This window comes from Flavobacterium sp. B167r (genome assembly GCF_056824315.1).
Map to the genome: position 1 here is coordinate 288,358 of NZ_CP124859.1, position 57,671 is coordinate 346,028.

Here is a 57,671-nt window from a genome sequence, read left to right on the forward strand (position 1 = left end):
TAAACTACTAAAAAAAGACCAATCTCTCTCTGTAGCAATGTTTGTTTCATAGTTTTTTTGAAAGTGTTCAAATCCATTTAAAGCTAATTCATCTCTTAATGCTGGCTCCTTTATCACTTTGATAATTTTTTCTGCTAAATCATTTTCATTGCTTGTTTCAAAAAGAAAACCAGTTTTATTATCTTGAATAATCTCTTTAATACCTGTATTATTTGAACCGATCACCATTGTTTTCATACTCATTGCTTCAATTACAGTAAAACCAAATCCTTCTGAAAGACTTGGAATTACAGCCAAGTAAGATTTTTTAAAAGTAGACAATACCTCCGCTTTAGGTTGATTTCCTTTAAAAACAACATATTGATCAATCTTTAGATCATTCACTAATTCCTTCAATTTTTTTTCTTCTTCACCCCCTCCAAGAATTATAAGTTTAAAATCTTGAAATTGCGAACAAACTTGAGAAAATGCTTTTATAAGAACATCAACACCTTTTTGACTATACAAACGTCCTACATAAACAATTGTTTTGCAATTATCTTCCTGAACTTGATTTATTTCTGAATACAAATTTTTAACCGAATTTGGTAAAACCTTCATTTTACTAGCGGAAACGTGATAATTTTTCATAGCATCTTCCTTAGTTGCTATTGAATTTGCAATAACATTTGTAGCTAGTTTATAAATAAATGATTTTCTATACAATAGACTCTTTTTTTGTTTAAAATGAGTTGATATTGTACTTATCCATGCAACTCTCACTTTTACTCTGCATAAAAAGCCAACTAGTAAAAAAATATTTACCGAACCAAAAACTGAGATTGTCATTATCGGTCGATACTTTTTAATATTTTCATATAAAAATAATCCGTCCGCTAATTTTGTTGGGCGCTTTGAAGGCCAATATTTTATAATGATATCATCCGCAATAGAAACTGTTTCATTCAGTTCGACATCAGAAAATACAACTATCTGATAATCTTTTTTAAACTTTTCAGCTAATGAAATATAATAATCTGAAATTGAAGTGTTTCCTAAAGAAAAAGAAATAAATATTGTTTTTTTCATACTTAAAAACGAGGCTTATGAAGTAGCAAACTAAAGAAACCAGCCAATCGGCCCAATGTTTCTGTCAAAGCTTCTTTTTTATTAGAGCTAGTAATAATATTTGTACCTCGAATAAGGGTTAATAAAATAGTTATAGAATTCCATTTTAGACGATCATTAAATTTAGGGTTTGGATTTTTGACTCTCCATACATACCATCCATTTCTCACGACCATTTTTCCATATTTATACTTATTTGGTCTGCCCGATTCATCATGAAAATGAAATAATTTCGCAGCTGTATTTAAGTATAATTTTCCTTGTTTTGAAACCCGTAATGTAAAATCCGCATCTTCATACAAACCATAACCTTCAAAATAAGTTGAAAATGAGAATTGCGAAAAAACTGCTTTCCTAAAAGATGATATCCCTCCCATTAACTGCTCAGTCTCATAAATTTTTCCACTTGGTGGCAAGAAACCAACACTTCTTCCATGAGAAAAATTAGGAGAAAAACCTGGTGGGCAATCGCTATCTAGATCTAGTTTTTTTCTAAGCACGAAACGACTCCCATCTTTTCGCTTCCATCCGTCGTAATAAAATTCGTTAATATTAGTTTTATAATTTTCTGGAATTTTTTCCCATTTAATTTCGTTTGAAGTGTAACCTCCAGCGCCCAAAGCTTCTGGAAATAAGATATAAGTTTGTAATAATTGCTCAAAGTAATCAGGTTCTAACACCGTATCGTCATCTAAAAAACATACAATTTCTGTATCATTTTCTACCTTAGAAATTCCAAAATTACGTTGTTTGGTTAATCCTCTATCTTGGTCCGAAACCAAAAAATATTTTAAATTCTTAAAAACATTTTTATCCAAAGCGATTTTAGTTTCTTCATTTAATGATCCATCAATGATCAAAATTTCATCTGGATATTTACTTTGAATGTTTACCGAGTTCAATAATTTAACTAACGACTCAGGACGCATATATGTACAAATAATCAGTGAAAATTTCATTTTTTAGTATTTAATTTGTTTGCCCAAAATTGACTTTTTTTCCATTGCTTTTTGTAACTAGAATAATATCGAATTGGATTTTTAATCTTTTGAACTCTGTAATACTTAAAAAACAAAATAGTACAATAACCATCGATTTGTTCTTGAGTTAAATGTAAAACTTTATACAGCATTACAGTAGGAGAAGGTTTCGGTTGCACTTTTTCGTCTGCCCAAGCTTGAATATGTTTCGTTCTAAAACCGCCTATTGGAGCCTTAAGATGAAGAATTTCTGGCTGTGGAGAATAAAGAATATCATGCCCTAAATTTCGTAACTGCATTCCAAAATCACCGTCTTCTCCATAACCAAATTCAAAACTCATATTATAAGAAAGTGTTTTTATATTCGTTGCCTTTACAATACTGCAGCCCGAACCAAAACTTCCCCATTGAATTTTTTGGTTTATTTTTTTTTGTGAAGGATAATCTGGCTGATAGCAACCTAAAGTTATTTGTTCAAAACCTTCTTTTTCAATCACATGAAATGTTTTTTCTAAGAAATCTGGTTCTATTCGAATATCATCATCTGCCATAAACACCCATTCACTCTTTACTTCTTTCAAAGCCAGATTTCTTGCATTGCAAGCTCCTGTTTGATGCGTAAAAATATGTTTAATTTGGAATGGCCAATTTTCATTCAAAATATAATCAAGTTCTGTGATGCTATCCTGAACAGGATTTTGCTCCACAATAACAATATTTTCGGGCAAAAATGTTTGCAGAGAAAGATCTTTTAGAGTATCGTATAAATATTTTTTTCGTCCAATTGTCGGAATGATTACATCTATCGTTCCTTCTTCGATTACTTTATTTTTAGATTTAATTTCAATTTGATGAAATGTATCTTCGTTCAGATGTCTATTCTTTTGAAAAAAACACATTAAAAAAGGAAAAATAGCCAATGTTCTTTTGTAAAGAAACAAATCTAAAAAAAGTAAAAACACCCAACGTGTTTTATAATGTTGTTTTACAAATTTGAACAGAAGGTATTTATCATCCTTTTGCTTGGGAAAAATTTCAGTACAATCTTTCAGCAATTTCGGATCGGAATAGCATAAAAGCCCAAGAGACATTCCTAATTTTGCTATTGAATTTAAAAAATAATCAAAATTTTCATCTGTCTTAATCTGATTTTTTAAAAGCAATAAAACGGAAGCATTAATACCTCCTACATTGCTACTCATCATCCAAGTCGGGTAACTTACTTTTTTGTTTATTTTTAAAAAAGGCGATGAATCTACATATCCTATACTATCAGAGATAAAACTATTGGGTGCTAAATTATAGGAAGCCATTACCTTATCTTGATGCAAGATTTCATTAATTTTCTCAATATCAAGATATGACTCTAATGAGATATGGCCCCAAATAATCAAGTCATTCGGAAATTTTTCTGCAATTTCAATTAAGCCCTCAGCAATGCTTTTCTTTTCTGAAAAAACATCTTTTGTTTTCGCTTCAACCTTAACTATTCTATTATTTTGATGATAAACAATTATCACGTTGTCTTTTTATTGGGGTTTATAATATTTTCGTAAAAATTAATATTTGCAGACGCAAGGTTATTTATATTAAATTTTTCTTCAACGCGTTCTCTGGCTTTTTTTCCTAACAGCAAAACCAAAGAATCGTCTTTAAATAATTTTATAATTCTTTCAGCATACAAATCATGATTTGAAGGATGCACAAGATAACCACTTTCTTCATCTATAATAAGTTCTTTCGACCAGCCAATATTGCTATTTACAATTGCTTTCTGCATAGCCATGGCCTCTATCGTAACCATTCCTAAAGTTTCTGCAAAAGTTGGAAACACACATACATTTGCATTTTTTATATGCTCCTGAATCTCATTGTATGGAATTTTACCCAGATAATGGACATTATTTAAATCATCTTTAGCGAATGAACTTTTCATTAACTCCCAAGTTGATTTAGAATTGGTTTTTATATCGAAAGAATCACTTCCTATCAGAAGAAGTTTTGTTTCCGGAAAAACATTACGCACTTTGTTGAAAATTTCTGGCAGTTCTAAAACACCTTTTTTTCTGATTAAAGTGCCAATGTAAAGAATTGTATTTTTTTCAAACTCTTCCGGTTCCTTATTTTCAAATTCTTTAAGATCTATACCATTATGAATTGTTTGAATCTCTTTTCTTTTTATCTTAAAAAGCCTTTTTGAAACTTCTCCAGCAAATGTAGTTGGAGCTATAAATGCCTTCGCCTTATTTATTGCTAATTTTTCAAACCAGAAATTTTTAAGCTTTTGCTTTCTATTTTCTAAATGGCAGAAATAAGTATCACTTCCGTGAAAACGAATCACTAAAGGAATTTTAAAATGCATAAATGCTGTAATTCCAGTCCAATCTGCAGCTTCAATTATTGCAATATTCTCTTGCTTTATTATTTGAGAACAATATTGCTCAATATGCTTTCGATAGAAATACCATCCAAAAAATTTATATTTTTTTCTTTGAATACGATGAATTTTAATTCCGTAATCATTTATAATTTCCTGTACAGGCTGATCATAAATAAAAATAGTAATATCATTTCCAGACTTATGCAGTGAGGTCGCCAGATTTTTAATACTTGTTCCAATCCCAGCCGATTTTGCAATACTAGGATGAGAATATTCTGGAGTTAGAAAAGCTATATGCATTATTTATTAAAAAAAGTCTTTTATAATTTTTGCTGTAAATTTTTTTGCTCCCATATCATTCATATGACCACAATTCGAGAAATACTTATCTTCAATCACCTTATTTTCATAATTATAAATTTCAGGATATAATCGATTTACCTTCATAAAATAATCCTTTCCAACCGCATTTTCACATACTGGAGTCATTACGGCAATAAGATTAATATTATTCAATTTGCATATTTTTTTTATTTCCTCATAATATCTATTTCTTTTGGGTTGAAAATCTAAAATTTCAGGTTTCATATTTCCATTATTATAATGATTCAAGGCATTATACCCGCCATTATCAAGCTCTTTGTTTTTTTTATTTAATGCATAAAAAAACATTTCTCTAAAGCCAATTTTCGTATCAAATTTTAGATATCTGTAGAAAGGGATATAATAAATGCTATTAAAATCATTCTGACTCTCAAAATGTTTTTTAACAGATTCTGAATCGTGCAAATATGGCAAAAATCTCAAAGACATTCCTTCCGATTTACCTTCAGATCTTAATGTGACATCGACATCAATTATTACATTTTTGATTTTATTTTTTTTCTCTAAAAGCAATTTCAAAATCAAATCAGATTCAAATAATTTTGATCCTTGCATTCCGAAATTAAATGCTTTTAGACCTTTATCTGTAAACATTTTTGTCACAAAATGATTATTTGCTCTTGACGAACCCAATATCACCACATCATATTCTGTTGGTGGAGAATTATATATAAAACCTATTTTATCTCTTTTATTAGATTGAAGAAAAAAATAAGAATAAATCTTATCCATTACTAGCATCAAAATAAAAGTCAAGATCAAGATCTTTAGAAGATAAAATAAAAATTTTCGGATATCCATATAATTCTTTTACAATAGAAATGAACCGCTACTATTTCTGAAAAAAATCTTTAATAATTCTTCCAGTAAACAATCGCGCTCCCTCATTTGTCATGTGCCCACATGAAGAAAAGTATTTGTTTTCAACAACTGAATTCTCGTAATTATAAATTTCTGGATATGCTTTTTTAACTTTATCAAAATAATTCATCCCTACAACATTTTCACACATTGGAGTCATAACAGCAATAAAATTAATATTATTCTTTTTGCATATTTCTTTAATCTCTTCGTAGTATTTATTGTGTGGCAAAGGATTTAAATTGACAATATTATTTTTCATATTGCCATTTTTATGCTTTTCTAAAGGATGGTATCCTAAATTATCTAAAGAATTCGTTTTCTTATTTATAAGTGTAAAAAATGTTTCCCTCCAACCAATTTTACTATCATATTTTATATATCTATAAAATGGTATATAATATAATTCATTGAAATTATTTTCATTTTTATAACGTTCTTTGATGATTTCAGAATTATGAATGTATGGCAAAAATAAGGCAGCAATCCCTTCCGCTTGATGATCGCCGGCAAGATTTAGATCTGCTTCTAGAATTACATTCTTGATTTCGTATTTTCTTTCGATCATTAATTTCAGCATTAGTGAGGCTTCAAACAAATGTCCTCCACTCATTCCGTAGTTGAATGTTTTTAATCCTTTGTCTTCAAACATTTGCGATACAAAATGATTGTTGGCTCTTGAAGAACCAAGAATCACTACATCATATTTTTTTGCTGTAGAATTAAAAACAGTTTCGATTTTTCCACGGTTTCTTGACTGCATAAAAACATAAGTATAGAATCCGTCTAAAATAACCGCCACCAAAACTGTTAAAAGGAAAATTCTTAAGATGTATAATAAAAACTTCTTCATTAAAATTGGAAATAAATAAATTCTTTATAATCTGAATAAGTTCCAAAAGCGATAATAGCCATAATCGCTAAAGCCATTTTTAGCATGCTTCTTTTTCCTGAAATTGGCTCAACTTTAGTCTTATTATTCCACTCGACTAAAACAAATAAACCAATCATCAATACTAATTCATAATTATATCGCTCGTTATCTAAATATTGAGGGCTAAATTCTGCATTAGTAAATATTCTCTTTAGATATAAAACGGCATCCGTTATGGTACGTGCTCTAAAAAATACCCACGCAACGCAAGTCAGTAAAAAAGTCGATAGAATACTAATAAGCACTTTTACTGAATCTAAATTCCATTTTAAAGTAATAGAATCCATGTTGTTTCGATTGCTATTAGACAATAATAGAGGAAGGAAATAAACAGCATTTATGAATCCCCAAACAATGTATGTCCAATTGGCGCCATGCCAAAAACCGCTAACGATAAAAATGATAAATGTATTTCTAATTTTCATCCAAAGTCCGCCTTTGCTTCCTCCTAACGGAATGTACAAATAATCTCTGAACCATGAAGAAAGAGAAATATGCCAACGGCGCCAAAACTCTGCGATATCTCTTGAAAAATAAGGGTAATTGAAGTTTCTCAATAAATCTAAACCAAATAATTTAGAAACTCCAAGCGCAATATCCGAGTATCCAGAAAAATCTCCATAAATCTGAAATGCAAAATAAATTGCTCCCAAAATCAATGAAAAAGAATTCATTGAAGGATAATGGTCAAAAATAGCATTGGCATACACGGCACAAGTATCGGCAATAACCACTTTTTTTACTAAACCCCAAACAATTTGATATACTCCTTCTTTTGCTTTATCTAAATTAAATTCACGTTTTACTTTTAACTCCGGCAATAAGTGCGTTGCTCTTTCTATTGGTCCTGCAACTAAAAGTGGAAAATAGCTTACAAAGAGTGAATAATCGATAAAGTTGTATTCGGCTTTTATTCTTTTATAATAAATATCAATTACATATGATAATCCGTGGAAAGTGTAAAATGAAATTCCGACAGGAAGGATTACATTCAACAAAAACGGACTTACTTTAAATCCGAACGAAGTAAACATTTCTGCAAATGAAGTGGCGAAGAAATTATAATATTTAAAAATTCCTAAAAACCCTAAATTCACTAAAATACTAAGCCAAAACCAGAATTTACGCTTTTTTTCTGAGTCACTTTTTTCAATCTGAATTCCAGTGAAATAATCTAAAAATGTAGAAAAAACTAGTAGAAATAGAAATCTCCAATCCCAACATGAATAAAAATAATAACTCGCAACAATTAACAAAGCATTTTGCGTGCTTTTAGTTTTATTGAAGACAAACCAATAAAGGAAAAAAACTATTGGCAAGAATATGGCAAAGGCCAAAGAATTAAAAAACATAACTTAATTTAAAAATTTATACATTTTTTCTGATATTTTATTTGAAAACTCATTAGCGCCTTTTTCTGTTAAATGAAATGTGTCATAATAATTTTTATCAAATTTTGAAATATCATCATAAGCCATATCAATAAATAATAGATTTTTATCTTTTTTTTGCAACAAATTTAATTCATTAACTATAAATTTTCTTTTCAAATTATAATTTTCTGTTAATCTCAATTTGTGTTCAGGCATCCAAACCAATATAATTTTTGAATTTGGCTTTAATCTCGATCTATAAAAATCTATCGTTTGATTTAAACGACTTATTTCTTCCTCATAATTAGATTTTACTTTTTCACTTTGAAATCTTTTTAAATTATGGCTATCCAATTTAAAAGCTATATTTTTAGGAGAAAATCCATTAAAAGTTTTAACATTCTTCTTTACTGAACTAGAAAAATTAGCAACTATCCCTTCTTTTACTAATCCAAAATTTTGATTGTATTTTAGTAATGGAAAAAATTTAAAATAATTAAATTTAGTATCAAATTTTGAAGTTAAACATTCTAAATCTTTATTATACAAAAAGGGATAAAACTGATACTCCTCTGGAATTGCATTGTTTTTTATAAAATAGGCTAAATCAATATTTTGAATTACTACTTTAGGAATTTTATTTTTTTTTATATAAATATCAAATTTGTCCTGCTGTAAATTATACCCCCCAGCATTGAAACTTAAATTGAAACAACTAGATTTTAGTTTTTCTCCAATAATATCTGAATTATAACCAACGAAACCTCTTGAAGATCCATTAATTATAATATCACTATTTATTTTTCCATCTAAAATATTTTTCCAATCATTAATTTGAGTGTTTTTTAGATTACGTAAACCACTGTCTAAAAAATATTGAATACCAAAAGCAATTATAAAAATTACTAGAATAATTTCAACAATATATTTCAAAAAAGCCTTCATTAAAAAACTCGGATTAAAACTGAAAATAAATAAACTTACTTTGAATATCGAACTGCCCAAATAATAAAATTAGCAAAACTGTTGTTATTATTTTGATTCTCGAAAATTGATTAAATAAAGGGCACTCTTCTTTTCTATTCATCCATTCCAATAAAACCAAATAAGACAAAACAATCACAATAATAAAGCTTACTTGGTTCTTTAAATCGTTTGCATTAAAAGTAAAAGAGATTATTCTTTTAATATAATCTAATGCCATATGAATATTTTCAGATCTAAAAAAAATCCAAGCAAAACAAGTCAAACCAAAAGTAAATAACATACTTGCAATCACTTTAAATGATGAAATATTCCATGAAAGAGCGGTATCTTCTAAATTATTTCGATTTATTTTTAACAGTAATAAAGGTAAAAAGTAAAGTGCATTAATGAATCCCCAAGCGATATAAGTCCAATTGGCTCCATGCCAAAAGCCGCTGACTAGAAAAATAACCAAAATATTTCTTACTTGTTTCAATTTTGAGCCTTTACTTCCTCCAAGCGGAATATATAAATAATCTCGAAACCAAGAGGAAAGTGAAATGTGCCAACGACGCCAAAATTCTGCAATATCTCTCGAAAAATAAGGATAATTAAAGTTTCGCAATAAATCAATACCAAATAATTTTGAAACGCCTAAGGCAATATCTGAATACCCCGAAAAATCTCCATAAATCTGAAAAGCAAAATAAATTGATCCTAAAATCAATGAAAATGAATCCATCCTCTCATAATTATCAAATATTTTATTTGCAAAAACAGCACAATTGTCTGCAATGACCACTTTTTTAAATATCCCCCAAATAATTTGAGAAAGTCCTTCTTTGGCTTTTTCAAAATTAAATTCTCTTTTTATTTTTACTTGTGGCAATAAATGCGTTGCTCTTTCTATTGGTCCTGCAACTAAAAGTGGAAAATAGCTTACAAAGAGTGAATAATCAATAAAGTTGTATTCGGCTTTTATTCTTTTATAATAAATATCAATTACATATGATAATCCGTGGAAAGTATAAAATGAAATTCCCACAGGGAGGATTACATTCAACAAAAACGGACTTACTTTAAATCCGAACGAAGTAAACATTTCTGCAAATGAAGTGGCAAAGAAATTATAATATTTAAAAATTCCTAAAAACCCTAAATTCACTAAAATACTAAGCCAAAACCAGAATTTACGCTTTTTTTCTGAGTCACTTTTTTCAATTTGAATTCCAGTGAAATAATCTAAAAATGTAGAAAAAACTAGTAGAAATAGAAATCTCCAATCCCAACATGAATAAAAATAATAACTCGCAACAATTAACAAAGCATTTTGCGTGCTTTTAGTTTTATTGAAGACAAACCAATAAAGGAAAAAAACTATTGGCAAAAATATGGCAAAGGCCAAAGAGTTGAAAAACATAAATTTAAAATCAGTTGAAAATAAAACAAAACAAAAGTCTCTCGATCATTTAGCGATTCCATTTGTTAATGAATTCCTGAATTGGAAGATAAAAATCTTGGACATTTTCTTCCACTTTTTCAGATTCCCAGTCCCACCATGCAATTTGCTGCAGTTTACTGATGGTTTCAGGATCATATTTCATTTTTATTATTGTTCCTGGAATTCCGCCCACTATAGCATAATCAGGAACATCTTTCGATACAACAGAGCCAGCCAAAATTGTAACTCCGTTTCCTATTTTAACGTTTGGCAGAATAGTAACATTCATGCCGATCCAAACGTCATTTCCAATTATAGTTTTACTTTCTGGAGTAACAATGTTTTTTTTTAGTTTATTTTTTGATTTTTCATCCAAAAAAAAACTATTACTCAAATGATTAAAGTGCGGAAAAGTAGTAATCTCACTAACTTGATGATGTCCGGAATCTAATATAAAATTGACATCATTTGCTATCGAACAATATTTTCCTATTTCTAATGCTGAATTATTGTGCCACTGCCAAACAAATGCACCATTGTGATAGGTTTTATATCCTATAGAAACATTTTTAGCAAGATGCAAATAATGCTTATTTTGTCCTTTTAAGAATGTATAATATTCATTCCCGAGAATTTTCCACGCTATTTTTCGTAAAAAACTTTTCATTTTACTATCTGCGTTATTGCCTCCCAAGTACGCTGGGAAGCTAATTGAGGAGGGTGTTGATTGATTATTTTAAACCACTCTTTTGCTTGCGCTTTGATTTCATTACTGTCTTCCAATACTTTTTCAATTGAATCAGCAATTGAAGTTGCATTATCCAGAAAAAACACTGGATTTTTTTCAGGCATTGACCTAAAATGCACGTATTTGTAGCACGTAAAGATATCCCAGTTTTTGTCTACTTGATTTTCTTGATTGTATCGAAAATAGCCACATGGCTTGTCATAACAAATAAAATCAAAAACCATTGAAGACCCAATATTTACTACCATTTCTGAATGATAAACGGTATTAGTTAGCAAGTTAACATCCTCTTTTGTTGGCAAAACAGTATTCCATCCTTCTCCAATTTTTTCCCAACTCGGATTAATTGAAATAATTAAATCTTTATTCTTAGCTAAAACCTCATCATATCTCCCTGAAAAATCAACGGGACAACGTCTAAATATAATGCCTAATGAATGATTCTTCTCTTCATTTAATTTTCGTACTGCATTAGCAAAATCAGACAAATATTCTGGATCATCTGGACAAGTAGTTGCATCATCTCCTGAATAGCAGATGTATTTTTTATTTAAATCCATCTTATGCTTACCAAAGAATTGCGCCTTATCTTCGATAATATCTTGATCAAAATGGCTTTCAAATTGTGGAGTTCCTACAACAAAAATCTGGTTTCCATTTATATATGGATAATACTTTTGAAGTTCAGTCTTCATGTGTTCGCTCCAGACAAAATAATAATCCGTTTCAACCACCATTGTAGCTTTTGGCAAGTTATCCCAAGAAAAAATAAAAGTTCCTGTCGGTATTTTAAGTTCGTTGGCTGCTAACAAAGGCGCTATTGCCAAAACAGGACGCTGGTTGGTACAAAACACAAAGTCAGGTTTTTCCTTTCGAAGCGTTTCTAAACAACCTTTATAAAACTCCGTTTCCCTTTCTTGTTTTTTTATGTTTTCTCTAACCTTTTCTAAGCCTTTTTCCGAATTGTTTATTGAAATAAAGAATTTTGCAAAACAACTCTTAACTGTACCTTTTATAGTTTTAAAAGAAAACGGAAAACGATAGGAATCGTAAACAGTATCTTTTTCTTTTTTTATGCTAAGATTAAGCTCAATATGTTTTCGAGCATTTTTGTAACTATCTGTTAAAGGATTTGGCTTCGCATTTTTAATTTTAATTTCATCAAAGCCGATTTTTTTTAAATCAAATGGCGTATTATTCCAATACGTTATATCAAAATTTTTCTCTAATCCAATTTTATAAAAATTAGAAAAAGCAAAATTTCTAAGCCCAACTCCGTCTGGCAATAAAATAAAAATCTTTTTAGGTATCAACTGTCTTTGAATTGTTTTTGGTGATTGAGTTGCCAAATATCCGATTTCTGAAGACAATTAAGAAATAATTCTGCACTATTTCCTTGTCCAAAATCATTCTCCGATTTTTGCACTTTATGAGAGTCTATAATTGAAAGAGCTCCTTCAATTTCTTCTTCAGAATAATCTACATTTATTATATCGGCATGTACCGCTCTATTTTGCTGTCTAGTACCAATGTTAATAATCGGAATACCATAGTAAGGTGCTTCACGGATACCGGCACTACTGTTTCCAATAATGAATTTGCTATTTTTTAAAAGAGTCAAAAAGTACTCAAAACGAAGTGAAGGAAAAATTTTAAATCGTTCATTATTTTTTAACTTCCCATAGCTATCCAAAATAAACTGGCTCCCTAAATCATTGTTAGGATAAATAACTACATAGTTGTGGTTATCATTAAGCAAGGCAGAAACGAAATTTTCTGCATATTGTTTCATTGCATTTATTTCTGTTGTAACAGGATGAAACATTACAATTGAAAAATCAGCATACGGAATTTTATAGTATTCTTTTACTGTTGTCAAATCTGGCAGTTGTTCCGAAAACATAATATCGATATCTGGAGAACCAATTGTAAAGACAGATTCTTTTATCTCTCCCATTTGAATCAATCTTTTTTCGGCTTCGGCATTAGATGCAAAATGTATATGGCTCAGTTTACTTACACTGTGCCTTATCAGTTCATCAACCGTTCCAGAAACTTCGCCACCTTCAATATGGGCTACGAGAATATTGTTAAGAGATCCAACTATCGCGCCGGCCAGAGTCTCAACACGATCACCATGAACGACTATCATATCTGGTTTTATAGTATTGCAATAACTTGAAAATCCTTCTATAGTTTTTGCAAGAGTAAGATCCATAGTGGTTTCATGAGTATGATTCACGAAAGTATGAATGTTTTTAAAATTGCATCGTTCGATTTCAATTAGGGTATACCCATATTCTTCTTGCAAATGCATACCGGTTACGAAAACAAAAACTTCAAATTCTTGATGTTTTTCAAGAATTGTGATTAATGATTTTATTTTTCCAAAATCGGCTCTGGTACCCGTTAAAAAGAGGATTTTTTTCATTGATATTATTGAATATCTTCCCAAGTTAATTGTTCATCATTCTTAATATCTCTTGTTGCCGTTTTACCGATTATATCATTAAAACTTTCAGCTAAAATTTTTCCAGTTCCAGGTCTTTTTACCCAAATATTTTCTTTGGTAAAAACTTCTCCTTTTTTAATTGAAGCAATAGAGCAAACTGTTGCAAAAGCAAAATCTATAGTTACTTGCTCTTCATCAGCAGGTTTTTTTGTACCTCCACGCATTTGGGCAATTTCTGCACTTGAAATGATTAGTTCGCGACAAGCGCTTTCATCCATACTGCACACAATATCTGGACCTGTGCGTTGCATGTGATCTGTAAAATGTCTTTCTAAAATACTAGCTCCTAAAGCAACAGCTCCTAAACATGCATTGTTATTTAAAGTATGATCGCTTAAACCGAAAACTTTATTTGGAAAAGCTTGATTCAATTCGACCATTGCACCAAAACGAACCAAATGAATTGGTGTTGGATATAAATTTGTAGTATGCAATAAGGCAACAGGAACATTATATTTATCAAATACTGCTACTGCTTTTTGAATGCTTTCAATCGTATTCATTCCTGTACTTAAAATAACAGGTTTTCCAAAAGAAGCAATATGCTCTAAAAGCGGATAATTATTGCATTCACCAGATCCTATTTTGTAAGCAGGAATATCAAATTTTTTTAGTCTTTCGGCTGCTGCTCGAGAAAATGGTGTCGAAATAAAAATCATGCCTTTGCTTTCTACATAATTTTTAAGTTCTAATTCGTCTGCTTCGTTAAGCGAACAGCGTTCCATAATTTCATATATCGAAACATCTGCATTTCCAGGAATGACTTTTTTGGCAGCACCAGTCATTTCATCTTCAACAATATGCGTTTGATGTTTTACAACTTCTACTCCAGCTCTCTTAGCGGCATCTACCATTTCTTTGGCTACTTGAAGAGACCCTTCGTGATTAATTCCGATTTCGGCAATCACTAATGGCGGGTAATCTGGGCCAATTTTACGGCCTGCTATTTCGATATATGGATTCATTTTTTTGGGTTTTTATATAAATATTGAGCGTAATCAAAATCTTCTTGCGTATCAATATCAACGCTGGCAAAAATATGATTTATCTCAAATGGTAAAGCATCTTTTGATATAATTATATCATTTAAAATTTTTTCAGATTTTGTAATATAAAGTAAGCCATTTTCAAAGAAAAGAGCTTCAAGATCTTGGCTTCTTTGTCCTATTTCATAATTAAATGGTATGAACTTACCATCAGTTATTTTTCCAAATTTCTGATGATTTCGAGAAACTGTAAATAAGCTGTCATGATTTCCTTTTAAATAAAGATCAAATGCATCTTTGAGTAAGTTCTCTGGACGCAACGGATTTGTTGCCTGTAATAAAATTACATTCTCGACATCTTTCTCAATTGATTCTAAAACATGCTTTAATGCTGTTACTGTCGGTTCCAAATCTCCACACAAAGATTCTGGGCGATCGATTACTTTTGCACCATATTCCAATGCAATTTTCTTGATTTTATCATCGTTTGTCGAAACATAAATCTCATCAATTATTGCACTATTTTGTTTTGCATACAAAATAGAATGAGCCAAAAGAGGAATATTACCTAGTAATTTTGTGTTTTTTTCTGGTAATCGTTTTGAACCTCCTCGCGCAGGAATTATTGCAATAGTTTTCATTAGCTAAAATTCTTTTTTGCGTTGTCAATAATTGTATTCATTCCTTCATTCCAGCTTTTTGTAGAGTATAAATTTTCAGGAATCGAAATATTATGCGTTTCTTTTTCCTCTAGAAATGATTCTATAGCTTGTACCCAATCTTCAATAAAGTTGGGATTTTCAATCAGTTTTCCTAGTTTTCCATACTGTAAAACTTCTGGAACTCCTCCATTTGCGGAAGCAATGCAATAACAACCAGAATGTAAAGCTTCAATTAAACTCATTCCAAAACCTTCATGCCAAAGTGTGGGAAACAAATAACAATCTGCCATTTGATAATACTTTGGCAAATCATTATTGGGTATTCTTCCTAAAAAAGACACTCCTTCCATTTTTATATCTCGATTTGCACCGATTACTAAAAGAATGGCGTCATTCTGAGTTGCGTGAATTCTTTTCCAAACATCTAAAATAAAATCTAGTCCTTTTTTAGGACGATCCTGAGAACACCAGATAAATACTTTTTTATTGCTAATTCCTAATTGTTTTCTTATATTTTCTTTTTCTTCAATATTTACTTTATGAAACTTAGAAGTATCAATTCCGTTATGTAAAACTGAAAATTTTGTTGGCAGAACTGTATAATATTCTTTATGTGCTTTATAAGAGTCATTAGTCAACAAAATCATTTCATCTATACCCTCAAAAAACCATCTCCCTAAAAAATTTTCATAAAATGGAGGAAACCCATGGTAAAAGAATTGCAAATAGCATTGATTCCTTTTGTTTTTAATTTTTAAAAATTCAAGTAGCGGTTTTACAATTCCAAAATTATCAATGATTTGGATAATGAATTTCTCGTCTTTTCCAATAATTTTTTCAAGTGCATTAAAATATCCTAAGTAAGGATTTTTAAAAAATTTCTTTTGGACTTTTAAAAGATTATTATTGGCTACGAAACCATAATCTATTCCATTGTATAAAGTTTCGGGCTTCTCACAAATGATATAATCAATAGAGTGATTATTGCTTAAATAATTATGATATAAAGTTGTCCAGCTCCCGATATGAGAGTATGGTAAAGGAATTTGGGAAATCAGAATTACTTTTGACATTTTGAGGCTTTGTGTATCTTTCTTATTTTTTTATTTTGAATGAAATACTATTTAAATCATCACTAACCTCTAAAAAATACGGAAGTGTATGATAAAATGAAATAGTATGTAACAACAGTAAATCATTAATTTCTTTTAAAGTATAATATTTAGGGACTTTCTTACCTAAAAATTTCTTCATTTTATATTTCAATGAATTTTGGAAAGGATCTTTTACAAAACGAAGATTTAAAATTCCATCTTTAAAATTAGGCAATTCACTAAACAGAAAATGAGTGATAATTTCTTTTTTATTAAACATTAATATTTCTTTCTCATCTTTCTTTAAGTCTTCAAAATCATTTTCTGAAATACCTATTCCCCAATTTGCATTATTTACCTCTGCTTTTTTATTTTGAATATTTCCTAACAGTTTTTGATAATTAATTCTCACAATGTCTGTCAATTGCAAATCTTTTGTAAGGAATTTTTTTTCTGCTTTTCTATAACTAGTATGCCATTGATGAAGCATTAAAATTTCTTCAGAATAAAAAATACTTTCAGTTCCATTTTTTTCTAATCGATTGTGTACATCGATGTCTTCTGCACCCCAAAAATGCAAAAATTCATCGTATGCTGTTACTGCTTTTAAACCCTCAAGATTAAATAATGATAATCCCTGTGCTCCAACCTCGCTACTGAAATCAATTTTAAAATCTTCAAATTTCTTATCTGACTTAGATTCTTTTTCATTAAGAAAACCAACTTTAAAATAATAACCTTTAATTGGATTTTTTAATTCATAAAGTTTAGAAATAAAATTCGGGCTAAAAATCATATCAACATCAGCTGTAAAAATATACTCTGTGGCAACATTTCTAAGTCCTATGTTAATTGCTTTAGCTCTTGACCAAGGCTGAAATTCTGAGTAATTATAAACATATTTTGCAAATTTATAATTAGAAACTAATTCCTTAATAGTAGATGCAGAGACTGAATCTGAACCATAATCTACTAAAAGAACATCAAATTCAGAATTTGTCTGCTCCTTAAGTGAATCTAAAGAACGCTTAACTCTCTCAGATTCTCTATTTCTATATGGATAAATTATAGTGATCATAAATTAAACTCTAAGATAATTGTCAATATGTTTCAAAATTTCTGAATTTTCATTTTTAAACTTTCTTGCAAAAAATGCACAATTGTCTCCATATTCATTATTCACAATACTATTTTCAAAAATCTCAAGATGTCTCTCTGAAATAAAAGCAGGACCGGGAGCAATTCTCCAATCAACATAAGTTAAGTTTCCTTTCAGATTTTTAATATTCGAATTCCCAATAATTGTAGGTATTAGGATCTCTTCACTACAAAATGAATTTTTAAAAAATCTCTCATATTTTGGATTATCTTCTAAAAAGTCTAAAATATAATTAACGGTTGAATGGGTTAAAACCCACCATGTAGGACCAAAAAAAACTCTTTTAAAAGGAAAGTTTTTTTTAGGAAAATATAAACTAATTTTTTTCTCCAAACGTAATAAGACTTTTATCCAAATGGGTTTGTTCGGTTTTCTTCTGTAAAACAGATCAAAATAAAAATTGGTTATCCAGCCTTTTTTAAATTCGGCAGGAAAACCTTCTTTTATACTTACAAACTCTCCGCCCTCGTTTAATAATGAATATAGAAAATCATTGTTTTTTATTGGATAATCGCTTCCGCTGATTAAAGCATAATAATCATAACTCCCTTTAAGCGCTTCTGCCATTAAATTAAGAATGGCTTTTTGGTGCGACCAGCCTCCCCACCAAACTTTATGCCTTTTGATGAATTTAATATTTTCAAATTCATTCAAGTTTGTAGGCATTAAAGAATTTTTATCAATATGAATGAAAAAACAAACATTCTTATCATTTAAAGCAGCTATCAATCTTTTCAAGTGCTCATAATCATGATAAGCCGTTATGAGATAAGCGATTTTAATTTTATTTTGCGTATCCATTTTAAATCAAATAATTGCTAGCTTCCTCTTTTGAAAGTCCTTTCCATCTTAAAAAATACCTCATCAATTTTTTATTTAAAATAAATTTGCCAAAAGCTTTACTTTTAATAATATAAAGCCATTTTGAGCTAGATTCTATTGATGTGAGTTTAAAATCAATTTCTGAGGAATCTTTTTGTAATTTTGAAACTTCATCATACATCCATTCTTCTACGACATTCCCCATATGAAAAGCATAATTATCTTCTGTAGATAAACGCCAAAAACCATTTTGTACCACCGGAATATCTAAGATTTTACTTTCGCTGTCTCCTCCTAATTTATAATTAGAATATTTTACCCCCAAGCTGTCAAAAATTTCTCCCCTATATGTTCCTACAAAATGTCCAGCTCCAATAACAGCTTTATTGCTGTTACTCGACACTGTAAAATATTTTTCTAAATGAGTTCTATTGTAAAAATCAGGATTTCCAACACTAACGGCAAAATTTTTTAAAGCTGACGGGTTTTTAACTTTTGAAAAAGCCAGTTTTTTTGAAAAAAAATTATCCCAATAAATATTGGAAGTATGGGTTCTTAATGAGCGAGATGATGGCGTAGGACAGACTACTCCAGCTTTAGGAAAATTTTCAAAAATAGAATGCGTCGCTTTTTGCCAGCCATTCAGAAATAATACATCTGAATCTGTAATTGTAATTAATGGGAAATTATGCCCAACTATGCCTTTTAAAATCGCATTTAATTTTCCAATGTTTGTTGTTTCTAAAATTTCATGGATTTTTTTCTCCGAATACAATTCCTGCAAATAATTCTTTACCTCATCGCAACTTCCATTATTGACAACAGTTATAAAAGTTTTTTTATGAACCGTATGAAATAAGGACTCTAAACATAGCTTAAGAATAGCCAGACTATTTTTAAAATAATCATTTTGGTTTGGAATATAAACTGGAATAATAATTTGATGAGAATATATCAAACTAACAGTTTCCTGATCTTTGTTCGGATTAAAACCTAATCTCATTTCATTATAGTTTTATACATTTCAACAACTTTCAATTTGTTCTCAAAATAATCCAATCTATCGTTTGCTATTTTTTGGTTTTTTAATGATGCGTTTTCGAGCAAATTAAAATTTGAAATTGCTTTTAGAATATTTTCTTTAATTTCTTCGATAGATTCTGGATTTTGAATTAAAAAACCATTTTCGTTATTGATAATTATTTCTTCTGTAACCCCACCTGGATTTGACTGTATTGGAAAAGCTCCCATAACAATTGCTTCTAACAATGTATTAGCCATTCCATCTGAAATATTATTTCCAATGTAAATTAAAGATTTTCCCATTAATTTAGTTAATATGTCATGAGACAATTGATTTCTTCCATAGTAACTAAAGTCCAGTTTATGTGCCTCAATGTAATCTATTACACTTTGATGTGCTCCAAAAACTTCTATCTCATAATCCTTTATTTCAGACATTAATGAATGAAGCGCTTTAACAATATTTAAACCTCTCCCAAAAATATGCTCATAACCTTTAACTAAGATGATTTTTCTTTCCTGAAATGGCACTCTAAAAGGCTCTAATTCTTTTATTTTATATCCTGTACCACCAGGTATTATACCTAAATATTTTCCTGAAAAGTTTAATTTACTTGCCAAATCGAAATCTCTTTTACAATCTGTATGTAAGTAATCAACCCTTTTTAATACTTTTTTTATTTTCGAATTATGATCTCTAAAATTCATATAATAAAAAATATCATTGCCCCAACATGAATACAACCATTTTATTGTTGGAAGCTTAACCATTGTTTCCAATATTGGATACGAACAGCTCTGCATTTCGAAACTATGAACAATATCTGGTTGAATATCATTTATTATATTTTTTAAAGCTTCGTTTGCAGTTACTTCAAGAAATGGAAGAATTTTTTCATACAGATTGGGAAGTTTTTTACTTAGAAAATACTCCCCTTTTATATGTGGGCTCTTTCTTTTTTTCCAACCTGTAAATTGAGTAACCGAATCTAGAGTTTCTAATTTTCCTCTGTCTAAAACATCAAACCAATATAGATCGAAATTTGTGTCTTTGAGATTCTCTATCCATCTAATTACATGAATTGACGGCATTGAAACTAAAAGGATTTTCATTTATGGAAAACTTTATTAATTATTTTTTTCAGAAACAAAATACTTTGTGTTAAAGCAAAATGCATAAAATCAAATATTTGAAAACTTTTTCCCTTGATTGTTAAACCAAGAAATTTTAATTCGATATTCTTCTTTTTAAAATCAAATGATATCCATCTTTCTGGAAAATAGTCTGAATCGTCGTTTATTTTGGCTATTTCTCCTCTAAAATTTTTTAAAGGTCTTACAATTTTGCTGTTTTCTTTTTCTCCAAGCCATGCGCACCACCACGAAAATGTTGAATTACTAATAATAAAATCCTTTCCATGAGAACTAACTGCTAATTGTTCTATAGCTGAAAGATTTTCTAGAAAAATTGCATTTTCTAAAAACCCAAAATGATACTTACAGTATTTAATATCATCACTGGTAAAAATTAAATTTCTCTCTTTCCAGTCTGGAAAATTTTCTTTTAATGCCAAAAAATAATATTGATAAGGCAGTTGATAGTAATCTGGATGATAAACAAAATCGCCTCTTCTTACAGAAATAAAAATTGTTTCCTTCTCAAATAAATATTGGTATTTCTCTAAAATTTCTTTTACAAAATCAGTTTTAAATTCAAATATTTTTTTTGTAAAGGCTCTATCAAAATATTTTTCAGATTGTAAGGCTCCATTAACATCAAAATTTCCCGAATCTAAATTCCATTCGTGAAATGCATATGAGTTTTCAACTATCTGTTTAAATTGAAAATCTCCATCTTTATAAAATTGAAAATTATAATTAAAATTTTTCGCGTAAGGCCATTCCGGAAATACAAACTCATGTCCATTTTTTTTCGCAATTCCAATAGTCGATGCAATTTGAAAAAGCTGATTTCCTAAATTCCCTTTTTTTCCTAGACTTTTAAATGTAAGCACTATATATTATTTAGTATTTCTTTTTTAAATATAATTATTATGAATAATTACTTTAAAGCATGATATTTTTTTGCCGTTTTTAGTTCCTCAATATTTAAAAAACGATATCCTTTTTTCACAGAAATCAATAATAATATTCCTGTTAGAATTTTAATTTTATTTATTGGTTTCAATTCTATTTGAAATGCATTAATCGCAACTCTCTTAATTTCATTCCAATAATGACCTAAAGAAAAATTTTGTCTTAAATTTACCAATGTCATTAATTGTTTAAAAAGAATGAATTTTATTAACATTTCTCTTTCTTTCTTTTTTAAAAGTATTGATTCTGATTTTAGATATACAAATACTTTTTGATAATATTTAAATAATGATAAAAAACTGTCAATATTTGCAGATGAATTACCATCAATGCTTTAGTGTCCTCTTCTTACATAAAACAATATTTCATTTGTATATTTAAATTTTAGCACCTTCAGAAAGTCTAGCAAAATTAAAATCTGTCTCTTGAGCATTTGACAATGTTTCATCAAAAAGATTTTTATTATTTAAAAAATCTCTTTTTCATAAGAGTGAGGGAGTAAGAAAATTTAGTTTTCCAATAATGTAGTTGTATAAAGAATTTTCAAGACTATAAATTTGGGGGTTATTCAAACCCACATTTTCAATCTGATCTACAAAAGTTTCTGAAAAACTGACACAAAAACTCAAATCTTCATTTGCAGATAATATCTCTATTTGCTTTTTAAGAAAATCTGGATGCATTATATCATCACTGTCAAACCATTTAATATATCTCTACTCAATTCAAAGCCATAATTCCTGCATGAATTAGCTCCTTTTATTCTATTTGAAGGTCTTAAATGATATTGAAATCGCTTATCATTTTCAATATATTTTGCCATCAATTCTTTTGTTGAATCAGTGCTACCGTCATCTATAATTAGACATTCCCAATTTGTATGACTTTGATTAATAATGCTATTAAGCGTTTGGCCAATTAAATCTCCTCCATTAAAGGTGGGAATTATTATGGAGATTTATTAGTTAACATATAATGTTGCTTTTATAACTGATGTAAATAAATGGATCGAAATAATGGAAAATTAATTCCTATTTAAAAAAACCTTTTTCATAAAAAAGTAAATTTTTCCAAAGAAGAGATAAAAAATCTTTATCATCCATATTTTAAAGAAAATAAATAAATAATTATGCGCTATACAATATTTGGAAATTCTAAATAATAAAAAATATTGTATTCTATTTTTTTTTAGTATCGCTTCTTTCAAATAGAATTTATTATAATCAATAGCGTATTTGTAAAATCTTCTTAAATGCTGAATTTTGTTATTCTTTATTAAAATTAAATGTTTGTCTAATAAATTAGAAACATTTTTTATCTCTTCAAAATAACTCTTTTCCAATTCTCTTGACAAAGAATTATTATGCTTTCTATAAAAAATTAAAGATTCATTTAGGATAAGATAGTTTGGATTAAAATAAAGCATATTCATATTAAAATCCCAATCGTCACAATTAATTATGTTCTCATTAAAAAGAAAAGGTCTCTTTTCTAAAAAAGTTCTTCCCCATAAGGGTCCTGAAATATATAATGCAATTTTCCCAGAGAAATAGTCAAATATTAAATCATCAGTAGCTATGTTATTTTCTCTTATTTCAAGATTTTTATCAAAGTCATAAAGGCTTAATTTGCATATTATTAAATCAATATCTCCTGTAAAAAGAGAGGCCTTTGCTTCTAAACAATTTAATTTCATAACATCATCGCTATCAAAAAATTGTATAAATTTTCCTTTGCTCTTTTCGAAGCCGAAATTTCTGCAAGAATTGGGTCCCTTTATTTTTTCAAGTGGTCTTTTATAATATTTAAATCTATTATCTTTTTCAATATATTTAGATAAAACCTCAGCTGAATTATCTGTAGAACCGTCGTCTACTATTATACATTCCCAGTTTTTATAAGTTTGTAATAAAATGCTATCTAATGTTTCAAGTATTAAATGTGCTCTATTATAAGTGGGTATTATTATTGAAATCAATTCAGACATAAATTTATTTTCTTAATTGTAATTAAATACTTTTATAATTTAAACTAGTCTTAAAATAAATATTTTTTGAAATATTTTTCTATTCTATAGCTCCCTTTATTAAACAAGATAAAGGCACATCCAGTAAAAAAAAATTCAACTCCTAATTTTTTATTTATCAAATAGAATTGAGGTGAAGCATTTTTAACAATAAAAAAATTTTTTTTTAAATGTCTCTGTTCCAAACCTCTAAAGAAAGAATCTATTATACCGAAAAAACAATCTGTTATTAATTCTCTATCATTTAATTGAATACTTCTTTTCAAATTATCGATGACAATCATCATTTTAGATTCCTCAAATAATTTTATATAACTATTGTTTGCAAAAGTTTTTGTGTTTTCATGTTGACGATACAAAAACAATGATTCATTTAAAACTACATATTTATGCGGACTCAGATTATAAAATAGTCTTGAAAAAAGTTCCGATTCTTGACCTCTTGCAATGTTAACACTGAATAATTCTTTATTTTCCAGAAAACTTTTCCTAAAAAGAATAGATGGAGTAAGGATTTGGAGTCTCCATAAGACATAATCTTTAAATAAAAAAGATTTCACATCCAAATCGATATCCTTCAATGCTTTCAAATTTTGGTCGGTATAAGTTCCTGAGCAAATAACCAGGTCAATCTCTTCTGAAAATAATTCAAGCTTTTTACTAATAAAAGTATCAATCATTATATCATCATCATCAAACCAATTGATAAACTCACCTTTACTTAATTCAAGTCCATAATTTCTAGAAGCATTTCCACCTTTTATTCTATCTAAAGGACGATGATATAACTGGAAACGACTATCTTTTCTAATATATTCATTAATCATCTCAACAGTATTATCGGTTGAGCCATCATCAACAATAATACATTCCCAATTTTGATAAGTTTGTGCTAGTAAGCTATCTAGTGTTTCACCTATTAAATGTGCACGATTAAAGGTGGGGATAATTATAGAAACAAGCTTTTTGCTCATATTTGATAAATTATTACTCATTTCTTCACTAATGATAAATCAAGAAAAGCATACTCATTATGAATACTTTCTTGCTGTATGCTCTTTACTTGTTTATAATTTTTTAAAGTCTTAATTAAATAACTCAAATTATAAATAAAATCTCTTCTGTTAAATGATAGAATCGATAATATGCTTTTATTTAAAATAAACCTGAGCATTCGATTTGCTGTCCATGAATTGTTAGGATTCAAAAGCTTTAAATCATTAAAATTTAAAAAGTTTTTTAGAGTAGGTTTTCTATCACTCACATCCCTATCATGTAAAGCAACAGATTTAGGCACAATACCGACTTTTAGCTTCTTAAATTGACATCTATTGACATAATCATTATCTTCTGCATAATGAAAAAAATATGGATTAAAGCCTCCTACATTTTGCAATGTTTCTTTTGACAGCAACCAGATTGCTGCATTAACAAAATTAACATCATAAATATTTTTCAAATCATTCCTTAAAAAAAGGTCTGAGTAAAAATCTTTACAGTTATTAACATTAACATAGGTCTGAAACAACAAATCCATTGTGTTTCCTTTACCATTTAAATGTACAGGACTTAAGATACCATATTCTGGATTTGCTTGCATTTGTTCAATCAGAAGCCCTATTGTATCTTCTTTTAAATAGGCATCTTGATTCAATAAAACAAAATACTCACCTCCTTTTTCTAAAGCGATATTTAGCCCAATATTATTTGCTGCCCCGAAACCTAAATTTTTATTTTGCTGCACTAAAAGAACATTTTTGAATTTTAGTTCAATAAATTCAACGGTACCATCTGTGCTACAATTATCAATAACAATAACATTAGATGATACTGCACTATTTAAAATACTATTTAAACAGTCCTCAATCCATTGCATTCCATTAAAAGTTACAACAATGACAAAAATTTTATTATTCATATTTTTATTTTAATATTCTTTTCAGAAACTTAAATGGCAACAAAACTGCATGTCCCACTTTATAGGTATTACTTGTTCTGATATCGGCTAATAATTCATCTTTAATAAAATCTCCCCCATCAAAAAAAGAAATATTCTGTTCTTCAAATACAAAATCAGACGCAATAGCGATTAAAAACATCGGATTTATTGTTCGCCTAGAAATCATAGTATAATTACCATAGAAATAGTTTGAATTTTCTACAATAGTATCATCCTGAATAATTGAGCTTCCATTGTTATAAGTTTGAGATAGCAATTGAAAATTATTGAAATAGTTAGAAATTAAACTCGTAAATTCATTTTTATATAATTCTTTAACATGGAATTCATTTGCGATATCTCGAAGCTCAGAATAATGTAATTTATCAGGGGTAGATATTATTAATATCCCTTCAGATTTTAAAACTCTTTTTATCTCTGACATCATTTTTTCATGTTCATCATGATGCTCAATTGTTTCAAAACTAACTATTACATCTACACTGTTATCTGCTAAAGGAATATTACTTGTACTTCCTTCTAAAAATTCTATATTATTTGCTTCATATTTTAGTTTAGCACGAGTAATAGATTCTTTATCAATATCAACACCATACACAAAAGAAGCTTGTTTACTAATTAAATTAGTACCATAACCTTCACCGCTAGCTATATCAAGTACAATTTTATCTTTTGCAAAAGTCTCTGCAATTGCATACCTATGCAAATGCTCAGTTGCAACTCGGTTATATATAAAAGTTTCTAATCTTTCTCCTGTCCAGTTTTTCATAAATATTTTATTTCCAATTTAAAATTGGCCTCACAATTCCTGGAAAATTTCCATTATAATTCCCTCGAGCTGTATCGCCTCCAAATTCATCAATTACGTTAAATCCTACTATATCCATCTCATGAAATTCAACAACAAATGGGTTATATCTCATGATTGCAAAACTACATGTATAAGTCCCTTCTGCTAATAGATTCCCTGGAATTGTTATTTTTTTTGAGTAAATTCCTTTAGCTGGCGATTGCTCTAACGTCAAAGATTTTTTATCGTGAGAGCTCAGAATATGAATATTTTCATTGTTAAATAAGTTAAACCCATGTGTAAAAACATGTCCTTCCTCTAAGATTTCGTATGTAAACTGTATTGTTATAGAGTTTGTTATTGAATGGTTTAATTCTAACTCATCATTCTCATTTAAGACTTTTGCATTTAATAAACGTAAAAAATTAGTTTTTGGACTTGATTCTATATTCCACTCTTTATGAGCAAATTGCTTTTCATCATCGAAATATTTATTGACAGCTTCTTCAATATTTCCCTCAAAAATTACTTTTCCATATTCTAAAACAATTCCTTTTGTACACAAACTTTTCACTGCTGCCATATTATGGCTAACAAACAAGACAGTTCTTCCTTCGCCTTTAGAGATATCTTGCATTTTTCCAATTGCCTTCTTCTGAAACTCAGCATCACCCACTGCTAAAACTTCATCGACTACTAAAATTTCAGGTTCTAAAAAAGCCGCAACGGCAAATGCCAAACGAACTGTCATTCCAGAACTATATCTTTTTACTGGAGTATCGATATAACGTTCGCAACCAGAAAACTCAATAATTTCATCAAGCTTAGAAGTAATTTCCTTTTTGGTCATTCCTAAAATGGCTCCGTTAAGAAATATATTTTCTCGTCCTGTCATTTCACCGTTAAAACCCGTTCCAACTTCTAATAGAGAGGCTATACGTCCACGAGATTTAATACTTCCAGTGGTAGGAGCTGTTACTTTTGAAAGAATTTTCAAAAGTGTAGATTTTCCTGCCCCATTCTTTCCAATAATTCCTAAAACTTCTCCTCTTTGAACTTCAAAATTAATATCCTGTAGAGCCCAAACGTAATCTGAAGTTCCTTTTGTAGAACGATCGTTAATATCCCCGATTTTTAAATATGGATCTTCCTTTCCTCGAATTTTATGCCACCATCGATTAAAATCATGACTCAAAGTTCCCGTTCCAACCTGTCCTAAGCGATATTGCTTAGAAATATTTTCGGCTTTTAATATAATATCTTTCATTTATACAGTGTCTATAAAGCTTTTCTCTGTTCTATTAAAAACCAATAATCCAATTAAAAAAACAGTTAATGTAACTACCATTGTATATACTAACCCTAAAATCGATATATTACCAACATTTAAAAGCATATGTCGAGAAGTTTCTATTATATAAGCTAATGGATTGTACTCTACAATCCAACCTAATTTTGGCAATTTTTCCTTTATTAACTCCATAGGGTACATTACTGCCGATATATACATCAATAATTGAACTCCGAATCCAACCAAGTTATTTAAATCACGATATTTTGTAACCATCGAAGAAATTACCATTCCGATTCCTAATCCTAAAATCCCCATGAATGCGATTAATATTGGAAAAAATACTATCGAGCTATTTAAGCTTAAATTTGCACCTCTCGCATAAAAGAAAATATAAAAGAAAATAAAGATGCAAAACTGAATTCCAAACTTAATCAAGTTCGAAATTACTATAGATAATGGAGTTATAATTCTCGGAAAATACACTTTTCCGAATATCCCAGCATTAGATTTAAATGTATCTGAAGTTCCATTCAAACAAGCAGTAAAATAATTCCAGACCATAATTCCAGCCAAATTAAATAAGAATGGCGGTATGGAACCTGTCTTAATTCCGGCTACATTATTAAATATAATCGTAAAGGTTATAGAAGTAAATAAAGGTTGTATTAAATACCATAGAGGACCTAAAACAGTTTGCTTATAAACTGTGATAATATCTCTTTTGACAAAGAGCATCAACAAATCTCTATATTGCCAAATTTCTTTAAAATTTAGCGAGAAAAATTTATTCTTGGGTGTTATTTCAAACAGCCAATCATTTGTGTTTTTAGAATCCATTAAAGAAGAACTTGAAACCTTGCTTTAAATTTTAACAAGATTTTTAACATTTAAAAATTAGTTTAAAATATCAAAAGGCGTTTAAAAAAACACCTTTTGATTATATTTGATTTGTATATTTACTTAATATTATTTGTCTAAAACTTCAAAAGTAGAATTCATACTCTTAAATTCTGGAACAATTTTCTTCATCTTAGCCACAATATCATCATTCTCATAAAAATCGGCAATACCGATTAATTCATCTACTTCATTATGAAGACTTTCATATTCATCTTGAATTTCTTGTGCAATCATAATCTTATTATGATAAGTTGGAAGAGTCTTAGAAGTGTCGTTTAACAATTCTTCATAAAGTTTTTCTCCAGGTCTCAAGCCAACAATTTTAATTTTAATTTCTTTATCTGGTATAAAACCGGCTAACTTAATCATTTTTCGCGCTAAATCAATAATTCTAACTGGTTTACCCATATCAAAAATATAGATTTCACCTCCATTACCCATCGCTCCAGCTTCTAAAACAAGCTGACAAGCTTCTGGAATGGTCATGAAATAACGTATAATGTCTTGATGCGTAATTGTTACCGGTCCTCCCTCTGCAATTTGCTTAGTAAATAATGGCACAACAGAACCATTGGAACCTAAAACATTTCCAAAACGAGTTGTAATGAACTTTGTTCCGCCTTCTAAATTTTCTCTTTGATTTTTTAAGAATAAAGATTGCACATATTTTTCTGCAATACGCTTACTAGCACCCATAACATTACTTGGGTTCACAGCTTTATCTGTTGAAACCATTACAAACTTCTTTACATGATACTTACAAGCCAAATCAGCAAGATTTTTAGTACCTTTTATATTAGTTTGAATTGCCTGAGAAGGGTTTTCTTCCATTAAAGGCACATGTTTATATGCCGCCGCATGGTAAACGACATGAGGATTGTAATTTTTGAAAACTTTTTCAAGTGCTTTTTTACTCCTTACATCTGCTATTACTGCAACAATTTTTGTATTAGAATTCATTGCCTGAGTTTCAAGACACAAATTGTGGAGTGGTGTCTCAGCATGATCTAAAACAATTACATTTTTTGGATTAAAATTAAGAACCTGTCTCACAATCTCACTTCCAATAGAACCAGCTGCACCAGTAATTAAAATTGTTTTATCTTTTAATTGTTTAGAAATTGATTTACTATCTAGAACTATAGGTTTTCTTTCCAATAAATCTTCAATCTGAATATTTTTTACTTTCTGAGAAATCTCTTTTTGATTTTCCCAGTCTGAAATCAACGGAACCGTATATACTCTGTAGTTAAATTCTAAACATTGATCAACAATAATAAGTTGTTCGTCTTTAGTCAAACTTTTATCTGCGATAATCACTCCCTCCGCTGCAACAGATCTCATTAGTGCAGGAAGCTTTTTTCTTAAAATTAAAATCGGAAGATCTAGCATACGCTTAGATGCATTCTGATTATTTTTATCTACAAATCCGACAATTTTAAATCGTGAAGGTGTTTCAAACTTTAAGGCATTTGCTACTGAAATTGCATTTGCATCAGTACCATAAATTACTGTTCTTACAAGTTTAGTAGTCGCCTTTTCTGAAAAATACATCTCAAAAGTCTGTTTTACTATAACACGATATAAAAACAGTCCGCAAAAAGACAAAACTAAATTGATAAAAAGAGCAGTATTTAAAAATGCTTTGTGTCCAGTATAAAGTTCAAATATTAAATTTATAAACAAAAAGAAGACCAAAACCGACATTTGAGAAAAAAGCAGTTTTATTGCATCAATATATGATGAGTGTCTAATAATTCCTGAATATGTCCTAAAGAGCCAAAAGAAAAATATGTTTACGGTTATTAGACTTGCTACAAAGTAAAAGTCATGTGATGTAATAACATATCCTATTGCAGTACCGTCAAAAAGTAAATACGTAAAAGAAAATGAAAAAAACAAGACCATTACATCAATAGCAATAATAATCCATCTAGGTAGATAGCTTAAATTATTGATATTAGCTCTAAGATTTCTTGGAGAAAAGGTCTTATATAACAAAGAGCTTATGGTATTTGGTTTTTCTGTATTCAATTTAGCATTTTTTAAGTCAGTAAAATTTGAACTTTATACAAAAATACAAATTAAAGGTTTTAAATAATTACTTATTGGAGCAAATTAAATTTTAACACCTTTTTTCTTTTGCTTCAAAAATTCTAACAAATAGCTTCCATAACCTGATTTTAGTAACGGTTGCGCCAATTCCTCGAGTCTTGCATCATCAATAAATCCTTGTCTCCAAGCAATTTCTTCAATACAACCTACCTTTAAGCCTTGTCTTTCTTCTAAGACCTGTACAAATTGTCCTGCCTGCATTAAACTATTAAAGGTTCCAGTGTCTAACCAAGCTGTTCCCCTGCTTAATATACCTACCTTTAAATTCCCTTTTTCAAGGTACACTTTATTGACATCTGTAATTTCATATTCGCCACGTGCACTTGGTTTTATATTTTTTGCTATTTCTACAACAGAATTATCATAGAAGTATAGTCCTGGAACAGCATAATTCGATTTTGGTTCTAAAGGTTTCTCTTCTATAGAAATGGCATTTTTATTTTCATCAAACTCAACTACTCCATATCTTTCAGGATCCGAAACATGATAAGCAAAAACTACTCCTCCTTCTGGATCAGCATTATCTTTCAAAAGTTGCTGCATATTAGTTCCAAAGAAGATATTGTCTCCAAGTACTAAAGCAACTTTATCTTTACCTATAAATTCCTCGCCAATTACGAAAGCTTGTGCCAAACCGTTTGGATCTGGTTGTTCTGCATAACTAAACTTACAGCCAATTGTACTTCCATCTCCCAACAGTTTCTTAAAATGTGGTAAATCGTGAGGCGTAGATATAATTAAAATTTCATTTATTCCAGCCATCATCAAAGTTGAAAGCGGGTAATAAATCATTGGTTTATCATAAACAGGCATTAATTGTTTACTTACAGCTAATGTTAGTGGATGTAATCTTGTGCCAGAACCTCCAGCTAATATAATTCCTTTCATAATCTTAATTTTAGATTTTTAATTTAAAAATTCTAGTCGTAAATTTTTAAATAAACATTTTTTTTAAACTTGTTTCATAATTTGGAACATCTAAATTATAAACTGTTTTTATTTTGCCTTTATCTAACAATGAAAAACTTGGTCTCTTTGCTGGAGTCGGATAAGATGATGATGGAATTCCTCCGACTTTGCAATTATAGCCTCCAAGCTCTTTGATGCTCAGTGCAAATTCGTACCAGCTAATTTCCCCTTCATTCGAATAATTATAAATTCCCGAAGCCCATTTTGAAGATTCGACAATATCAATCATTGCTTTTGCAAGATCAGCGGCATAAGTTGGCGAACCAATCTGGTCATTTACCACATTAATTTCATCTCTTTCCTGCATTAATCTCTGCATCGTTTTAACAAAATTATTTCCAAACTTACTGTAAACCCATGAAGTTCTTATAATAATTGACTCAGAATTTTCTTTTAAACATGCAATTTCGCCAGCTAATTTACTTTCTCCATAAACATTTATCGGATTAGTTTGTGCCTCTTCATCTAAAGCAACTGCTGAAGAGCCGTCAAATACATAATCTGTTGAAATATGAATTAATTTAGCATTATTTTCTGCAGAATATTTCGCAATTAATTCTACTGCTAAGTGGTTCACTTTAAAAGCCAAGTCTTTTTCTGATTCTGCTTTATCAACAGCCGTGTAGGCTCCACAATTAAATATAATATCAGGATTAATAGCTTTTAATTGAGATTGAAGCAATTCTAAATTATCTAATGTAATTTGAGTTCTATCTGCGAATACCCATTCATATTGAGGATACGATGGTGCAAAAACTGAAAGTTCAGATCCTAACTGTCCTGTTGCGCCAGTTACTAAAATTTTTTTCATTAAAATAAACTATTACAATTTTCAATAAAAGGCAAAATTTGATCTTTTTCCGAAACTATTGCTTCATCCAAATTCATTCCCCAATCAATATTTAAAGATGGATCATCGTATTTAATTCCTCCTTCAGAGGCTTTATTATAAAATTGATCACATTTATACATTACCGAAGCCGTTTCGCTAATAACAGAAAATCCGTGTGCAAATCCTTGCGGAACTAGTAATTGTTTTTTATTCTCTGCTGATAACAAAACACTAAAGGCTTTTCCATATGTAGGAGAATCTTTTCTTAAATCTACTGCAACATCAATAATTTCCCCTTCTAAAACACGAACTAATTTTGTCTGTGCGAAAGGAGGATTTTGGTAATGTAGCCCTCTTAAAGTTCCTTTTTTTGAAAATGATTGATTGTCCTGAACAAAATCAATATTAATGCCTAAATCTTCAAATTTAGTTTTACTGTAAGATTCAAAAAAATACCCTCTTTCATCTCCAAATACTGTTGGTTCTACAATTACCAAGTCTTTTATAAATGTTTCTTCGATTTTCATTTTCTAATTTATATTCATTTAAAGAAATCAACAATAACCTCTTTTATTCTACTTTTATCTGTATTAGTTAAATTTGATCCTGAAGGCAAACATAATCCTTTTTGGAATAGTTCTTCAGCAATTTTACCACCATAATATGGACATTTTTCAAAAACTGGCTGTAAATGCATTGGCTTCCATAATGGACGGCTCTCTATATTAGCCTCATCGAAAGCAACTCTTAGGCTTTCTTTTTCTTCTTCTGTTTCTAATAGTATTGCATTAAGCCAATAATTAGAAAGGAAATCATTGTTTAGATTATCAAAAAGTTTTACGTTTTCAATTTCTTTAAATATCTCTTTATAAAATGAATGATTCTCTTGCCTTAAACTAATGTTGTTTTCTAAAGTTTTCATTTGTCCAAGACCGATTCCTGCGCAAATATTACTCATTCTATAATTGTAACCTATTTCACTATGCTGATAATGTACAGCTGCATCTTTTGATTGAGTAGCATAAAAAATTGCTTTTTCCTTTATTCCTTTAGATTTAGTAATTAATGCCCCTCCACTAGAGGTTGTGATAATTTTATTTCCATTGAAAGACAAAATACCAAAGGCACCAAAACTACCACATTTTTTTCCTTTATAACTACTTCCAAGTGCTTCTGCACTATCCTCAATAATTGGTATTTCATACTTATCAGCAATTGAATGTATTTCATCTACTTTATAAGGCATACCGTATAAATGAACCGCTATAATTGCTTTTGGTTTTTTTCCTTTTTTTATTCGGTCTTTTATAGCGATTTCAAGATTTTCTGGACAAATATTCCAAGTGTCTTGTTCACTATCTACAAATATCGGATTGGCATTTTGATACAAAATTGGATTTGCCGAAGCCGAAAAAGTCATACTTTGACAAATAACCTCATCACCAGCTTTAATGCCTAATAGAATTAATGCCAAATGTATGGCTGATGTTCCAGAATTTGATACTGCAACAAAATTTCCGTTTTCAAAATAATTCTGAAGTTCATCTTCAAATTCGTCAACATTTGGCCCACCAGAAGTTATCCAATTTGATTTCAGGGCTCTCTGAATATATTCTTGCTCATACCCGCTTTCTTGAGATAATGACAAATAAATTCTTTCGTCTTTCATTATTTGAAAAGCCAATAATCTGGTGGATAACGAACATCATCATCACTTACATTTGCTAATGGCAATGTAGAAAACGATATTAGTTTTGAATTTTCTTCAAGAGATTCTATTGCATTTGCATAGCCAGCAGGTATATGAACGATTTTGCTTTCAGATTCAGACACAGAAACAGTTTCAATAATTAAATCTTTTGAAGGATTATCCCAATTATCAATTTTTATAAAATGAATATTAAAAGAACCTGAAAGACAATAAAAATTTTTAGCATCTAATTTATGTCCTTGCCAAGCTCTAACTGGTTTTTCCAGAGAATTACTGATAATGTAAAACCTTTCAATATCTGCAAAACTAAAATCATTCACATAAGATATACTTCCTCTATGATCTGAAAATTTTCCTCCATGAATTAACTTAGGCTCCATGATTCAATCGTAAATTATTCTTGTTTAACAAATAAAATTTAGAGGAATAAATCAATAATAAAGGCAAAATTACAATTAAGAATATAAGTGAATCTTGAACTTTTTGATAGAGAAGAATTACTAATAAAGAAATTCCTGTTTGCGCTAAGGCATAAAAAAGGGATACTAATCTATGCTGTATTTTATATTCATTGCTTAATATTTGATACAAGTGCAATCTATGTGCTTCAAAAATATTCTGTTTTAGATAAAGTCTATGTAGAATTGTACAAACCGCATCAACCCCATATACCGCTAAAAACAATAACCAAATAAGTGATTCCGTTACAATAATTAGTTTTACAACCAAATAAATTACCCAAAAAGCTATGGCAATACTTCCTACATCACCAGCAAAACATTTTGCTCTTTTTCTATAATTAAAAAAGAGAAATACTAAACTCGCAATCATTGCATATTTTATAAACGTTCCATCAGTAAAAAGCTGAATTTTTGTATTGACATACAATAATGATCCCATTACAACTAAAGTATAAAGTCCCGTAATGCCATTAATTCCATCCATGAAATTATACGCATTTATTAGTCCGATGGCCAAAATGTAAGAAACTACAACTCCCCAAACAGGCATTAAATGGAATAAATTTAAATCATAAAAAATCAAAGTGATTGAAAGAAAATGAATTCCAATTCTAATTTTATTTGATAAGCTTTGAATATCATCCCAAAAACTTACTAGGCTTACTAAAGTTATTCCTGTAAAGAAAAAATAATTACTATCTACGTGTCGTACAAAATAAAGTAATGCTGAAAACCAGAAAATTATTCCTCCTCCTCGCAATGTTATCTCCGTATGTGAGCTTCTTTGATTTGGTTTGTCAATTATATTAAAATGATCGGCAACTTTAAAATAAAGTAACATTATGATCATTAATAGTATTCCTAAAATTGTGTATTCCATTATTTATTTGTAAAACTTTTTATGGTTTTTTCAAGTCCCTGCTGAGCGGTAATTGGTAACTTCTCAATTCCAATAGCTTTTTTTATCTTTAGATTTGAAACCCTATAATTCTCTGTTAATTTTTGAATGATTTCTGAATTTAGGGGAAATTTTATAACATCTCCTAGCCTAGCCATACCATTAATTAGTTTCTTAGGGATTGCAATAGATAAGTTTTTCTTATTTGAAACCAATGCAATTATTTGAACTAACTCATTTGTCGACAAAACTTCATCATCTGCAAAATTATAAACCCCTGAAATAATATTTTTATTTTCAAGAATTTCTTTAACCATGAAATTCAAATTATCAATTCCTAAAAAAGATCTTTGATTTTCGAAATCTGCTAAAGGATAAGGAATCCTCTTCTTTACTACATTATAAAGTAAATTTAAATTCCCTTTATTTCCTGGGCCATGAATCATACATGGCCTTATAATAAAAACCCTTTTCCCTTCTGGAATTTCTTTTGATAATATATACTCTTCTGCTTTTAATTTTGATTTTCCGTAAGGTGTTTTAGGATTTGGCTCGATGTCTTCATACAAAATATTAGATACATCATCAGCCACGGCCTTTACACTACTGAAATAAATAAAATCTTTAATATCACTTTCTAAAAACGCATTAAACAATTCTTCTGTTAACTGTGTATTTACTGTAAAATACTCCAAAACATCACTAGTTCCTTTTGTGTCATGAGCTTTACCTGCTAGATGAATAATTGCATCAGCCGTAAAATCATTTTTCCAATTTAAATTTCGCAGAGAAATTTTATCAACTAAAAAAGAATAATTAGTCAAATAATCAGAAAGATTTTTACCAACAAAGCCTGATGAACCTGTAATCTTTATTTTCATTTATTTGAATTGTTCTAACGCTTTTTTATTTATTTTCTTTCTTTCTGAATCAAAAAGCCATCCCCATTTATTAAAATAAGTGATTGCTGAATTCACAAAAATTTTAAATAATTTAGCACTTTTATTGGCTCCTGATTCATAACCGTGGTAAACAGAAACTAATGGAAAATATATTGTTTTGTAATATTGATGGACTCTTCGTGACAAATCCCAATCTTCAAAATACATAAAAAAATCATCATCATAAGAACCAACTTTTTTTATTGCTTCCAAATTTAATAATGTAAAACATCCAGATAATACTGGTGCATTATAAATCATCTCTTTCGGAACTTTTCTTAATTCATATTGATTAATAAATTTCTCATATGCTTTAGCTGGTTTTTTTAGTTTCCTCCATAATATACTAAATGGACTTGGTAACAATTTTGGCAAGTTCTGTACTGTCCCATCTACATTTAAAATTTGCGGCATCATCATTCCTATTGATGAATCTTGATCCATAAAATTTATCATAGGCAGAATAACATCTTGATCAAAATAAATATCAGGATTAACTATAAAATGATATTTAATCCCTTCGTTTATGGATTTTTCAATAGCGATATTGTGAGAAGCTCCAAAGCCTGGATTAGAAGGGTTATGGATGTATATAATTTGTGAATTATAATCTGAAAAAAATCTCAAATCATCTGTAAAAGTGTTATCAATCAAATAAAGTTTTAAATTTCTTTTTAAAATGCTATCTATTACTCTTAACAATTCACTTTCATTAGTTTTATATAAAACAATAGACGCCGTAGCATTGTTTAATGACGACATTTAAAATTATTTTTTATAGATATGCTTAGTTTCCACAACTCTTTTACCTGTAATTTTTCTAACAGTTTGTCTCAAAAATGCATCAGCTCTTAAAAAAATATTTTTCACAGGCTCCTCAGGTCTACCGTAAAATGATGTTACATGAAAATATTCCGTTGCTTCAGCTGGTTTTTTTGAAAAATAATAATTTGAAACACAACATCTTTTACCTATAGATGTTACTTTACTAACAGAATGTATTGATGTTTTATTTGTAATCATAAGTGCTAAACGATTAAACTTAGAATGAATTACTCTTTGAGGCTTATTCATCCCATTATCCCAAAGCTCTAAATTTCCACCATTATCTATATCCCAATCTGGTGTAACATAATATAATAAATTAAGCACTCTGTAATTCTCTCTATCATTGTCATGTGAATTATCTAAGTGTGGATTTAAAAAATTACCTGTAGCCATCAAACTAATTCCTCCAGCATATAAATGCTCATCAGGTGTCATTTCTTTTAACCCTGTTATTTCCTCAACCACTTTCACAATTCTCTCATCTTGAAAAGCATATACCGCTTCTTCTAAAATAGGATTGTACAAATCCATTTGAGCAGCTATTCTTTTATTTTCACGCATTGATTTATGTAAAGCCATTTCTTCTGGAGATGGATAAGCTTCATAAATTTCTTTTGCCACTTCCTCAGGTAATAAATCGTCAATCACACAGGAATTAATTCTTCCTCCCTGATTAAATTCTTTAGTTAAATTTTCTTTATTAGCAATAAGTTTTGCTAAAATTAAATCCGCTAAAAATACTCTTGTCAATTCCATAAATTATACTTTTATCCATTTATTAATATTAAAATCATACCTTTTAACAACTTTTGCAGGATTCCCCACTGCTATAGAAAATGGTGGTATATCTTTAGACACTACCGATAATGCCCCAATAACACAACCCTCTCCAATTGTTACTCCTGGCAGAACACACACAGATTCACCTAACCAAACATTATCAGAAATTCTAACAGGTTTACATATTGCCTTTCTTTCTTCTGGCACACTCATTGGATGATCACTAATTAGATCATCATAACTTCCATGATTATGGTCAGATATATAAATTTTACTGGCCATTAAAACATTATTTCCAATGGTTATATCTCCAACGGCTCCCATATGTACATAATCATTGATTTGAACATTATCTCCTATGGTTATGCAATACTTATTTTTTTTATCTAGTGGAAAAGCTTCAATTCTACAACCAAAACCTGCCGTAAATCTTTTTCCTATTTTAATAAATTTTCTATTTCGAATGTCAAAAGGCAATCTTATTAACCTTGCTTCATAAAAGAAAATTTTTGTATAAATCAACGAAATGACAAGTCTCAAAGATCCTAAAATACCATATCTATCTAACATAAATAATTATTGTAAAAGTAAAAAACCATCAAATCGCCCTTTTATTGCAAGCCAATATTTTTGTCTTTGATGAGCTGAAAAAATATTTTTAATATAACGTAGTATCTGATACATAAATGACATAAAAAATATACCAAAAATAATAAAAGTACAGTTTTTTCTCATGATAGCTGCATAACCATATGCGTAATTATAGATTTTTTGATTGGTCATAGATTCAACATCTAACTTAGGATGCCATACTTGAATAGAGGGAGAATAAAATACATTGTAATCTTTGATAGCGCGTATTACATAATCGAGTTCTTCACCAGAAGCGATTTTAGATCCTACTCCATAATTTTCATTGAAACTTAACTTCAACTTTGTAAAGCAGGTAATTGCAGAATACCTTATGCTAAAATTAACTAAATTAAGCTGTGTTTCCTTTCTCGGCCAGTTTCGCATTACATTAGTATTTGTACTTCGTTCAAATACACTTCCATAAACTACATCAACTGTTGGATTTACTTCAAAAAAGCTAAGTACTTTTGAAATTGTATCAGGATAAAATGTACAATCATCATCGGGAAAAGTTATTATTGTTCCTCTCGCTAAATCTATTCCTTTATTTTTAGCTTTAGATAATCCCTTAAAATCAGCTTTAAAATGAATCAAATTAAATTTAGCACTATAATTAGTTATTAAAGTATCTAAACTCAATTTGTCATTTTGATCTACTACTATAACTTCAAAAAATTCAAAATTACAATCTTGATTTGCGAGACTTTCAAAAAGAAGCTCGACTTCTTTGTATCGTCCATAGGTAGAAACTATTAGACTAATTTTTACATCCATTTAATATTTAATATCAATATTATTTATTTTACTTATTGACTTAAAAGATTGTTTTGCAAAAGCTTAGCTTCAAAACTAATCGCCAATTTATCTATTGCTAATTTTTCTTTTATTGCTCTCATATTATCTATAAATGAGCTGTATTTTACATCATTCGACTTATCATAACTCATTAAAAAAGCTATTAACTGATCTACGCTATCAAATAAATACCCCATAGGACCGTATTTTGTAAAATAATACTCAAAAAAGTCGTTTTTTAAACCTAGCATTGGTATTTCGTGATTAAGAGCGTCAAAAAATGCTCCGCTGGCACATAATTCGTAATATGTATTATCATAAAAAAACAATGAAAAATCCAGATTTGCTATTTTACCATCAAATATATGCTGATCCAACATAACATTTTCTTTAGAGTAAATTACCCCTGGTCTTAAATATTTATATACGTTAGGTAATATTTTTCCGACAACCTCTACTTCTACATCTGATTTATTTCTTTTGATAATTTCATCCCCTATATCAAATATAAATTGAGATTTTTTTTGTTCAGATGCTACACCAATGGCTCCTATTTTTAAAACTAAAGAGTTCTTATTTACTGACTTTGTTTTTCCATTGTACAAACATGGGTGATCAATCGTTAAAACCTTATCAAGATCAACAATATGATATCTTTTCATATTGCTCTTTATAACATCTCCTAAAACCAGATAAAATGTCTTAGCATCAGTCTTAACTTTAAAGCTATATTTTAAAAACCATCCCCACATTTTAAGCATAAATGGTTGTTCAGCATGTTTTTTTAAAAACTCTAATTCCCCATGAATAACAAATATCATTTTAGTATTTGGGAAAAATATCTTTATTAATTTTATAACAAGATTAGAAGCTTGGCTTATTGAAGTTAATATAAGCAAATAGTCATCTTTTCTAAATTTAAAAAGAATTTTAGATACATTCCATATTTCAAATAGAATTTTAAGTGGCAAATAAAAGCGTCCCTTATCTACAATGTTTACATTTGAAAAATTAATTTTTTCAATTGTATTATCACTATCTTTTTCTAAAAAATTTTGTATACATTTTTTATGCGTTTCTTCTGAATAAAAAACAAGCTCTCCTCTTTGGGGCAATAAAGAAAGCATTTTTAAAAAAGATGCATTGAACATACTGTGCTTGTTACCACTAACGTTTGTCTCTAAAACTCTAATTGTTGTCATTTAATAAAAAAAGGATATTATAAAATAAATCATATAAAACTTATTAGCAAAGTAATGCATTTGATGAACTACAAAACATAAAAATAATTTTGTTTTTCATTCTAATGCATTGTTCTTGGAACATATTCAAAAATTGAATAATAAGGTACATAAAGATCCCAATATGCTGATAGCGCACCGTATAATTTAATGCAAAAATATAATACTAGTAACAAATAAACCCAAGATCCAGCTTTTGTACGCCAATATACTTTTAAAATTATTGCCAAAAGGAAAATCTCATATATATAAAAGTATGCTCCCATTCTGATAAAAACTTCTATGGAAGTACAGAACGCAAAAAAAATCGCATTCCCAAAACAGAGAAGATTTAGATACCCATTATAATTTGGATCATATACTTCACATCTCTTTCTGCATAAAAATAGTGGTGTAAAAACTAATAATCTACGAATTAGACTTACTATAAAATTAATAGGATTGTCTAAAGTATTTTGATCTGCACCATCTTCTAAATAATATAATAATTTTGAAGTTACAAATCCTAAATCTCCCAGATTACTTAATTTAGATAAAATTACAATTGGTAATTTTATAAAACCAATAAATATACAGATTAAAAAAAGGTATATAATTTTTTTGTTACTCCATCTAAGATGAAAAATTGGGTATGCAAAAATAAAGAATAAAGATGTGACATGTATTGTTGCTGCTAAACATACGCACAATAAAAAAAAAAATTTTTTTTTGTCAATTATAAAAATTGTGCTTGCTAACAAAATACCTACCGCCATAGCTTGCCTTACAGGAAAACTATCCCCTAAAAAAAAGCAGTAAAATCCAAAAATAACAAAAACTATATTATCAGACTTTTTTAATACAAATATAGATTTTGATAAAAGTGCTACTGAAGATACGACAAAAAGCATGACAGAATAACTATCTGAAAAACTTTTTACGAAATAATTCAGATAAGCAAAGCCAATTTCAAATCCGCCTTCGAGAAATTTATCTAAACTATCATTTAAAAGAAAAAAACTACTGTAAGGAATCCAATCTGCTCCAGTTTCCCACCTAAGAGATCCAAAAATAATTAAAATTGAAACGCTTATAAAGTAAGAAATATAGCGAAGCTTACTATTATATAAATCAATCGTAGTTAAAAGTAGTAATATAAAAAATATTAAAACATAGATCATATATTTCTAAACTTAGAATAAAAGTGCTGCAATGAATTAAAAATATTTGATGGTATCCACAACTTTAATCGAAGCCCAAGATTATGCACCATTGGGTAAATAACTGAAAAATCTCTTGAAATATAGTTTTTATATCCCAATTTAATTATTTCATTATTAAAGGGTATATGCTCGCAAATTGCCTCAGTTGGATTGCTTGAATTCTTTACTACACTATATCTTAAATTTTTTATCACCTCATATTTATAAATTCCAACTCCACTAAATGCCGAAATTAAACTATAATATTTTTTTCTTTTGACATTTCGGTTAATCGTTTTAAAACTTTTATCCAATGATTTTTCTGTAAAAGAGAAAACATCCTTTAAAGGATATTCACTAACAGCAAAAATATCATAATAAATTTTAGAAGTCATCCCTAGAATTTTTCCTATAGTAATTCCGTTTGCAAAAATAGCCCCCCAGTTATCCTTCATTTCTACAATGGAATTTACCAATCCATCAACAGAGAACCATTTAATATCAATATCTATAATTATAACATAATCAATTTCGTGTTTTAAAGTAGATATATAATCTAAATAAATGTTTCTATAGAAAGCCATTTTTTCAATTCTATAAAAGCTTGTTGTTGGTGAAGTAATTTCAATTGTCTGATCTGGAATAGTTTTTGTTCCAAAGTCTTGAGAAATCACATTAACTCCTTTTGAAGTTTTTTCCCAATTGTTCAAAATTTCTTTAGTGCGATCGACACTGTCATTTTCAACAACTACTACATGAGACCAATTGAACCTATTCCTAAGTTCTTCAACTACGGGAATATTGTTGATTAACGACTCTTCACAATCTCTCGCTAAAATCGCTATTACAACATTTTTATCAATTTTACTCATTATTTTATCAGAAAAGTTTGTCTTTCTAACCTCACAAATCCAGTTAAAAAGCTTATAAGCGATGTGTAATATTTGATTCCAATAAAAAACTTCACAATCTTAAATGTTTTTATTATAATCTTTCCTAACGTACCTCTTCGTGATTTTTCTGTTTCAGTAAATGTTGAAAAAGCATTTGATTTTACTCCCGTCAAAAGTTTATTCCTATTTAGAGTTTTAAAAAACTTATTATTTTCTTTAAACGGATCTTCTATTTGATAATCATCTTCTAATGCTCTAAAAAGTCTTCTGTGAAGTGGGATAATATTTTCTCCATTTTCAAATGAGTTAAAAGAATAACTTAATTTTGAATATTTATCATATCCTGATTCATAAACATCTGCAATATAGCTCTCAAACAATGGAATATAAGAAGGGTATACATCTGTATTATATTTTGGATGTCTTCTATTTATTAATTTCGGTTTAAACGGATCAAATCCTGAGAAATGGAAAAAAAGTAATGGAAACGATTCTTTAGACTCAATATTACTGATTTTATAACTTCCGCTTTCATCAATCATCAATTCTCTTTCATGAAGATTCCATATAGCGGGATTAAGTCCCATATGATGTGTTATTAATATATCGTTAGGAAAAAATGCAGGAATAAAATCCATCCATTTTTGATCAACATGCAAAGCATCAAATTTATCTGCGTAGCATTTATTTGCTAATCGATTCATCCACCAATCAATAATTTTGTTCCCTATTAAATTATTACTAATAGCTGCAAACCCAAGATTATAAATTCCAACAAACAAGATTTCTTCTTCAGTTATAGATCCTGTATATTCGGTTTGAATATTACAATAATGAGGCGTAAGAACTATAGCCTTTTTATCAAGATAATTATAAATTACATCTAATTCATTAGTTACATAGATATCCGGATCTAAATAAATTACTTTTTTATAACCTTCAGTAAATAATTTTTTAAAACAGAATGGCTTAATAGAAGTAGAAAATTCAATTACATTATATTTAAATGCCATCTGTTTCCAATTTGGCAACCAGCTATCATCAAGTAAAACAAATTTATCAGATTCATCATCTATTTGATTTACATCATCTGATAAGAAAATAAAAAAATCACAATTTGGATTAAATTTTTCAAATGATTTTTTTAAGGTAAAAGCTTGTGCTAAATAGTTCTTCGCACAAATAGTAAATGCTACATTTTCATTCATAAAGTTCTAATTACTTTTGCTGGATTTCCACCAACAACGGAATTTTCGGGTATATCTTTTGTTATCACTGAATTTGCTCCTACAATACTATTTTTACCAATTGTTACATTAGGCAAAATAACGACTCCTTCTCCAATCCAAACATTTTTTTCAATTTTCACTGGTCCCTTACTAAATAATTTTCTTTCGGAGGGGGGCATTAATATTGCATCACTGGATATTTCGCCATGATAATGATCCGTTATAAATACTTTACTAGCAATTAATACTCCATTTTCTATTATTATTTCATTAATTGCCCCAATATGACAATCTGAATTGATACTAACATTATCTCCAATCTTAATTCTTGGTGTAAAGGAAAAACCTAAATGTTCCTCAAAAGCTTCTAATCTTAATCTTGGCCCACAATTAAAATTTTCTCCGATTGAAATATATTTTTCGCCATACAAATATAATGGATAACTTAATCTAATAGATTTACCAGTGTTTTTAAAATTAAAACTATACCAAATAGAATATAGTTGCTTTAATCTAAAACTTAATATTCTAAATAATCGTGAAGGAAAAAAAAAGTGAATAATTGATAAAAAACCTTTGAGAACTATTTTAATTAGCTGTTTCATTTGATTTTTTTGAAATAAAAGAATAATAGCATTAGATATAAATAAGGTTCGTACCAATACTTTTTTAATAGAATCTTAAAAACTCCTTTAGTCTCAAAACTATAGTTTTCATTATCATTTACCAATAACGTCAAAAGCCATGGATAAACGAAATGACGGCATAATCTGTATTTTTCCAGCTCATAAGTTAAAAAAGATAGTTTTTGTTGCTTAATAACATACAAATACTTATTTACAAAAGTATCAAACACATTATATCCACCTTTTTTTTCAGGAGTTACTACATCAAAATAATCATCAAAATATATCGCACTTTTAAAATTATTATTAACTATTTGAAAGCTCCAATCTACTTGGGTAAATTGGAAATCTGCATAGAATTCTTTATTTTTAATTTTATAAAAATCCTCCCTCCAAACTCCAAAATTTGCTATCCAAGTACTTAAATAACTTACTTCTTTAATAAATTCTTCTTTAGAATGAATTTCTATTATACTATTTGAATTAATAAACATATTTCCATAAAAAAATAAATTTTTCTTGTCTGTCAAATGTTTTTCAATATTATTAAGCATCATGCTTAAAGCATTGGGTTTAAAAGAAAGTGTATCGTTAAACAACCTAATATACTTTCCAGCTGCATAGCCTAAAGCAATAGAAAAATTTATATCTCTAACATTTTCCTTATTACAATAATACCGAACTAAAGGAAACTTTGCAACGACTTCAGCGGTATTATCAGTTGAACAATTATCTGAAACTATTACTTCTATTAAATTCTTATCAAAATCCGGATTGGAAAATAGTTTACTTAATGTATCATTTAAAGTTTTGGATCTATTATACGTTGGAATACAAATAGATAATAATTTATTACTCATTTTTTTTCGATAAATACAAATTATTATTTTAAGACAACTCTATATAAGAAACCCGAAAATTTTTTCACATCTGTCCATAAATGAATTCTAAAAAATATATTGGTCAACCATGAAGTTGATTTTTTATTGATAGCTTTTTCGATATAACCATTATAAAATGAATACCCTATCTTCAATAATTCCAACCGACCAATATCTCTTCTTTCCATTCTATAATGAGCACATAACTTTTCATTTTCCATTACACTTTTAAAACCAAAAGTCGCGGCATCAAACTCCCGAAAGAAAATTTTTTTTAGAAGTTTATTCTTTTCATTATTTGACATTGGCAGTGACTGTAAATGTTTTACAAAATTTACAGCCAGTTTTAATCTACATTCTGGACTAAAAAAGGCAGTTTTAGAATTTCCCTTAGTTGTAGCTGATTTATGTTTAACTACTCTATCTCCGGTTTCGGGAGTAAATAACGAATCATGATAGATTATACCATCTCCTCTTAAACTCAGTTCTGCAAAAATAAATTCAAGTGGAAATAAGTCTACAAATTCATAATCTGAAAAATTCTCAACTATATTTAATTGCTTTATTTTTTCATTGTTAAAAAAATATCCAGTAGGATGGCGAGTTATATATGCGAGATTATTTAATGCTTCATTACCTTTATAAAATATTTCAAACAACTCTTTATTCTTAGAATTGTACTCACAATACCCAAAAGAGACGTTTTGGTTATTTATTAGAAAAGTTTTAAACTTATTAATTTTTTCCGTATCAACATGGTCATGGTCTGTGCAATACACTAAAAATTTACCGCGCCCTTTATCCAAAACATTTATCATGTTAAAAAGGGCTCCTTTGTTTTCATAATTAGTGTAGACAGAAAGTCTTGAATCATTTATTTCTTTTATACGATTATAGGTATCATCAGTTGATCCATTGTCTAATACAGTAACTTCAATATTTGGATCATCATTTTTTAAAATACTAGTTACAAGCCTAAACAAACTATTAAAATTATTATATGTTGGTATGCAAAAACTAAGTTCAATATCTTTATTACACATTTTTTATTTAAAATTCATTCTATAATTAGACAATCGTCGATTTAACAATATGCCCTTTTCCAAGTTCGATAATTTCAGAGCAAAAACTAAGAGTATTTAATCTGTGAGCAATAACCAATATTGTAATTTCATCACTTAAAGATTCTATTGCGGATATAACTTCTTTTTCTGTTCCTTCATCTAAAGCACTTGTTGCTTCATCTAAAACTATAATGTCTGCTTGTTTATATAAAGCTCTGGCAATACCAATTCGTTGACACTGACCTCCTGATAATTGAACACCTCTTTCACCTACTCGTGTTTCGTATTTTTGTGGCCAAGTATTTATGATATCATCCAGTTGCGCTTGTTTAGCCGCTTTTATGACTCTATCTTTATCTATTAATTCTGGAGGAATACCAAAAGCTATATTATTCTCTATAGTATTATCAGACAAGAAAACGGTCTGAGGAACATGAGCTATATGTTTTTGCCATAAACTTCGATTTAAATCTGTTATTTTATTTCCATCTACAATAAGATCTCCCTCAGTTGGATCTAAAAGCCCCATTATAATATCAATTAAAGTGCTTTTTCCACAACCTGTAGGTCCGACAAAACCAATACGAGATCCTTTGGTAATCTTTAAATCGATATTTTTAAGTACAACAGATTTATCATTATATTTGAAGGAAACATTGTTTAATATAATTTCCTTTTCAAAAGAGAATGCCTGAATGCCATGATTTAAATTTTCAGGGAGCGGTTGCTTTAATAGTTCAATAACGTCTTTTAATGAAGATTGAGAACCAGCTATTGTAGACCATGATGCATATAAGACTTGCGCATTTGGCAATAAACGTTGTAAACCTAAAGTTAAGGCAACTATACTTGGCATCGCACTTAAAAACCCTCCAGTTAAAGTTAAAGTGTAGGATAAAAATGCTATTAAGATCATGCCTAATGAAATTAGTAAGAATCCTGGTATTTGACTAATAATTTGATTATTACCTTGAGCTCGACGTAAAATAAAATTTGTATTACTATAAGTATCTACAAAACTTTCTTGACTACCATCAATTAACACATCACGAACACCACTTAGTCCCTCCTGCAAGTTTTTAATTATATTACTTGATTCTTTTGCAATAGTTGCGCTACTCCTTTTTAACTTGTCTTTTGTCAATTTAATAATTAAACCATAGATTAAAATCAATATGCCAATTGAAATCAAAGCTACACTAGGTATAATTACTAAAAGAGTGACTAACAATGTGACACATAATACTGTTGAATTGATTAGATTAAATACCGGCATCAAAATATAGAAAATAACTTCACTTACCTTAACCCAAATACCATTTATTACATCACTACTATTACGAGAAACATGTACTGCGTATGGTTGATATAAAGTTCGTCTATAAATGTCATTGCTTAAATCTCTTCCTAAAGCAAAGGATAATCTTACTGAAGTCCAAGTTAATATTATCCTCATAGCAGCCGCTAAAAGTATCGAAACAGAAAAAAGAATAGTTATGGCTAGTACAATTTGATTTGGAAAAGTAATCTTAAATGTTTCTAGAAAAAATTTTATTATTGGATAATCCAAAACTTTATTAGGTTCTGTTAGTACCTTAAAAAAAGGAAACACAGCTCCAATAGTTAAAATCTCAGCAAACGATACAAGAATCATTAAAATCATTAGAAGTTTAAACTGCAAACGTCTACGTTTTTCAATATGTCTCCAAATTATTTTAATATTTTTAAAAATAGAATTATTCATTATTTATTTGCTGTAATTTGATTTTAGTCACTTGTTTTTTAATAGACAATTAGTACATCTAAATCAATTAATTTTAATTATTGTTTCGTAATCCAATCAAACATTCTCTCAATTCCACTAAAAGAAGACACTTCTGGTTTCCATTTAAGTATATTTTCTGCTTTAGTAATATCTGCAACAAAAACCCTTTGATCGCTTTCACGTACTGGTATTTTAGTAAAATTCAACTTCGCATGGGAGATATTTTCCAGCATATCGAATAATTCCAATAATGACAGACTATTATCAATACCTCCACCAACATTGAAAGCTTGACCTTTAGCTTTATCAATATTGTTTATAGCTGCTAAATAAAGTCTTTTCATATCATCTGCATGAAGAACATCTCTTACTTGTTTACCTGTTCCTGATATGGTAAATGGTTCAGAATTTAGTCCATTTTTAGCTTCATAAGCTTTTTGGCAAAACCATCCCACCCATCCTTGGTCATATGTAGCAAATTGACGACCTCCATACATAGATGAGTGCCTAAATACAACTGTATTCAGATCAAAAATTCTCGCATAATCAAGCATATATTGGTCAGCAGCACCTTTTGAACAACCATAAGGAGAGTGAAAATCTAACTGAGTCTTTTCATCAAAACCATTTGGTTTTTCAATACATTCAAATCTATAGTCTGTCTCGTTGTATTTAAACTGTTCCAAATCTCCGTATACCTTATTTGTTGACGAGTAAACAACTATAGCTTCTTTAGCATATAATTTTACAGCTTCTAATAAATTAACTGTTCCTAATACGTTTATTTCAAAATCCATTCTAGCATTTGCAATAGAAGTTGTCATAGCAACTTGTCCTGCTAAATGAAAAATAGCATCCGGTTTGAAAGATTGGATTACACGTGTAATATCATTTTGATTTCTAATATCACCATGTTCAAATTTAAATTTACCTTGAGATTCAAGCCATCCTAAATTTAAACGTGACCCTTCTCTATATAGATTATCAAATAAAACAACTTCATCTCCTCTTAATATTGCATCAGAAGCTAAATTGCTTCCCAAAAAACCACATCCTCCTGTTATTAATAATTTCATGCTTTTTGATCTTTAATAGTTAACATTAATCCTTCTTCTAAACTAAATTTACAACTCCACCCCAACTCTTTCAAAGCAGCAATACTTGCCTTTGATTTCATTACTTCGCCTACTCGATATGGCACAGCCCCAAATTCTAAATTAATATTTGATTTTGTAATTTCATGAACTGTTTCTACAAATTTCCTGATTGTCACAGACTTTCCACTACCTACATCATATTCAGAAAAATAGACATTATTAAGCTTTTCCCTATTTAGCACTGCCAAATAAGCCGAAACTACATCATCTATGTAAATAAAATCCCTACTTTGCTCACCAAGTGTTAATTTAAGTGCTGTTTCATTTGACAAACAATTATTGATAACATAAGATGTAAATTTAGAATCATCATCTCCGGGACCATAAAAATGCTCTAATCGCATATTTATAAATTCTATTCTATTTCTCATAGAATAAAATTTACCCCAATCAAGAAGATGATTTTTAGAAAGAGAATATAAATTAAGGAATTTATCAAGAATTGTATCTGTGTTAATAAATTTACTAACATTAGCGACACTTGCTCCATCAAGCAATTTTAATGGAAAGCTTGTATTTGCATCAAAAATTTCCCATGGCGTTTCATTATTTCTTCCATAACTTGTAGCTGTATGTATAACTACATCTATTTTATATTTAGTTTGAAAAAAATTTGCTAAATCAATATCTTCAATATCATATAAATGAATTTCAGATAAAATTGCTTGAATTCTTTTTAAAGAAGAAGATCTTCTTTTTAAAGCAATAACAGTATATCCCTGCTTTACCAATTCTATAGCCAGATTGCTTCCTAAAAAACCAGTAACACCAGTAATTAAAATTGTTTTGGTATTCATCAAGAATATTTCCCTTTAAGAATTTAAATATTCACGAATAACATTTGCTATATAATCATAATGGCTCTCATTTAACCCAGGCCAAACACCTAACCAAAATGATTGGTTCATAATAGTATCTGTATTTGTTAAATCACCAACAACACGATGCTCAATATTAGCATAAGCAGGCTGTCTTAGTAAATTACCTCCAAACAATAAACGTGTACCAATTTTATTTTTTTCTAAATGTTGCACTAACATATGACGATCATTTGCATCTCCTTCTCTAAGCGTTAATAAAAAGCCAAACCAAGATGGTTCTGAATTTTGAGTTGGTTCTGGAAGTATAAATACCTCTTCAAATTCTTTCATACGTTCATACAAGGCTGCGTAGTTTTCTTTTCTACGTTGTACAAACTGATCTATTTTTTTTATTTGAGATACTCCAAAAGCGGCTTGCATATCTGTCACTTTAAGATTAAATCCTATATGTGAATAAGTGTACTTATGATCATATCCATATGGTAATGTACCTAATTGCTGCCCGAAACGACATCCACAAGTGTCATCTTTTCCTGGCTCACAATAACAATCACGTCCCCAATCACGGAAGCTTTCTGCAAGTTTTGATAAAACTGGATTGTTTATTAAAACAGCCCCACCTTCTCCCATTGTAATATGGTGCGCTGGATAAAAAGAAAATGTAGCTATATCTCCAAATGTTCCTGTTTTTTTTCCTTTATAAGTTGCTCCAAGTGAATCACAGTCATCTTCAACAACCCAAAGATTGTATTTCTTAGCAACGCGCATTACTTCATCCAAATCAAATGGATTTCCAAGGGAATGAGCTATCATTATAGCCTTTGTTTTAGGTGTAACTGCTGCTTCGAGCATATCTGCTTTAACATTGTGTGTAGCAATGTCAACATCTATAAATACAGGAATGGCACCAAATTGAATTATTGGATTTACAGTAGTTGGAAAACCAGCTGCTACAGTAATAACTTCATCACCAGGCTTAATGGCTCTTTCACCTAATTTTGGAGAAGTTAAAGCATAAAAAGCTACTAAATTGGCAGAAGAACCTGAATTAACTAATAATGATCTATGTGCTCCAAAATAAGCCGCGAAATCAGCCTCAAACTTATTAGCAAAACGACCCGCAGTTAACCAACCATCAAGAGCGGCATCTACTCCCATTAGAATATCTTCCTCATCTAACACTTTACCTGTAACTGGTATATAGTTTTCTCCAGCAATTATAACTTGAGTTGATTTCTTTTTTGCTATTTCCCTTAAACTATTTATTAGAGAATCTTCTTTTAAATTTTGTAACATATGATTTTATCTTTAACAGTGTTTTTTTTCTTTTTTTATGTAGCTTCCATTGCTATTGGCTTAGCAAATGGTTCCATTTCTGTGATTGGCCTTCCAAAAGCAATTTTAGGATACGTATTTGTATGAGGATCAATCATGACTTGAAGTAATTGGGGTTTGCCTTCATTTTCAATACTCCATAACCAATCAATTGCTTCTTCAATTTCTCCATGACTTTCAATTGTTTTTGATTCAATTCCATAAGCAATAGCCACTTTAGCAAAATCAGGTGCATCGTATCCCCAATAAGTTGATTGATAACGAGATTCAAAATAACTATCCTGAAATTGTCTTATCATTCCTAAAGTTCTATTATTTAAAACAATGATTTTTATTGGCAGTTTGTTCCTAACAATTGTTTGTAATTCTTGGATATTAATTTGCATACAACCATCTCCCACTAAAACAACAACAGGTTTATTATTCAATGCAATACTTGCCCCAATTCCTGCTGGTAATGAAAATCCCATAGCCCCCATTCCTCCTGAGGTCAAAAAATGCTGTCCATCATATAGTTCTAACGATTGTGCTGCCCACATTTGGTGACTTCCAACATCTGCCAAATAAACTTTTGCTTTCTTAGATTTATTAGAAAGTAAATGCATAAAGGCATTAGGATTAATCCCTTTAGGATCAAGCTCTTTAATATCTGGCCAGATATTTTTCAAATTAATTATATAATCATTCCATTCTTCATTTAAAACAAAAGAGATTTTAGATGCTGATTTTTTAAAATCTTTAAAGAAAAAATTTAAATCCGTTATAATGGCTTCACATCCTTTAACACGATTATTAACTTCTCCTTTTTCGCAGTCAATATGATATATTTTTCTATTTTCAATAAATTTAGTATCCGCTCCTGTTTGTCTAATATCTAATCTACTTCCTAAAACAATTAGTAAATCACATTCTCCAAAAACAATATTTGCCCATCTATTACCATAACTCCCGATAAATCCTACTCGTTGCAAATTATCGTAACTAATAGAATCTAATCCTAAAAGAGTAGTAACTACAGGAATCTTTGTTTCTTTTAAAAACTCCTCGAATAAATCTTGGCTTTTACTTGCTTTTATTCCTCTACCTGATAAAATAAGTGGTCTTTTAGCCTTTTTGATATCTTGGATTAAATTTTCTAAAACGGAAGAATCAATTTCTGAATATTTAATACTATTGTTGACAAAAGAATTATCTTCTATTTGAATTCGTTGAACATCCATTGGAATATCGATTAGAACTGGACCTGGCCTACCTTCCAATGCTATTTTAAAAGCACTTTCAAACACATTTGGAATCTCACCGGCATCATTTATTTGAAAACAAGCTTTAGTTATTGGCTTTGCCATTGTAACAATATCTGTTTCTTGAAAACCTAGCTGTCTAATCTCTCTATCTCCCTTTAGTTCATGTCTATTTACTTGACCAGTAATAAAAATTGCTGGAGTAGAATCAAAATAACAACTACCAATACCTGTTAATAAATTTGTAGCGCCTGGTCCTGATGTAGCCAAAGCTACGCCTGGTAAGCCCGTAATTCTACCGTATCCTTCAGCAGCAAAAGCAGCGGCTTGCTCATGATGCATTGTTATTATATTTATATCTGTTTTTTGATTTAATGAATCCAGTAAATGAGTTATCATACCACCAGATAATTCAAATACACTTTTGATTCCTTTTTTCATCAAAAAATCAGCAATAAAATCAGAAGCTTTCATGATAATTTATTTTTTTAAATAATAATTCAAAGTATGCTTTAAAGCAACATCGAAATTTGAAAATTCTATTTTTCCAATTTGAGAAGTTATTTTTTCAATATTACCTTCCAAATGCATCGATTGGCCTTCTCTATAATTTAGAGATCCAAAATTCAAAATGAAATCTGGATTAACATAATTCTTTATATTTTCAATTAATAACTTGATTGTTATAGTATTATCTGACGATATGTTATAAACTCCAGAATCTACATTTTTGATTATTATTTTTCTAATTATTTCGGCAAAATCCTTAATATACATATATGAATATTTTTGCTCGCCAAAAGTGAGATTCATTTCATTGTCCTTCAACATTGAATTCACTAAGGAGGGAATAAGCCAATTTGAATTTTCTTTTTCACCAAATAAAGAGAAAATTCTTAACCAAATCCAATTTATATTATTTGTAAGGCAGAAGCTTTTCATAAGTTCTAAACAAGCCAGTTTCGTACCTGCATAAGCATTTAAAGCTCTTGCGGGAAAATCTTCATCGATTTTTCTTTCTATAAAACCATATTCAGCTTGCGATCCTAAAAAAATAATCTCTTTAACACCAACTTTTTTTGCAACTTCTAATATTCTAACAAAAAAAGTAATATTTTTAGATTGTTCAATCCAATTATTTCTATTATCAGCTTCCACGCCAATCCATGCACCATGAATTATTGTATCAAATGAGTACTGATTTAATTGATTTTCAAATAATCCGTCTTCATCAATATCGACCCACTCTATCCTCTTACTAAATTCTTCACATCTCCAAGTATCGGAATTTTTACGTTTCAAACCAATTACACCAATACCATTAGCTATAAGATTTTCAGCTAAATGAGAACCTAAAAAACCAGTAATACCAGTTATTAAAACTTTACGCATTAATAAAATTAATAATTTGAGATTCTGTGTAGGAATTTATAGAATGAAGATTATTATTAAATTCACTATACCAATCCATTGTCATGCTCACTGCCTGCTCAGCATTCATTTTTGGTTGCCATTTCAATTCTGATATTGCTTTACTGATATCTAATTTCAAGAGCCCTGCTTCGTGTGGTTGAGCTTCGTCATTTTCAATAACATATTCACCTTTACCCCAACTTTTAATTGTCAATTTTAACATTTCTTCAACTGGTAATGCATCAGAAAGATGAGGCCCAAAATTATAAGATTGACTGAAATCTAATGGTTTTTCATTTAAATTTGAACCTAATAATAAGTATCCCACGACTGGCTCCAAAACATGTTGCCAAGGCCTTACTGAATTTGGATTTCGTATAACTACTGGTTTTTCAATTGCAAATGCTTTAGCCACATCAGGAATTAAACGATCTTTTGACCAATCTCCACCACCAATAACATTTCCTGCTCTCGCAACAGCAAGTGACTTGTTATGAACACCATAAGTCTTGCTATTAAAAAAAGAATTACGATAGGAGTCTATTACTAACTCAGCACATGCCTTACTTGCACTGTAAGGATCATATCCACCTAACCTATCGTTTTCTCGATAAGGATAAATCCATTCATTATTATGATACACTTTATCTGTAGTGATAAGTACAACTTCACATTTCTTTTTTAACAAGCGAACACCATCAAGAACATTTGCTGTCCCTATAACATTAACTTCAAATGTTTCTGAAGGGATATCATATGATAATCGAACTAAGGGTTGTGCTGCCAAATGAAAAACAAAGTCAGGCTGAAAGTCAATAATTTCTTTCTCTAAACGTTTTTTATCTCTTAAATCAGCTATTACTGAATCACAGATAGAGTTTCCATTTATCAAATAAAATAAATCGTTTTTAGTATTTGGTTCTAATGCATAACCTTTAGTATCTGCTCCTAAGAGAGATAACGTTTTTAACATCCAAGATCCTTTAAAACCAGTATGACCAGTTAAAAAAACTTTTTTTCCGCTATATGTCTGTTTTAACTTCTGAAATAATGATTCTACCATGTTTTCCATTTTGCTTTGCCAGAACTCCACATTTCCTCTAATTCAACTCTATCACGGAGTGCATCCATACACTTCCAGAATCCATTGTGCTTAAAAGCTGCCAATTGCTGATCATTTGCTATAGCCCCTAATGGCTCTTTTTCCCACTGTACATCTTCGACATCTCCCTCAAGGTATTTAAAAATACCAGGCTCTAGGACAAAGAAGCCACCATTAATCCACATCCCGTCACCAGCAGGTTTTTCTACAAAGCTATCTACTTCTCCATGAGAATTAATTTCTAAATTACCAAAACGACCAGGCACTTGAACACTTGTTAAAGTAGCCAATCTACCATGAGATTTATGAAACTTGAGCAATTCAGACAAATCAACATCAGCAACACCATCACCATAGGTAAGCATAAAAGTCTCATCTTTCACATATTTCTGAATACGTTTCAATCTCCCTGCCGTATTTGTATAAAGTCCGGTATCTATCAAAGTTACTTTAAATGATTCTGTCTCTGAATAGTGAACATTAATGTTATTATTAGCTAATTCAATAGTAACATCTGAATTATGTAAATAATAATTATAAAAATATTCTTTGATAAAAGTTGCCTTATATCCTAAGCAAATTACAAACTCATTATAACCATGCTGTTCAAACATTTTAAGAATATGCCATAAAATTGGCTTTCCACCAATTTCTACCATTGGTTTAGGCCTAGCCTCTGTTTCTTCCATAAGGCGTGTGCCAAAACCACCCGCAAAAATTACTACTTTCATTATCTTTTTTTTACTTTATATTTCTAAACAAACATCACTCGTTAAAGGATAACTGCAACAAAGCAAGAATTCATTCTCTCTTAAGTCTTTTCTAGGTTTATCTAATCCGATCATTATTACTTGTCCTGATTTAACAATTGCCTTACAAGTACTGCAATTCCCTGTTTGACAAGAATAAGGTAATTCCAGACCTGCCTCTAAAGCTTCTTCTAAAATAGAATTACCACTAGTTACAATTATTTTATTGTCACTTTCTTTAAATTTTAAAACTATCTCTTGATCAACTATATCTTTAAAATCCTCAGGGTTTTTAACTAGTTCGAAATCTTCAGAAAACACGTTTTCTATGCCTTCTCCAAGATCAATTAATGATTGCTTTACTATATTTTTAAGTCCAACAGGTCCACAAATATAATGTTGTGTTGGATATTCAATACTTCCTAATAGCCTTTCTATGAATTTTGAATTGATTCTTCCACGATAATTATGTGAATCTTCATCAAAAAAGTCTTCTTTTGAATAAAAACTATAAATCTTAAAGCGATCTACGTAATTCTGTTTCAATTTCTCTAATTGGTCTTTAAAAATTACAGATGAATTAGATTTATTCCCGTAGATTAAATAAACATTGATTAGAGGCTTATTAACTAATAAATCTTTAATTATTGAAAAAAGAGGGGTTATACCACTTCCTACGCCCCAGAAAATTATGGATTTTATTGATTCATCTGTTTCAAATACAAAGTCGCCTAAAGGCTCCTGAACCTCTATTACATCATCAGCCTTTATAGTATCATTAATATAATTAGATACAATACCTCCAGGTACCCTCTTTACTGTTACATCAAGGGTAGAATCAATTATAGGTGTTGAAGAAAATGAGTAAGGTCTAATATATCTTCTACCATTAATTCTAAACTGAAGAGTTAAATATTGACCTGCTAAATACTTTATTTTTTTTAGCCCAGGTTGTTTAAAGCATATTGTTACTGTGTCATCAGTTTCTTTACGAACTTCATGAACTTTTAAAGTATAATTTTTCATTTTATTTATTCATATCAATAAATCTACTCCATTAAGTGTTTCAATAATCTCCTAAAGATTAAAAAGAAAACAATTAAAAAGCCACCTAAAAAGCCACCAATAAATATGCCTTTTATTTTTCCAAAACGCTCCTTAGGCAATGGCAAAATTGGTCTATCAATTACCTGAATTAATGGTGTTTCTTTTCTTAAAGTTACCTTAGCCAATTCAGCTTGTTTAACTAATTCTGTTAATATGGCAGTATTGGCTTGTACATCAACTTGTCTTCTAGAAGAAGGAGCACGTCGAATATTTAATGCCGGATTCAAATTAAAAGTATTATCAGTAGCAACCGCTACCCCAGTAATGGCCCCATTTAATTCTTTTCTAATAGAGTCCACTTGACGCTCTAAAATATCCATGTTAATTCTCGCTTTTTTACTTTTTGTTTCAACATAAAAAGATCCGACTTGTCTTGCTAAGGCTTCACAAAAGTATTTCGAAAA

Annotated in this window: 56 protein-coding genes and 1 pseudogene (2 of these 57 only partly in view); all 57 read right to left on the minus strand. The window is 29.4% G+C overall.

The genetic code is table 11. From position 1 onward, the window contains the following. Positions 1–1,068: the 5' portion of a glycosyltransferase family 4 protein gene (locus QLQ96_RS01385; protein ID WP_482494063.1), read on the minus strand. 9 nt of this gene lie to the left of the window's left edge; the window shows 1,068 of its 1,077 coding nt (coding positions 1–1,068); the start codon lies at positions 1,066–1,068; the stop codon falls past the left edge of the window. Positions 1,069–1,070: 2 nt separating this feature from the next. Continuing rightward, positions 1,071–2,066, minus strand: a complete 996-nt coding sequence (locus tag QLQ96_RS01390) for a glycosyltransferase family 2 protein (RefSeq protein ID WP_482494065.1) — start codon at positions 2,064–2,066, stop codon at positions 1,071–1,073. Further along, positions 2,063–3,607, minus strand: a complete 1,545-nt coding sequence (locus tag QLQ96_RS01395; RefSeq protein ID WP_482494067.1) for a glycosyltransferase family 2 protein — start codon at positions 3,605–3,607, stop codon at positions 2,063–2,065. The genes QLQ96_RS01390 and QLQ96_RS01395 overlap by 4 nt, the downstream gene beginning before the upstream one ends. After that, complete coding sequence (locus QLQ96_RS01400; RefSeq protein ID WP_482494069.1) at positions 3,604–4,767, minus strand: glycosyltransferase family 4 protein; 1,164 nt, start codon at positions 4,765–4,767, stop codon at positions 3,604–3,606. Before QLQ96_RS01400 ends, QLQ96_RS01395 begins: the two co-directional genes overlap by 4 nt. Before the next feature lie 6 nt (positions 4,768–4,773). Then, the gene (locus QLQ96_RS01405; protein WP_482494071.1) at positions 4,774–5,583 is read right to left on the minus strand and encodes a hypothetical protein; all 810 of its coding nucleotides are present in this window, start codon (positions 5,581–5,583) and stop codon (positions 4,774–4,776) included. A gap of 100 nt (positions 5,584–5,683) precedes the next feature. Beyond that, positions 5,684–6,565, minus strand: coding sequence for a hypothetical protein (locus QLQ96_RS01410; RefSeq protein WP_482494073.1), 882 nt, complete (start codon positions 6,563–6,565; stop codon positions 5,684–5,686). After that, on the minus strand, positions 6,565–7,998 hold the full coding sequence (locus QLQ96_RS01415) for an MBOAT family O-acyltransferase (RefSeq protein WP_482494074.1): 1,434 nt from the start codon (positions 7,996–7,998) through the stop codon (positions 6,565–6,567). Before QLQ96_RS01415 ends, QLQ96_RS01410 begins: the two co-directional genes overlap by 1 nt. 3 nt (positions 7,999–8,001) lie before the next feature. Next, positions 8,002–8,952, minus strand: a complete 951-nt coding sequence (locus tag QLQ96_RS01420; RefSeq protein ID WP_482494076.1) for a hypothetical protein — start codon at positions 8,950–8,952, stop codon at positions 8,002–8,004. A 25-nt stretch (positions 8,953–8,977) separates the two neighbouring features. Continuing rightward, on the minus strand, positions 8,978–10,405 hold the full coding sequence (locus QLQ96_RS01425) for an MBOAT family O-acyltransferase (protein WP_482494078.1): 1,428 nt from the start codon (positions 10,403–10,405) through the stop codon (positions 8,978–8,980). A gap of 195 nt (positions 10,406–10,600) precedes the next feature. Beyond that, positions 10,601–10,739 (minus strand): annotated as a pseudogene (locus QLQ96_RS01430) (hypothetical protein); the annotation flags it as partial. A 350-nt stretch (positions 10,740–11,089) separates the two neighbouring features. Continuing rightward, complete coding sequence (locus tag QLQ96_RS01435) at positions 11,090–12,544, minus strand: UDP-glycosyltransferase (RefSeq protein WP_482494080.1); 1,455 nt, start codon at positions 12,542–12,544, stop codon at positions 11,090–11,092. Further along, the gene (gene neuC, locus QLQ96_RS01440) at positions 12,484–13,605 is read right to left on the minus strand and encodes a UDP-N-acetylglucosamine 2-epimerase (RefSeq protein ID WP_482494081.1); all 1,122 of its coding nucleotides are present in this window, start codon (positions 13,603–13,605) and stop codon (positions 12,484–12,486) included. Before neuC ends, QLQ96_RS01435 begins: the two co-directional genes overlap by 61 nt. Positions 13,606–13,610: 5 nt before the next feature. Next, entirely contained in the window at positions 13,611–14,651 is a 1,041-nt protein-coding gene (gene neuB / locus QLQ96_RS01445) for an N-acetylneuraminate synthase (protein ID WP_482494083.1), read from the minus strand. Then, positions 14,648–15,313: an acylneuraminate cytidylyltransferase family protein gene (locus QLQ96_RS01450; protein ID WP_482494085.1), complete on the minus strand. Its 666-nt coding sequence runs from the start codon at positions 15,311–15,313 to the stop codon at positions 14,648–14,650. The genes neuB and QLQ96_RS01450 overlap by 4 nt, the downstream gene beginning before the upstream one ends. Continuing rightward, a complete protein-coding gene (locus tag QLQ96_RS01455; protein WP_482494088.1) occupies positions 15,313–16,407 on the minus strand; it encodes a glycosyltransferase family 4 protein in 1,095 nt (364 codons plus the stop codon). Before QLQ96_RS01455 ends, QLQ96_RS01450 begins: the two co-directional genes overlap by 1 nt. A gap of 22 nt (positions 16,408–16,429) precedes the next feature. Continuing rightward, a complete protein-coding gene (locus QLQ96_RS01460; protein WP_482494092.1) occupies positions 16,430–17,506 on the minus strand; it encodes a glycosyltransferase family 2 protein in 1,077 nt (358 codons plus the stop codon). A 3-nt stretch (positions 17,507–17,509) separates the two neighbouring features. Then, positions 17,510–18,388 carry a beta-1,6-N-acetylglucosaminyltransferase gene (locus QLQ96_RS01465; protein WP_482494096.1) on the minus strand — a complete coding sequence of 293 codons (879 nt, stop codon included), beginning with the start codon at positions 18,386–18,388 and terminating at the stop codon, positions 17,510–17,512. A 1-nt stretch (position 18,389) separates the two neighbouring features. Further along, positions 18,390–19,412 carry a glycosyltransferase family A protein gene (locus QLQ96_RS01470; protein WP_482494098.1) on the minus strand — a complete coding sequence of 341 codons (1,023 nt, stop codon included), beginning with the start codon at positions 19,410–19,412 and terminating at the stop codon, positions 18,390–18,392. Beyond that, a complete protein-coding gene (locus QLQ96_RS01475) occupies positions 19,409–20,545 on the minus strand; it encodes a glycosyltransferase (RefSeq protein ID WP_482494100.1) in 1,137 nt (378 codons plus the stop codon). Before QLQ96_RS01475 ends, QLQ96_RS01470 begins: the two co-directional genes overlap by 4 nt. Further along, complete coding sequence (locus QLQ96_RS01480; protein ID WP_482494102.1) at positions 20,542–21,447, minus strand: alpha-1,2-fucosyltransferase; 906 nt, start codon at positions 21,445–21,447, stop codon at positions 20,542–20,544. Before QLQ96_RS01480 ends, QLQ96_RS01475 begins: the two co-directional genes overlap by 4 nt. Before the next feature lie 47 nt (positions 21,448–21,494). Next, entirely contained in the window at positions 21,495–21,743 is a 249-nt protein-coding gene (locus tag QLQ96_RS01485) for a hypothetical protein (protein ID WP_482494105.1), read from the minus strand. Positions 21,744–22,211: 468 nt separating this feature from the next. Further along, complete coding sequence (locus tag QLQ96_RS01490) at positions 22,212–22,487, minus strand: glycosyltransferase family 2 protein (RefSeq protein WP_482496902.1); 276 nt, start codon at positions 22,485–22,487, stop codon at positions 22,212–22,214. A gap of 66 nt (positions 22,488–22,553) precedes the next feature. After that, positions 22,554–23,516, minus strand: coding sequence for a glycosyltransferase family 2 protein (locus tag QLQ96_RS01495; protein WP_482494106.1), 963 nt, complete (start codon positions 23,514–23,516; stop codon positions 22,554–22,556). 50 nt (positions 23,517–23,566) lie between these two features. Beyond that, complete coding sequence (locus QLQ96_RS01500) at positions 23,567–24,550, minus strand: glycosyltransferase family 2 protein (RefSeq protein ID WP_482494108.1); 984 nt, start codon at positions 24,548–24,550, stop codon at positions 23,567–23,569. Then, positions 24,547–25,473, minus strand: a complete 927-nt coding sequence (locus QLQ96_RS01505) for a glycosyltransferase family 2 protein (RefSeq protein ID WP_482494110.1) — start codon at positions 25,471–25,473, stop codon at positions 24,547–24,549. Before QLQ96_RS01505 ends, QLQ96_RS01500 begins: the two co-directional genes overlap by 4 nt. Positions 25,474–25,477: 4 nt before the next feature. After that, on the minus strand, positions 25,478–26,284 hold the full coding sequence (locus tag QLQ96_RS01510) for a class I SAM-dependent methyltransferase (protein ID WP_482494111.1): 807 nt from the start codon (positions 26,282–26,284) through the stop codon (positions 25,478–25,480). 7 nt (positions 26,285–26,291) lie between these two features. Further along, positions 26,292–27,572 (minus strand): ABC transporter ATP-binding protein, encoded by a 1,281-nt coding sequence (locus QLQ96_RS01515; RefSeq protein ID WP_482494112.1) that lies wholly within the window; start codon positions 27,570–27,572, stop codon positions 26,292–26,294. Further along, on the minus strand, positions 27,573–28,436 hold the full coding sequence (locus QLQ96_RS01520) for an ABC transporter permease (protein ID WP_482494114.1): 864 nt from the start codon (positions 28,434–28,436) through the stop codon (positions 27,573–27,575). 129 nt (positions 28,437–28,565) lie between these two features. Next, the gene (locus QLQ96_RS01525) at positions 28,566–30,533 is read right to left on the minus strand and encodes a polysaccharide biosynthesis protein (RefSeq protein WP_482494116.1); all 1,968 of its coding nucleotides are present in this window, start codon (positions 30,531–30,533) and stop codon (positions 28,566–28,568) included. 84 nt (positions 30,534–30,617) lie between these two features. After that, positions 30,618–31,502: a glucose-1-phosphate thymidylyltransferase RfbA gene (gene rfbA / locus QLQ96_RS01530; RefSeq protein ID WP_482494118.1), complete on the minus strand. Its 885-nt coding sequence runs from the start codon at positions 31,500–31,502 to the stop codon at positions 30,618–30,620. Positions 31,503–31,548: 46 nt separating this feature from the next. Beyond that, positions 31,549–32,394 carry a dTDP-4-dehydrorhamnose reductase gene (rfbD, locus tag QLQ96_RS01535; RefSeq protein WP_482494120.1) on the minus strand — a complete coding sequence of 282 codons (846 nt, stop codon included), beginning with the start codon at positions 32,392–32,394 and terminating at the stop codon, positions 31,549–31,551. After that, complete coding sequence (gene rfbC / locus QLQ96_RS01540) at positions 32,394–32,942, minus strand: dTDP-4-dehydrorhamnose 3,5-epimerase (protein ID WP_482494122.1); 549 nt, start codon at positions 32,940–32,942, stop codon at positions 32,394–32,396. Before rfbC ends, rfbD begins: the two co-directional genes overlap by 1 nt. Before the next feature lie 14 nt (positions 32,943–32,956). Next, complete coding sequence (locus QLQ96_RS01545) at positions 32,957–34,084, minus strand: DegT/DnrJ/EryC1/StrS family aminotransferase (protein ID WP_482494124.1); 1,128 nt, start codon at positions 34,082–34,084, stop codon at positions 32,957–32,959. Beyond that, the gene (locus tag QLQ96_RS01550; RefSeq protein ID WP_482494125.1) at positions 34,084–34,506 is read right to left on the minus strand and encodes a WxcM-like domain-containing protein; all 423 of its coding nucleotides are present in this window, start codon (positions 34,504–34,506) and stop codon (positions 34,084–34,086) included. Before QLQ96_RS01550 ends, QLQ96_RS01545 begins: the two co-directional genes overlap by 1 nt. Then, on the minus strand, positions 34,496–35,467 hold the full coding sequence (locus QLQ96_RS01555; RefSeq protein WP_482494127.1) for an MraY family glycosyltransferase: 972 nt from the start codon (positions 35,465–35,467) through the stop codon (positions 34,496–34,498). Before QLQ96_RS01555 ends, QLQ96_RS01550 begins: the two co-directional genes overlap by 11 nt. Then, the gene (locus QLQ96_RS01560) at positions 35,467–36,366 is read right to left on the minus strand and encodes an NAD-dependent epimerase/dehydratase family protein (RefSeq protein ID WP_482494129.1); all 900 of its coding nucleotides are present in this window, start codon (positions 36,364–36,366) and stop codon (positions 35,467–35,469) included. Before QLQ96_RS01560 ends, QLQ96_RS01555 begins: the two co-directional genes overlap by 1 nt. Beyond that, positions 36,367–37,188 (minus strand): glycosyltransferase, encoded by an 822-nt coding sequence (locus QLQ96_RS01565; protein ID WP_482494131.1) that lies wholly within the window; start codon positions 37,186–37,188, stop codon positions 36,367–36,369. A 6-nt stretch (positions 37,189–37,194) separates the two neighbouring features. Then, positions 37,195–38,010: a 2OG-Fe(II) oxygenase gene (locus tag QLQ96_RS01570; RefSeq protein ID WP_482494133.1), complete on the minus strand. Its 816-nt coding sequence runs from the start codon at positions 38,008–38,010 to the stop codon at positions 37,195–37,197. Between the two features lie 3 nt (positions 38,011–38,013). Beyond that, positions 38,014–38,604 carry an LbetaH domain-containing protein gene (locus QLQ96_RS01575; protein ID WP_482494135.1) on the minus strand — a complete coding sequence of 197 codons (591 nt, stop codon included), beginning with the start codon at positions 38,602–38,604 and terminating at the stop codon, positions 38,014–38,016. A 6-nt stretch (positions 38,605–38,610) separates the two neighbouring features. Continuing rightward, the gene (locus QLQ96_RS01580) at positions 38,611–39,441 is read right to left on the minus strand and encodes a glycosyltransferase family 2 protein (RefSeq protein WP_482494136.1); all 831 of its coding nucleotides are present in this window, start codon (positions 39,439–39,441) and stop codon (positions 38,611–38,613) included. A gap of 32 nt (positions 39,442–39,473) precedes the next feature. After that, positions 39,474–40,664 (minus strand): hypothetical protein, encoded by a 1,191-nt coding sequence (locus QLQ96_RS01585; protein WP_482494138.1) that lies wholly within the window; start codon positions 40,662–40,664, stop codon positions 39,474–39,476. 101 nt (positions 40,665–40,765) lie between these two features. Further along, the gene (locus tag QLQ96_RS01590; RefSeq protein ID WP_482494140.1) at positions 40,766–41,863 is read right to left on the minus strand and encodes an EpsG family protein; all 1,098 of its coding nucleotides are present in this window, start codon (positions 41,861–41,863) and stop codon (positions 40,766–40,768) included. Continuing rightward, on the minus strand, positions 41,860–42,756 hold the full coding sequence (locus QLQ96_RS01595) for a hypothetical protein (RefSeq protein ID WP_482494142.1): 897 nt from the start codon (positions 42,754–42,756) through the stop codon (positions 41,860–41,862). Before QLQ96_RS01595 ends, QLQ96_RS01590 begins: the two co-directional genes overlap by 4 nt. Further along, on the minus strand, positions 42,756–43,985 hold the full coding sequence (locus QLQ96_RS01600; RefSeq protein WP_482494144.1) for a glycosyltransferase family protein: 1,230 nt from the start codon (positions 43,983–43,985) through the stop codon (positions 42,756–42,758). The genes QLQ96_RS01595 and QLQ96_RS01600 overlap by 1 nt, the downstream gene beginning before the upstream one ends. Then, positions 43,982–44,611, minus strand: coding sequence for an acyltransferase (locus tag QLQ96_RS01605; protein ID WP_482494145.1), 630 nt, complete (start codon positions 44,609–44,611; stop codon positions 43,982–43,984). The genes QLQ96_RS01600 and QLQ96_RS01605 overlap by 4 nt, the downstream gene beginning before the upstream one ends. Continuing rightward, positions 44,608–45,492: a glycosyltransferase family 2 protein gene (locus QLQ96_RS01610; RefSeq protein WP_482494147.1), complete on the minus strand. Its 885-nt coding sequence runs from the start codon at positions 45,490–45,492 to the stop codon at positions 44,608–44,610. Before QLQ96_RS01610 ends, QLQ96_RS01605 begins: the two co-directional genes overlap by 4 nt. Before the next feature lie 23 nt (positions 45,493–45,515). After that, on the minus strand, positions 45,516–46,556 hold the full coding sequence (locus tag QLQ96_RS01615) for a glycosyltransferase family 2 protein (protein WP_482494149.1): 1,041 nt from the start codon (positions 46,554–46,556) through the stop codon (positions 45,516–45,518). Between the two features lie 25 nt (positions 46,557–46,581). Then, complete coding sequence (locus tag QLQ96_RS01620) at positions 46,582–48,321, minus strand: ABC transporter ATP-binding protein (RefSeq protein ID WP_482494151.1); 1,740 nt, start codon at positions 48,319–48,321, stop codon at positions 46,582–46,584. 77 nt (positions 48,322–48,398) lie between these two features. Continuing rightward, positions 48,399–49,418, minus strand: coding sequence for a GDP-mannose 4,6-dehydratase (locus QLQ96_RS01625; protein WP_482494153.1), 1,020 nt, complete (start codon positions 49,416–49,418; stop codon positions 48,399–48,401). After that, entirely contained in the window at positions 49,415–50,296 is an 882-nt protein-coding gene (locus tag QLQ96_RS01630) for an NAD-dependent epimerase/dehydratase family protein (protein WP_482494155.1), read from the minus strand. Before QLQ96_RS01630 ends, QLQ96_RS01625 begins: the two co-directional genes overlap by 4 nt. A gap of 15 nt (positions 50,297–50,311) precedes the next feature. Next, a complete protein-coding gene (rfbH, locus tag QLQ96_RS01635; RefSeq protein WP_482494157.1) occupies positions 50,312–51,616 on the minus strand; it encodes a lipopolysaccharide biosynthesis protein RfbH in 1,305 nt (434 codons plus the stop codon). 35 nt (positions 51,617–51,651) lie between these two features. Further along, positions 51,652–53,370 (minus strand): thiamine pyrophosphate-binding protein, encoded by a 1,719-nt coding sequence (locus QLQ96_RS01640; protein ID WP_482494159.1) that lies wholly within the window; start codon positions 53,368–53,370, stop codon positions 51,652–51,654. A gap of 6 nt (positions 53,371–53,376) precedes the next feature. Next, positions 53,377–54,288 (minus strand): NAD-dependent epimerase/dehydratase family protein, encoded by a 912-nt coding sequence (locus QLQ96_RS01645; protein ID WP_482494160.1) that lies wholly within the window; start codon positions 54,286–54,288, stop codon positions 53,377–53,379. Continuing rightward, positions 54,281–55,372 carry a CDP-glucose 4,6-dehydratase gene (gene rfbG, locus QLQ96_RS01650; RefSeq protein WP_482494162.1) on the minus strand — a complete coding sequence of 364 codons (1,092 nt, stop codon included), beginning with the start codon at positions 55,370–55,372 and terminating at the stop codon, positions 54,281–54,283. Before rfbG ends, QLQ96_RS01645 begins: the two co-directional genes overlap by 8 nt. Then, positions 55,366–56,142, minus strand: a complete 777-nt coding sequence (rfbF, locus tag QLQ96_RS01655) for a glucose-1-phosphate cytidylyltransferase (RefSeq protein WP_482494164.1) — start codon at positions 56,140–56,142, stop codon at positions 55,366–55,368. Before rfbF ends, rfbG begins: the two co-directional genes overlap by 7 nt. A gap of 15 nt (positions 56,143–56,157) precedes the next feature. Further along, on the minus strand, positions 56,158–57,186 hold the full coding sequence (locus QLQ96_RS01660) for an FAD-binding oxidoreductase (protein WP_482494166.1): 1,029 nt from the start codon (positions 57,184–57,186) through the stop codon (positions 56,158–56,160). A gap of 23 nt (positions 57,187–57,209) precedes the next feature. Next, a protein-coding gene (locus QLQ96_RS01665; RefSeq protein WP_482494167.1) for a Wzz/FepE/Etk N-terminal domain-containing protein crosses the window boundary here: on the minus strand, positions 57,210–57,671 show its 3' portion. The gene runs 606 nt beyond the window's last position; only the last 462 of its 1,068 coding nucleotides appear in the window; the start codon falls outside the window, past its right edge; it ends in the stop codon at positions 57,210–57,212.

What these genes read in the sequence shown, in the direction of transcription:
- rfbG (WP_482494162.1), bottom strand. Translation starts at nt 55,372, where the DNA reads ATGGTAGAATCATTATTTCAGAAGTTAAAACAGACATATAGCGGAAAA.
- QLQ96_RS01485 (WP_482494105.1), bottom strand. Translation starts at nt 21,743, where the DNA reads ATGTTAATAAAATTCATTCTTTTTAAACAATTAATGACATTGGTAAAT.
- QLQ96_RS01475 (WP_482494100.1), bottom strand. Translation starts at nt 20,545, where the DNA reads ATGAAAATCCTTTTAGTTTCAATGCCGTCAATTCATGTAATTAGATGG.
- neuC (WP_482494081.1), bottom strand. Translation starts at nt 13,605, where the DNA reads ATGAAAAAAATCCTCTTTTTAACGGGTACCAGAGCCGATTTTGGAAAA.
- QLQ96_RS01645 (WP_482494160.1), bottom strand. Translation starts at nt 54,288, where the DNA reads ATGCGTAAAGTTTTAATAACTGGTATTACTGGTTTTTTAGGTTCTCAT.
- QLQ96_RS01575 (WP_482494135.1), bottom strand. Translation starts at nt 38,604, where the DNA reads ATGTTAGATAGATATGGTATTTTAGGATCTTTGAGACTTGTCATTTCG.
- QLQ96_RS01390 (WP_482494065.1), bottom strand. Translation starts at nt 2,066, where the DNA reads ATGAAATTTTCACTGATTATTTGTACATATATGCGTCCTGAGTCGTTA.
- QLQ96_RS01610 (WP_482494147.1), bottom strand. Translation starts at nt 45,492, where the DNA reads ATGAGTAATAAATTATTATCTATTTGTATTCCAACGTATAATAGATCC.
- QLQ96_RS01660 (WP_482494166.1), bottom strand. Translation starts at nt 57,186, where the DNA reads ATGAAAAATTATACTTTAAAAGTTCATGAAGTTCGTAAAGAAACTGAT.
- QLQ96_RS01600 (WP_482494144.1), bottom strand. Translation starts at nt 43,985, where the DNA reads ATGAATGAAAATGTAGCATTTACTATTTGTGCGAAGAACTATTTAGCA.
- QLQ96_RS01580 (WP_482494136.1), bottom strand. Translation starts at nt 39,441, where the DNA reads ATGGATGTAAAAATTAGTCTAATAGTTTCTACCTATGGACGATACAAA.
- QLQ96_RS01415 (WP_482494074.1), bottom strand. Translation starts at nt 7,998, where the DNA reads ATGTTTTTTAATTCTTTGGCCTTTGCCATATTCTTGCCAATAGTTTTT.
- rfbC (WP_482494122.1), bottom strand. Translation starts at nt 32,942, where the DNA reads ATGAAAATCGAAGAAACATTTATAAAAGACTTGGTAATTGTAGAACCA.
- QLQ96_RS01560 (WP_482494129.1), bottom strand. Translation starts at nt 36,366, where the DNA reads ATGAAAATAAAGATTACAGGTTCATCAGGCTTTGTTGGTAAAAATCTT.
- rfbF (WP_482494164.1), bottom strand. Translation starts at nt 56,142, where the DNA reads ATGAAAGTAGTAATTTTTGCGGGTGGTTTTGGCACACGCCTTATGGAA.
- QLQ96_RS01605 (WP_482494145.1), bottom strand. Translation starts at nt 44,611, where the DNA reads ATGAAACAGCTAATTAAAATAGTTCTCAAAGGTTTTTTATCAATTATT.
- QLQ96_RS01630 (WP_482494155.1), bottom strand. Translation starts at nt 50,296, where the DNA reads ATGAATACCAAAACAATTTTAATTACTGGTGTTACTGGTTTTTTAGGA.
- QLQ96_RS01555 (WP_482494127.1), bottom strand. Translation starts at nt 35,467, where the DNA reads ATGGAATACACAATTTTAGGAATACTATTAATGATCATAATGTTACTT.
- QLQ96_RS01590 (WP_482494140.1), bottom strand. Translation starts at nt 41,863, where the DNA reads ATGATCTATGTTTTAATATTTTTTATATTACTACTTTTAACTACGATT.
- QLQ96_RS01510 (WP_482494111.1), bottom strand. Translation starts at nt 26,284, where the DNA reads ATGAAAAACTGGACAGGAGAAAGATTAGAAACTTTTATATATAACCGA.
- QLQ96_RS01405 (WP_482494071.1), bottom strand. Translation starts at nt 5,583, where the DNA reads ATGGATAAGATTTATTCTTATTTTTTTCTTCAATCTAATAAAAGAGAT.
- QLQ96_RS01585 (WP_482494138.1), bottom strand. Translation starts at nt 40,664, where the DNA reads ATGACAACAATTAGAGTTTTAGAGACAAACGTTAGTGGTAACAAGCAC.
- QLQ96_RS01620 (WP_482494151.1), bottom strand. Translation starts at nt 48,321, where the DNA reads ATGAATAATTCTATTTTTAAAAATATTAAAATAATTTGGAGACATATT.
- QLQ96_RS01615 (WP_482494149.1), bottom strand. Translation starts at nt 46,556, where the DNA reads ATGTGTAATAAAGATATTGAACTTAGTTTTTGCATACCAACATATAAT.
- QLQ96_RS01625 (WP_482494153.1), bottom strand. Translation starts at nt 49,418, where the DNA reads ATGAAATTATTAATAACAGGAGGATGTGGTTTTTTGGGAAGCAATTTA.
- rfbD (WP_482494120.1), bottom strand. Translation starts at nt 32,394, where the DNA reads ATGAAAAAAATTTTAGTAACTGGCGCAACAGGACAGTTAGGATCTGAA.
- QLQ96_RS01495 (WP_482494106.1), bottom strand. Translation starts at nt 23,516, where the DNA reads ATGTCTGAATTGATTTCAATAATAATACCCACTTATAATAGAGCACAT.
- QLQ96_RS01450 (WP_482494085.1), bottom strand. Translation starts at nt 15,313, where the DNA reads ATGAAAACTATTGCAATAATTCCTGCGCGAGGAGGTTCAAAACGATTA.
- QLQ96_RS01640 (WP_482494159.1), bottom strand. Translation starts at nt 53,370, where the DNA reads ATGAAAGCTTCTGATTTTATTGCTGATTTTTTGATGAAAAAAGGAATC.
- QLQ96_RS01425 (WP_482494078.1), bottom strand. Translation starts at nt 10,405, where the DNA reads ATGTTTTTCAACTCTTTGGCCTTTGCCATATTTTTGCCAATAGTTTTT.
- QLQ96_RS01500 (WP_482494108.1), bottom strand. Translation starts at nt 24,550, where the DNA reads ATGAGTAATAATTTATCAAATATGAGCAAAAAGCTTGTTTCTATAATT.
- QLQ96_RS01460 (WP_482494092.1), bottom strand. Translation starts at nt 17,506, where the DNA reads ATGATCACTATAATTTATCCATATAGAAATAGAGAATCTGAGAGAGTT.
- rfbA (WP_482494118.1), bottom strand. Translation starts at nt 31,502, where the DNA reads ATGAAAGGAATTATATTAGCTGGAGGTTCTGGCACAAGATTACATCCA.
- QLQ96_RS01515 (WP_482494112.1), bottom strand. Translation starts at nt 27,572, where the DNA reads ATGAAAGATATTATATTAAAAGCCGAAAATATTTCTAAGCAATATCGC.
- QLQ96_RS01550 (WP_482494125.1), bottom strand. Translation starts at nt 34,506, where the DNA reads ATGGAGCCTAAGTTAATTCATGGAGGAAAATTTTCAGATCATAGAGGA.
- QLQ96_RS01400 (WP_482494069.1), bottom strand. Translation starts at nt 4,767, where the DNA reads ATGCATATAGCTTTTCTAACTCCAGAATATTCTCATCCTAGTATTGCA.
- QLQ96_RS01410 (WP_482494073.1), bottom strand. Translation starts at nt 6,565, where the DNA reads ATGAAGAAGTTTTTATTATACATCTTAAGAATTTTCCTTTTAACAGTT.
- neuB (WP_482494083.1), bottom strand. Translation starts at nt 14,651, where the DNA reads ATGAATCCATATATCGAAATAGCAGGCCGTAAAATTGGCCCAGATTAC.
- QLQ96_RS01465 (WP_482494096.1), bottom strand. Translation starts at nt 18,388, where the DNA reads ATGGATACGCAAAATAAAATTAAAATCGCTTATCTCATAACGGCTTAT.
- QLQ96_RS01565 (WP_482494131.1), bottom strand. Translation starts at nt 37,188, where the DNA reads ATGTCGTCATTAAACAATGCTACGGCGTCTATTGTTTTATATAAAACT.
- QLQ96_RS01520 (WP_482494114.1), bottom strand. Translation starts at nt 28,436, where the DNA reads ATGGATTCTAAAAACACAAATGATTGGCTGTTTGAAATAACACCCAAG.
- rfbH (WP_482494157.1), bottom strand. Translation starts at nt 51,616, where the DNA reads ATGTTACAAAATTTAAAAGAAGATTCTCTAATAAATAGTTTAAGGGAA.
- QLQ96_RS01455 (WP_482494088.1), bottom strand. Translation starts at nt 16,407, where the DNA reads ATGTCAAAAGTAATTCTGATTTCCCAAATTCCTTTACCATACTCTCAT.
- QLQ96_RS01505 (WP_482494110.1), bottom strand. Translation starts at nt 25,473, where the DNA reads ATGAATAATAAAATTTTTGTCATTGTTGTAACTTTTAATGGAATGCAA.
- QLQ96_RS01545 (WP_482494124.1), bottom strand. Translation starts at nt 34,084, where the DNA reads ATGAAAGACGAAAGAATTTATTTGTCATTATCTCAAGAAAGCGGGTAT.
- QLQ96_RS01595 (WP_482494142.1), bottom strand. Translation starts at nt 42,756, where the DNA reads ATGAGTAAAATTGATAAAAATGTTGTAATAGCGATTTTAGCGAGAGAT.
- QLQ96_RS01570 (WP_482494133.1), bottom strand. Translation starts at nt 38,010, where the DNA reads ATGGAATTGACAAGAGTATTTTTAGCGGATTTAATTTTAGCAAAACTT.
- QLQ96_RS01470 (WP_482494098.1), bottom strand. Translation starts at nt 19,412, where the DNA reads ATGAGATTAGGTTTTAATCCGAACAAAGATCAGGAAACTGTTAGTTTG.